Source organism: Streptomyces sp. NPDC050988 (assembly GCF_044456225.1).
Classification (GTDB): domain Bacteria; phylum Actinomycetota; class Actinomycetes; order Streptomycetales; family Streptomycetaceae; genus Streptomyces.
Window position 1 is genome coordinate 947,875 of record NZ_JBITFQ010000001.1, and the last position, 55,925, is coordinate 1,003,799.

At 70.9% G+C, this 55,925-nt stretch carries 53 protein-coding genes and 1 pseudogene (2 of these 54 only partly in view); 35 read left to right on the plus strand and 19 right to left on the minus strand.

From position 1 onward, the window contains the following. From ligD to ACIBEI_RS04230, 3 genes are all read right to left on the minus strand, one after another. Positions 1–11 carry the start of a non-homologous end-joining DNA ligase gene (gene ligD / locus ACIBEI_RS04220; RefSeq protein ID WP_398884820.1) on the minus strand. It extends 1,018 nt beyond the left edge of the window, so 11 of the gene's 1,029 nt are visible here — the first part of the coding sequence; it begins with the start codon at positions 9–11; the stop codon falls past the left edge of the window. Between the two features lie 317 nt (positions 12–328). Next, positions 329–952 (minus strand): 2'-5' RNA ligase family protein, encoded by a 624-nt coding sequence (locus tag ACIBEI_RS04225; protein ID WP_398884822.1) that lies wholly within the window; start codon positions 950–952, stop codon positions 329–331. Between the two features lie 14 nt (positions 953–966). Further along, positions 967–2,436, minus strand: a complete 1,470-nt coding sequence (locus tag ACIBEI_RS04230; protein ID WP_398884823.1) for a helix-turn-helix domain-containing protein — start codon at positions 2,434–2,436, stop codon at positions 967–969. A 300-nt stretch (positions 2,437–2,736) separates the two neighbouring features. On the opposite strand from ACIBEI_RS04230, the gene ACIBEI_RS04235 reads away from it, so the two are divergent. The 6 genes from ACIBEI_RS04235 to ACIBEI_RS04260 all read left to right on the plus strand — a co-directional run bounded on the left by ACIBEI_RS04235 (position 2,737) and on the right by ACIBEI_RS04260 (position 8,003). After that, positions 2,737–2,940 carry a hypothetical protein gene (locus tag ACIBEI_RS04235; protein WP_398884825.1) on the plus strand — a complete coding sequence of 68 codons (204 nt, stop codon included), beginning with the start codon at positions 2,737–2,739 and terminating at the stop codon, positions 2,938–2,940. After that, the gene (locus ACIBEI_RS04240; RefSeq protein WP_398884827.1) at positions 2,937–3,422 is read left to right on the plus strand and encodes a DUF6415 family natural product biosynthesis protein; all 486 of its coding nucleotides are present in this window, start codon (positions 2,937–2,939) and stop codon (positions 3,420–3,422) included. The genes ACIBEI_RS04235 and ACIBEI_RS04240 overlap by 4 nt, the downstream gene beginning before the upstream one ends. A 238-nt stretch (positions 3,423–3,660) precedes the next feature. Next, positions 3,661–4,545: a radical SAM protein gene (locus tag ACIBEI_RS04245; RefSeq protein ID WP_398884829.1), complete on the plus strand. Its 885-nt coding sequence runs from the start codon at positions 3,661–3,663 to the stop codon at positions 4,543–4,545. Beyond that, positions 4,542–5,669 carry a 50S ribosomal protein L11 methyltransferase gene (locus ACIBEI_RS04250; protein ID WP_398884831.1) on the plus strand — a complete coding sequence of 376 codons (1,128 nt, stop codon included), beginning with the start codon at positions 4,542–4,544 and terminating at the stop codon, positions 5,667–5,669. The genes ACIBEI_RS04245 and ACIBEI_RS04250 overlap by 4 nt, the downstream gene beginning before the upstream one ends. Positions 5,670–5,744: 75 nt before the next feature. Further along, positions 5,745–6,815 (plus strand): ATP-dependent DNA ligase, encoded by a 1,071-nt coding sequence (locus ACIBEI_RS04255; RefSeq protein WP_398884833.1) that lies wholly within the window; start codon positions 5,745–5,747, stop codon positions 6,813–6,815. A 201-nt stretch (positions 6,816–7,016) separates the two neighbouring features. Then, positions 7,017–8,003, plus strand: coding sequence for a DUF3048 domain-containing protein (locus tag ACIBEI_RS04260; protein ID WP_398884835.1), 987 nt, complete (start codon positions 7,017–7,019; stop codon positions 8,001–8,003). Positions 8,004–8,030: 27 nt separating this feature from the next. On the opposite strand, the gene ACIBEI_RS04265 is transcribed toward ACIBEI_RS04260, so the two are convergent. After that, entirely contained in the window at positions 8,031–8,504 is a 474-nt protein-coding gene (locus ACIBEI_RS04265) for a MarR family winged helix-turn-helix transcriptional regulator (RefSeq protein WP_398884837.1), read from the minus strand. Between the two features lie 215 nt (positions 8,505–8,719). Here ACIBEI_RS04265 and ACIBEI_RS04270 point away from each other — a divergent pair, with 215 nt between their 5' ends. From ACIBEI_RS04270 to pcaD, 7 genes are all read left to right on the plus strand, one after another. Further along, positions 8,720–9,502: a CoA transferase subunit A gene (locus ACIBEI_RS04270; protein ID WP_398884839.1), complete on the plus strand. Its 783-nt coding sequence runs from the start codon at positions 8,720–8,722 to the stop codon at positions 9,500–9,502. Further along, positions 9,502–10,161, plus strand: coding sequence for a CoA transferase subunit B (locus ACIBEI_RS04275; RefSeq protein WP_398884841.1), 660 nt, complete (start codon positions 9,502–9,504; stop codon positions 10,159–10,161). The genes ACIBEI_RS04270 and ACIBEI_RS04275 overlap by 1 nt, the downstream gene beginning before the upstream one ends. After that, positions 10,158–11,360, plus strand: a complete 1,203-nt coding sequence (locus tag ACIBEI_RS04280; protein ID WP_398884843.1) for a thiolase family protein — start codon at positions 10,158–10,160, stop codon at positions 11,358–11,360. The genes ACIBEI_RS04275 and ACIBEI_RS04280 overlap by 4 nt, the downstream gene beginning before the upstream one ends. Before the next feature lie 8 nt (positions 11,361–11,368). Continuing rightward, positions 11,369–12,139 carry a protocatechuate 3,4-dioxygenase subunit beta gene (gene pcaH / locus ACIBEI_RS04285; protein ID WP_398884845.1) on the plus strand — a complete coding sequence of 257 codons (771 nt, stop codon included), beginning with the start codon at positions 11,369–11,371 and terminating at the stop codon, positions 12,137–12,139. A 2-nt stretch (positions 12,140–12,141) separates the two neighbouring features. Further along, positions 12,142–12,714 (plus strand): protocatechuate 3,4-dioxygenase subunit alpha, encoded by a 573-nt coding sequence (gene pcaG / locus ACIBEI_RS04290; protein WP_398884847.1) that lies wholly within the window; start codon positions 12,142–12,144, stop codon positions 12,712–12,714. A gap of 101 nt (positions 12,715–12,815) precedes the next feature. Further along, positions 12,816–14,186, plus strand: coding sequence for a 3-carboxy-cis,cis-muconate cycloisomerase (gene pcaB, locus ACIBEI_RS04295; RefSeq protein ID WP_398885118.1), 1,371 nt, complete (start codon positions 12,816–12,818; stop codon positions 14,184–14,186). Then, positions 14,183–15,331 carry a 3-oxoadipate enol-lactonase gene (gene pcaD / locus ACIBEI_RS04300; protein ID WP_398884849.1) on the plus strand — a complete coding sequence of 383 codons (1,149 nt, stop codon included), beginning with the start codon at positions 14,183–14,185 and terminating at the stop codon, positions 15,329–15,331. The genes pcaB and pcaD overlap by 4 nt, the downstream gene beginning before the upstream one ends. 107 nt (positions 15,332–15,438) lie before the next feature. On the opposite strand, the gene ACIBEI_RS04305 is transcribed toward pcaD, so the two are convergent. After that, positions 15,439–18,129 (minus strand): ATP-binding protein, encoded by a 2,691-nt coding sequence (locus tag ACIBEI_RS04305; RefSeq protein WP_398884850.1) that lies wholly within the window; start codon positions 18,127–18,129, stop codon positions 15,439–15,441. Between the two features lie 225 nt (positions 18,130–18,354). Here ACIBEI_RS04305 and ACIBEI_RS04310 point away from each other — a divergent pair, with 225 nt between their 5' ends. Genes ACIBEI_RS04310 through ACIBEI_RS04320 form a run of 3 tightly spaced genes read left to right on the plus strand, consistent with a single transcriptional unit; the run spans position 18,355 to position 21,940 of the window. After that, on the plus strand, positions 18,355–19,659 hold the full coding sequence (locus tag ACIBEI_RS04310) for an MFS transporter (RefSeq protein ID WP_398884852.1): 1,305 nt from the start codon (positions 18,355–18,357) through the stop codon (positions 19,657–19,659). 4 nt (positions 19,660–19,663) lie between these two features. Next, complete coding sequence (locus tag ACIBEI_RS04315) at positions 19,664–20,938, plus strand: anhydro-N-acetylmuramic acid kinase (protein ID WP_398884854.1); 1,275 nt, start codon at positions 19,664–19,666, stop codon at positions 20,936–20,938. Between the two features lie 54 nt (positions 20,939–20,992). Next, entirely contained in the window at positions 20,993–21,940 is a 948-nt protein-coding gene (locus ACIBEI_RS04320; RefSeq protein ID WP_398884856.1) for a DUF2510 domain-containing protein, read from the plus strand. A 189-nt stretch (positions 21,941–22,129) separates the two neighbouring features. Here the strand turns inward: ACIBEI_RS04320 and ACIBEI_RS04325 are convergent, their stop codons facing one another. Further along, positions 22,130–22,774: a TetR/AcrR family transcriptional regulator C-terminal ligand-binding domain-containing protein gene (locus tag ACIBEI_RS04325; RefSeq protein WP_398884858.1), complete on the minus strand. Its 645-nt coding sequence runs from the start codon at positions 22,772–22,774 to the stop codon at positions 22,130–22,132. Positions 22,775–23,021: 247 nt separating this feature from the next. On the opposite strand from ACIBEI_RS04325, the gene ACIBEI_RS04330 reads away from it, so the two are divergent. Both ACIBEI_RS04330 and ACIBEI_RS04335 read left to right on the plus strand, forming a co-directional pair. After that, entirely contained in the window at positions 23,022–23,909 is an 888-nt protein-coding gene (locus ACIBEI_RS04330; RefSeq protein WP_398884860.1) for a phosphatase PAP2 family protein, read from the plus strand. Next, positions 23,906–24,910: a DMT family transporter gene (locus ACIBEI_RS04335; RefSeq protein ID WP_398884862.1), complete on the plus strand. Its 1,005-nt coding sequence runs from the start codon at positions 23,906–23,908 to the stop codon at positions 24,908–24,910. The genes ACIBEI_RS04330 and ACIBEI_RS04335 overlap by 4 nt, the downstream gene beginning before the upstream one ends. Before the next feature lie 84 nt (positions 24,911–24,994). On the opposite strand, the gene ACIBEI_RS04340 is transcribed toward ACIBEI_RS04335, so the two are convergent. From ACIBEI_RS04340 to ACIBEI_RS04360, 5 genes and pseudogenes are all read right to left on the minus strand, one after another. Next, on the minus strand, positions 24,995–25,879 hold the full coding sequence (locus ACIBEI_RS04340; RefSeq protein ID WP_398884864.1) for a phospholipid scramblase-related protein: 885 nt from the start codon (positions 25,877–25,879) through the stop codon (positions 24,995–24,997). An 86-nt stretch (positions 25,880–25,965) separates the two neighbouring features. After that, the gene (locus ACIBEI_RS04345; RefSeq protein ID WP_398884866.1) at positions 25,966–28,014 is read right to left on the minus strand and encodes a phosphocholine-specific phospholipase C; all 2,049 of its coding nucleotides are present in this window, start codon (positions 28,012–28,014) and stop codon (positions 25,966–25,968) included. Positions 28,015–28,243: 229 nt separating this feature from the next. Then, positions 28,244–28,890: pseudogene (locus ACIBEI_RS04350) on the minus strand (GntR family transcriptional regulator). A gap of 46 nt (positions 28,891–28,936) precedes the next feature. Next, positions 28,937–29,518, minus strand: coding sequence for a polysaccharide deacetylase family protein (locus tag ACIBEI_RS04355; RefSeq protein ID WP_398884868.1), 582 nt, complete (start codon positions 29,516–29,518; stop codon positions 28,937–28,939). Positions 29,519–29,960: 442 nt separating this feature from the next. Continuing rightward, entirely contained in the window at positions 29,961–30,608 is a 648-nt protein-coding gene (locus tag ACIBEI_RS04360; protein WP_398884870.1) for an inositol monophosphatase family protein, read from the minus strand. A gap of 116 nt (positions 30,609–30,724) precedes the next feature. On the opposite strand from ACIBEI_RS04360, the gene ACIBEI_RS04365 reads away from it, so the two are divergent. The 3 genes from ACIBEI_RS04365 to ACIBEI_RS04375 are packed head-to-tail and all read left to right on the plus strand — an operon-like array spanning position 30,725 to position 32,951. Next, positions 30,725–31,789: a Rieske 2Fe-2S domain-containing protein gene (locus ACIBEI_RS04365; protein ID WP_388452551.1), complete on the plus strand. Its 1,065-nt coding sequence runs from the start codon at positions 30,725–30,727 to the stop codon at positions 31,787–31,789. Then, complete coding sequence (locus ACIBEI_RS04370; protein ID WP_398884872.1) at positions 31,786–32,010, plus strand: hypothetical protein; 225 nt, start codon at positions 31,786–31,788, stop codon at positions 32,008–32,010. The genes ACIBEI_RS04365 and ACIBEI_RS04370 overlap by 4 nt, the downstream gene beginning before the upstream one ends. Further along, positions 32,007–32,951, plus strand: a complete 945-nt coding sequence (locus tag ACIBEI_RS04375; protein ID WP_398884874.1) for a PDR/VanB family oxidoreductase — start codon at positions 32,007–32,009, stop codon at positions 32,949–32,951. The genes ACIBEI_RS04370 and ACIBEI_RS04375 overlap by 4 nt, the downstream gene beginning before the upstream one ends. 6 nt (positions 32,952–32,957) lie before the next feature. Here the strand turns inward: ACIBEI_RS04375 and ACIBEI_RS04380 are convergent, their stop codons facing one another. Continuing rightward, on the minus strand, positions 32,958–33,755 hold the full coding sequence (locus tag ACIBEI_RS04380; protein WP_398884876.1) for an IclR family transcriptional regulator C-terminal domain-containing protein: 798 nt from the start codon (positions 33,753–33,755) through the stop codon (positions 32,958–32,960). Between the two features lie 183 nt (positions 33,756–33,938). Between ACIBEI_RS04380 and ACIBEI_RS04385 the strand changes: the two genes are divergently transcribed. The 4 genes from ACIBEI_RS04385 to ACIBEI_RS04400 are packed head-to-tail and all read left to right on the plus strand — an operon-like array spanning position 33,939 to position 37,328. Continuing rightward, entirely contained in the window at positions 33,939–34,907 is a 969-nt protein-coding gene (locus ACIBEI_RS04385) for an ABC transporter substrate-binding protein (RefSeq protein WP_398884877.1), read from the plus strand. Further along, positions 34,904–35,677: an ABC transporter permease gene (locus ACIBEI_RS04390; RefSeq protein ID WP_398884879.1), complete on the plus strand. Its 774-nt coding sequence runs from the start codon at positions 34,904–34,906 to the stop codon at positions 35,675–35,677. The genes ACIBEI_RS04385 and ACIBEI_RS04390 overlap by 4 nt, the downstream gene beginning before the upstream one ends. Positions 35,678–35,697: 20 nt before the next feature. Then, positions 35,698–36,477 carry an ABC transporter permease gene (locus ACIBEI_RS04395; protein ID WP_398885120.1) on the plus strand — a complete coding sequence of 260 codons (780 nt, stop codon included), beginning with the start codon at positions 35,698–35,700 and terminating at the stop codon, positions 36,475–36,477. Positions 36,478–36,521: 44 nt separating this feature from the next. Next, on the plus strand, positions 36,522–37,328 hold the full coding sequence (locus ACIBEI_RS04400) for an ABC transporter ATP-binding protein (RefSeq protein WP_398885122.1): 807 nt from the start codon (positions 36,522–36,524) through the stop codon (positions 37,326–37,328). 8 nt (positions 37,329–37,336) lie between these two features. On the opposite strand, the gene ACIBEI_RS04405 is transcribed toward ACIBEI_RS04400, so the two are convergent. Further along, positions 37,337–37,996 (minus strand): hypothetical protein, encoded by a 660-nt coding sequence (locus ACIBEI_RS04405; RefSeq protein ID WP_398884881.1) that lies wholly within the window; start codon positions 37,994–37,996, stop codon positions 37,337–37,339. A gap of 276 nt (positions 37,997–38,272) precedes the next feature. Between ACIBEI_RS04405 and ACIBEI_RS04410 the strand changes: the two genes are divergently transcribed. The 4 genes from ACIBEI_RS04410 to ACIBEI_RS04425 are packed head-to-tail and all read left to right on the plus strand — an operon-like array spanning position 38,273 to position 42,174. Then, positions 38,273–38,932, plus strand: a complete 660-nt coding sequence (locus tag ACIBEI_RS04410; protein ID WP_398884883.1) for a helix-turn-helix domain-containing protein — start codon at positions 38,273–38,275, stop codon at positions 38,930–38,932. A gap of 31 nt (positions 38,933–38,963) precedes the next feature. Then, complete coding sequence (locus tag ACIBEI_RS04415) at positions 38,964–39,494, plus strand: toxin-antitoxin system, toxin component (protein WP_359711860.1); 531 nt, start codon at positions 38,964–38,966, stop codon at positions 39,492–39,494. A 15-nt stretch (positions 39,495–39,509) separates the two neighbouring features. Beyond that, entirely contained in the window at positions 39,510–40,754 is a 1,245-nt protein-coding gene (locus tag ACIBEI_RS04420; protein WP_398884885.1) for an MAB_1171c family putative transporter, read from the plus strand. Next, positions 40,738–42,174 carry an NAD(P)/FAD-dependent oxidoreductase gene (locus ACIBEI_RS04425; RefSeq protein WP_398884887.1) on the plus strand — a complete coding sequence of 479 codons (1,437 nt, stop codon included), beginning with the start codon at positions 40,738–40,740 and terminating at the stop codon, positions 42,172–42,174. Before ACIBEI_RS04420 ends, ACIBEI_RS04425 begins: the two co-directional genes overlap by 17 nt. Positions 42,175–42,216: 42 nt before the next feature. Here ACIBEI_RS04425 and ACIBEI_RS04430 read toward each other — a convergent pair whose 3' ends face one another. Beyond that, on the minus strand, positions 42,217–43,260 hold the full coding sequence (locus ACIBEI_RS04430; RefSeq protein ID WP_398884889.1) for an alpha/beta fold hydrolase: 1,044 nt from the start codon (positions 43,258–43,260) through the stop codon (positions 42,217–42,219). A gap of 240 nt (positions 43,261–43,500) precedes the next feature. Here ACIBEI_RS04430 and ACIBEI_RS04435 point away from each other — a divergent pair, with 240 nt between their 5' ends. Continuing rightward, positions 43,501–43,728: a hypothetical protein gene (locus ACIBEI_RS04435; RefSeq protein WP_143644066.1), complete on the plus strand. Its 228-nt coding sequence runs from the start codon at positions 43,501–43,503 to the stop codon at positions 43,726–43,728. A gap of 135 nt (positions 43,729–43,863) precedes the next feature. Here ACIBEI_RS04435 and ACIBEI_RS04440 read toward each other — a convergent pair whose 3' ends face one another. Both ACIBEI_RS04440 and ACIBEI_RS04445 read right to left on the minus strand, forming a co-directional pair. After that, positions 43,864–44,562, minus strand: a complete 699-nt coding sequence (locus ACIBEI_RS04440) for a 4'-phosphopantetheinyl transferase (protein WP_398884891.1) — start codon at positions 44,560–44,562, stop codon at positions 43,864–43,866. Beyond that, positions 44,510–45,415, minus strand: coding sequence for a metallophosphoesterase family protein (locus ACIBEI_RS04445; protein ID WP_398884893.1), 906 nt, complete (start codon positions 45,413–45,415; stop codon positions 44,510–44,512). Before ACIBEI_RS04445 ends, ACIBEI_RS04440 begins: the two co-directional genes overlap by 53 nt. A 216-nt stretch (positions 45,416–45,631) precedes the next feature. Here ACIBEI_RS04445 and ACIBEI_RS04450 point away from each other — a divergent pair, with 216 nt between their 5' ends. From ACIBEI_RS04450 to ACIBEI_RS04470, 5 genes are all read left to right on the plus strand, one after another. Further along, positions 45,632–47,563 carry an HAD-IIIC family phosphatase gene (locus ACIBEI_RS04450; RefSeq protein WP_398884895.1) on the plus strand — a complete coding sequence of 644 codons (1,932 nt, stop codon included), beginning with the start codon at positions 45,632–45,634 and terminating at the stop codon, positions 47,561–47,563. Continuing rightward, positions 47,560–47,787, plus strand: coding sequence for a phosphopantetheine-binding protein (locus ACIBEI_RS04455; protein WP_398884897.1), 228 nt, complete (start codon positions 47,560–47,562; stop codon positions 47,785–47,787). The genes ACIBEI_RS04450 and ACIBEI_RS04455 overlap by 4 nt, the downstream gene beginning before the upstream one ends. Further along, entirely contained in the window at positions 47,784–48,548 is a 765-nt protein-coding gene (locus ACIBEI_RS04460) for a 2-oxo acid dehydrogenase subunit E2 (RefSeq protein ID WP_398884898.1), read from the plus strand. Before ACIBEI_RS04455 ends, ACIBEI_RS04460 begins: the two co-directional genes overlap by 4 nt. Positions 48,549–48,749: 201 nt before the next feature. Then, on the plus strand, positions 48,750–49,940 hold the full coding sequence (locus ACIBEI_RS04465; protein WP_398884900.1) for an ATP-grasp domain-containing protein: 1,191 nt from the start codon (positions 48,750–48,752) through the stop codon (positions 49,938–49,940). Between the two features lie 64 nt (positions 49,941–50,004). Beyond that, a complete protein-coding gene (locus tag ACIBEI_RS04470; RefSeq protein ID WP_398884902.1) occupies positions 50,005–51,675 on the plus strand; it encodes a carbohydrate binding domain-containing protein in 1,671 nt (556 codons plus the stop codon). Positions 51,676–51,741: 66 nt separating this feature from the next. Here ACIBEI_RS04470 and ACIBEI_RS04475 read toward each other — a convergent pair whose 3' ends face one another. The 3 genes from ACIBEI_RS04475 to ACIBEI_RS04485 form a co-directional block, all read right to left on the minus strand. Next, positions 51,742–52,614, minus strand: coding sequence for a sulfotransferase family protein (locus tag ACIBEI_RS04475; protein WP_398884904.1), 873 nt, complete (start codon positions 52,612–52,614; stop codon positions 51,742–51,744). Positions 52,615–52,765: 151 nt separating this feature from the next. Next, positions 52,766–55,819 carry an alpha-mannosidase gene (locus tag ACIBEI_RS04480; protein WP_398884906.1) on the minus strand — a complete coding sequence of 1,018 codons (3,054 nt, stop codon included), beginning with the start codon at positions 55,817–55,819 and terminating at the stop codon, positions 52,766–52,768. 29 nt (positions 55,820–55,848) lie between these two features. Continuing rightward, positions 55,849–55,925: the end of a 6-phospho-beta-glucosidase gene (locus ACIBEI_RS04485; RefSeq protein WP_398884908.1), read on the minus strand. 1,261 nt of this gene lie beyond the right edge of the window; only the last 77 of its 1,338 coding nucleotides appear in the window; its start codon lies off the right edge, out of view; the stop codon is at positions 55,849–55,851.

Genomic DNA, 55,925 nt, shown 5'->3' on the forward strand with positions numbered 1-55,925 from the left:
GCGTCTCCCATGCCAGCCACGGTAGGCGCATGGCGCGCACCTCGCATATCAGGGCGCATGTCACCACGCCGGGCGAGTCACCTCCGACCCGTGCAGAATCGGAACATGATTCTGCGACCATGCGCCTACTGCCTGGTCAGAGGCTATGCCGACCCTCCGCCCGCTGGCCGATCGCGGTCAACCTGGCGGCCTTGATGGTGCTCGTGGCGGCAGCCCTAGTCGTCACGCCCCCCGTGGGCACGCTCGCGCCAGCACTGTGGGCCGGGGTGCCCTGCGCAGTCGTGGTCGGCATCGGTGTTGTCGCGGCGATCAGTCGAGGGTGTGGCAGCTAACCGAGTGGGATCTTGGCGAAGGACTCCCACTCGTACATCTGGTTGTCGCGGTGGATCACGATGAGTTCCGCCGTAGAGATACGAGCCGCAGCCGGGGTCGGGGCGAGCTCGCTCAGGGCCTGGGCGATGGGCTCGGCCGGCCCGTCCCCGGCGCTGTAGGCGACAGAGACATGCGGGGTGAAGCCTTCTGCCTTCTCCGGGGCCTCGCCAAGGACGTCGGCGATTGCCTCCCTGATCGCGCCCCGCACAGCGCGGACGGGCCCGTCCGGTTCGACGTGCAGCAGCACGGCTTCAGGGTCGAGGACCGCCGGCCCGAGCTGGAGGTCGAAGGCCGGGACTGCGGCGAGGCGTGCGCGGGCGGCGTCGGTGATCGCGAGTACGTCTGTTTCCTTGGCCTCCCCGACGAAGCCGATGCCTTGCATGGTCAGGTGCAGCCACTGATCGGGGATCGGGGTCAGGGCGTCTCCGAGAGGGGCGAGCGCGGACCGGTACTCGGCGGCGAGCCGGTGCACGTCGTCCTGGCCCTCGAACGTCAGATGCCAGGTGTAGAAGCGACGGCCCACGCTCCAACCGGGCCGCCACCACCAGTGGTTGCGCATGGTGTCGGGTTGAGAGGTCATAGCCCGAGATCAAATCAGGCGGGGTCTTCTCCTGGCGAGAGTGCAAGGCGTCGTGGTGCGGAGTGCAGTCGAAACTCTTCGATGGCTGCGTGCAGCCCGACTCTCCTCGTTCCGGAGTCACGGTTGCAGTCGACGGGGAGTTCACCCAGGCGCCGGGTGACTGGTTCCATGCGGTGATCCGGCGGAAGTGCAAGCACCGGCGCGAGGGCTTCGAATGCGCCCTCGGCCTCGCCTGTGGCGAGGTGCGCCGCTGCCTTGCTGATGTGGATCTGCGCCTCGGTGCCGTACGCCCGTACAGGCTGCGTCTTCAGCAGGCTGAGGGCGATGTCCGCCGCGCGGAGGGCGTCTGCCGGACGGCCGATCCTCAGCTGGACCGCTGCTACGTAGTTCTCCTGCCGTGCGGGCCGGCAGGCAAAGATGCCTCCGACCTCGTCCTCGCCAGTCATGGTGTCGCGGGCATCCTGGGCGCGGGCGAGGGCTCCCAACGCTTCGGTCTCCGCGCCGAGTTGGGACCATGCATCGGCTTCCTGGCAGGCCAGCAATACCCCGACGGTTCCCGTCGGGCGGTACGCGGCGCCCCGCCGGGCATAGTTGACGGCGTCCCGCAGACGCCCGTCCCAGAACGCGACCTTGGAACGGGTGGACAACACCCAGGCACGCAGGTCGTTGTGTCCGGCGAGTTCCGCGCACAGCCATGCCGTGCGGCCCTGCGTGTCCGCGTCCCGCAGTTGGCCGAGGTCTGAGGACATCCACGTCAGCAGCCCGCACAAATAACAGGCCACGACGTACAGGTCAGTAGTTTGCCGCGGGTGTTGGTGCCCTTCGAGGAGGCCGAAGACGCGGTCGCGCAGTTGGCGAGTGCGGACGAAGAGAGGCAGCGGGTCGGCGGTGAGGTAGTCGCAGGCCAGCGCGCGGGTGTCGGCCATGAGCTGTTCCAGCGCGATGACACCGACGTTGGACACCTCGGCCCAATGCGCCCAGGTTGCGGATTCGTCTGCGGCGAGGCGGACCAGTTCGCTGCCGGTCGGCTCCGGCACCGCCGTGGCGGCGGGCCGCTTGACAGGTGGAGGCTCGGGGGATGACGCAGCGCCGCTCAGCAGACGCAGGTCCGCATCCGGCAGGGCCCGCCGATCGTCCAGATCAAGCAGCTCCCCCACACGGCATGTGAAGGCGTCCGCCATGGCGAGGAGGACGGAGGGCGTAGGCCGACGCGCGGAAGGGCCGGGCCACTTTTCCCACTTGGCGAGGAGGGAAGCATCAGCGGCCACGGCTTCGCCGCGGTGCTGGCTACTGACCTGGGTGATGCGGTCCGCCGCTTCCTGGAGCGTCCACCCGCGGGCGTGCCGCCATGCCTCCCGGGGACGCATCCCGTAGCGGGTGCGCATCTCGACAGCGATGTCCGTGATCGTGCATCCGGCGGCGGTCATGTCGTTGCGGAGGGCGTCCCGGTCAGCCTTGGAACCGGGCTTGGAACGAGGGGTCATGGGCGGGCTCCCTGCGCGATGCTGTCGACTTACCGTAGCCGCGCCATCACCCAAGAGGATTACGGCTGCCCCGAGATCGCAGAGCCGTGGGTCCAACGCGCTGCCCAAGAAAGGGCGTTGCTCCTGGTGAACGCCGTGCCCGCTGTCCAGAAAAGTTGGTCACTCCTGCCCGTGACGCAACGTGCCGTTCTTGGAAGCGTAGGAGCACGAACAACGGCCACACCGGGCAACGGTCCCGGCGGACCCGGCGACCGCCTGACACGGCCCCGGGAGTGACCAACGCTGAGTAGGAGCGCCGCCATGGCGAAAGCGACAGCCCCGAACGGGGAACGTAACCCCGGGGCCAAGATGACGATCAGGGTCTACGCCGTGAGCCGCGCCGGCCAGATCACCGAGGACCGCGGCACGCTCAGCGTCATGGGCGGCCAGGAGCCGCTGCCGACGATGGGCATCTTCCCGCTGTGCGACTGCCCGCGCCACCGGGGGCAGGGGCTCGCGCTGTGAGCGCGACCCAGCGTGAAATCGACGCTCAGCTCGATGTCGCGGCGATGCGGCAGGACGCCGCCGTGCTGCTCGACGAGGCAGCTCCGCTGATCCGGTACGAGGATCTGCAGTCGGCCGAGCACCGATACCGCGTGAACCTGGCGTGGCTCCTGCGGGAGGTCGACGCTGCGATCGCCGGGAAGGCCGAGGACGACGTTCAGGCGAAGGTCGCGATGGCCGGTATGAGCGAAGCCCTGCGGCGTCTGGAGGAGATCGAGGCGGTCGGTCTCGCCGGCGAAGTTCGGCGAGTCCGGCGTCTCGCCCGCTCAGTCCTCTCCCTGTGCGACCACTACGGCACCCTCACTGGGCTGCGGATGTGTGCCGTTTGCGACAAGCCCATCACGGCCGATCAGAAGTCCGCGCCGTACGACATGTTCCATATGCCCAGCTCAGCCCCGCCGAGCGACGCGCACGCACGCTGTATGCCCCCGCTCCCCGACTGACGCACGGCACCGTGCCCCGGTATTGAGGGGCCCCATGGCGGCGCATCCGGGTCAGGGCCGCACGCAGACCCCGCCTCACCGCAGGCCCCGGAAGGACTGAGGTGAGGAGGAACCGCCTGCCCCGTCGGTGATCCCGGAAGGACTCCGGCGGGGCGGGTCCTAGCCCGCCGCTCCGGGCGCCCCAAGCAGGTCGACTTCCCGTGCGGCACCACGATCACCCTCCGTCGAAGGGACAGCCATGAGCATTCCCACCCTTGCCAAAGCGCGTACGTCGCCCTCGGTCGGCATTCTCTCCGTCGAATGCGAGCTCACAGCCCGCTGCCAGCTCCAGTGCACGCACTGCTGCACGCTCTCCGGTCCGAAGGCCAGCACCGGCACCATGACGCACGACGACTGGCTGAAGGTGATCCGCGCCATCGCAGGCCTTGGGATCCCAGGCATCCAGTTCATCGGCGGTGAGCCCACGCTGTATCCGAGGCTCGTCGAGCTGATTGAGTACTCCCGCCGACACGGCCTTGCAGTCGAGGTGTACTCGAACCTCGCGCACATCCGCGGCACGCTGTGGGAGACGCTGGAGCAGGACGGCGTACGCCTGGCCACCAGCTACTACAGCGACGATCCCGCGCAGCACGACGAGATCACGGGAGTGCAGGGCAGTTACGCCCGCACCCGAGCGAACATCGTCGAGGCTTTGCGACGAAGGATCCCGTTGCGTGCCGGGATCGTGCACGTCCTTGAAGGGCAGCGCACCGAAGAGGCTGAGACCGAGCTGCAGCAGCTGGGTGTTCCGCGGATCCAAATCGACCGCGCGCGCAAGGTCGGACGCGCCGCGGACCAGGCGGTGAGTATCCCGAGCGTGAGCGAACTGTGCGGGCACTGCTTCCACCAACGCGCCGCCATCTCGCCGGACGGCGACGTGTACGGCTGCATCCTCTCCCGGTTCCTGCCGACCGGGAACGTCAAGGGCCTGACCCTCGAAGAGATCCTCTCCGGACCGCGCTGGGCGGAGGCGCGAACGGCCGTCCCGGTACGTACGGGCCAGGGCTGTGCGCCGGACGACTCCAGCGACTGCGATCCGGCGAACACCCCTGCCTGCGCACCGGCGTACGGTGTCCCATCATGAACTGGCAGCCGCACGCCGCCGATCTGGCGGCCCGCGTCACGCACGCAAGCTCACGATGGCGCGCACCAGTCGCCGCCGTCCCGCGCCACCAGTTCGTACCCCGCTGGTGGCAGCGCGGCCCAGACGGGTGGAGTCTCCGCAGTGGACCGGACGACCAAGAGAGGTGGCTCGCCACCTCGTACAAGGACAGCTCGGTCATCACGCGGGCGGGAACCCTGCACGCCGACGAGGCCAAGCCTGACGACCACCCCGAGGGGCCGCCCACGTCGTCGGCGACGTTGCCGAGCCTGGTCGTGCGCATGTTCCAGCACGCCCGCCTCGGCGACGGCGACGAACTGCTCGACGTCGGCACAGGCTCCGGCTACGGAACAGCCCTCGTCTGCGTCCGCCTCGGTGACCTCCAGGTCACCAGCATCGACGTGGACCCGTACCTTGTCGACGCCGCTCGCGAGCGTCTGGAGCACATCGAACTGCGCCCCAGCCTCGCCGCCCTGGACGCCACCGGCGAACTGCCCGGCGTCTACGACCGCATCGTGGCCACGGTCGGCGTCCGGCCCGTGCCTGCCAGCTGGCTCGCCGCGCTCAGGCCCGGTGGCCGACTGGTCACGACGATCGGCGGCACATCGCTCATCGTCACTGCCGAGAAGCAGCAGGACGGCAGCGCCGTCGGCCGCGTCGAATGGGACCGCGCCGGCTTCATGCGCGCCCGGCACGGCGCCGACTACCCGCCGGGTCCTCGGGAGATCCTCGCCGCGGCACGCGAGCAGGACGGCGAGGACGTCACCACCGGCCCGTATCCGGTCGTCGACGTCGAGCAGGCGTGGGACCTGGCCTCGATGCTCGACATCACAGTGCCGGGCGTCGTGTACGGCTACGCGGAAGACGCCGGGCTCCGCACGGCGTGGCTCGCACACCCGGACGGCTCCTGGGCCCGCGCCACGGCAAGAGGCTCCGACCCGCCCACGGTTCACCAGTCGGGGAGCCGTCGCCTGTGGGACGCCCTCGACGAGATCCGCGCCTACTGGCTCCAGCACGGCGAACTGCCCGCGCGTGGAGCCAATGTCCTGATCACGCCGGACGGCAGGACGAGGCTCGCACGTGGAGCCTGGCGGGCAGAGCTGTAGCCGCTTCCCGCCTGGCGTGATCCATCGCGTAACGCTCATCAGGCGGACACCATTCACGGCTCATAGAGTCGGAACATGGATCTACCGGTGATGCCCCCCGTAAAACCCATGCTCGCCAAATCCGTCGCGAGGATTCCGCCGGACATGCACTACGAGGCGAAGTGGGACGGGTTCCGGGCGATCGTCTTCCGGGACGGCGACGAGGTCGAGATCGGCAGTCGCACGACGAAGTCGCTGGTCAGGTACTTTCCCGAACTGGTGGGGGCGCTGCGGGAGCGACTGCCGGAGCGTTGTGTGGTCGACGGTGAGATCGTGATCGCGCGCGACGGGCGGCTCGACTTCGACGCGCTCACCGAGCGCATCCATCCGGCGGCCTCCCGGGTGAAGACGCTCTCCGAGCGGAATCCGGCGTCGTTCGTGGCGTTCGACCTGCTCGCGCTCGCCGACGAGTCGCTGCTGGACGTGCCGCTGAGCGACCGGCGGGCCTTGCTGGTGGCCGCGCTGTCCGGCGCCACGGCTCCCGTCCATGTGGCGCCGGCGACCACCGACGTCGAGGTGGCGCGGCGGTGGTTCGAGCAGTACGAGGGCGCGGGCCTCGACGGGGTGGTCGCCAAGCCGCTCGCGCTGCGCTACGGGCAGGACGAGCGCCTGATGTTCAAGATCAAGCACGAGCGCACGGCGGATGTCGTCGTCGCGGGCTACCGGCTCCACAAGAGCGGGCCGGTCGTCGGTTCGCTGTTGCTCGGGCTGTACGACGCCGGGGGCGCGTTGCAGCACGTGGGGGTGTGCGCGGCGTTCACGATGAAGAGGCGCGAGGAGCTGATCGCCGAGCTGGAGCCGCTGCGGATGGAGTCGGCCGCCGGGCATCCCTGGGCGGCCTGGACGGAGGACGCGGCGCACGAGTCGGCGCGGATGCCGGGCGCGCCCAGCCGGTGGACGGGCCAGAAGGACCTCTCCTGGCTGCCGCTGCGGCCGGAGCTGGTGTGCGAGGTGGCGTACGAGCACATGGAGAACGGCGAGCGCTTCCGGCACACGGCCCGTTTCCGCCGCTGGCGGCCGGACCGTACGCCTGAGAGCTGCACCTACGCCCAGCTGGAGGAGCCCGTCGGCTACGACCTGGCGGACATCCTGGGGCCGCGGGACTGACCGGCGCCGGCCGGACGGCGGTGAGCGGGGCGCACAGGGGTACCCGGACGGTCACCGCCGGGCCCCTCGGCAGATATCGATCGGTCATCAACTTGGGCTGATCGGCCGATCGGCGCGCGCAATCAGAACCGAGCGGGTAAGGCCATCAATGAACTTATAAGCACACAATCATCAATACGAGAATTGGTGGCAACGGTGGGCATGGGACGGATGGCGCTCAGGCGGCGCCGCACGATGACGGCGGCACTGCTGGCTGCCACGGTGGCCGCCGCCCTGGCGTCGGGCTGTACGACAGCCGGGAACCGGCTCGACGACGGGCGCGGTGACGTCCCCGACAGCACGGACAGCGGCAGCTCGGAGAGCTCGGCACCCCGCGCCCCCTCGCCGCTCGCCGTGAAGATCGACAACGTCCCCGCCGCCCGTCCGCAGACGGGCCTGGACGCCGCGGACCTCGTGTACGCGGAGCAGGTGGAGGGCGGCCTCAGCCGGCTGATGGCCGTGTACGCGACGAAGCTGCCGAAGGCCATCGGCCCGGTGCGCAGTGCCCGTGAGTCCGATCTGGAGCTGCTGCGCCAGTTCAACGAGCCGACGCTGGCCTTCTCGGGCGCGCAGGGCAAGCTGATGCCGCTGATCGACAGGGCGCCGCTGCGCGCGGTGTCCCCGGAGGACGACGAGGGGGCGTACTACCGGGGGTCGGACAAGGCCGTGCCGCACAACCTCTATCTGCGTCCGGAGCGGCTCCTGAAGTCCGTGCCCGGAGCGGACGCGCTGACGACGGGGTTCCGGTACGGGGCGGCGCCCGCGGGCGGGAAGGCCGAGAGCACGCGTACGGTCCGTTTCCCGGCGGCCCGTTTCACCTTCGACTGGGCGCAGGACCGGCAGCGCTGGCTGGTGTCGATGGACGGCAGTCCGACGGTCACGACGGACGGGAAGCGGGTGGCGGCCTCGACGGTCGTCGTGCAGTACGTGAACGTTCGGAAGTCCACGTTCCGCGACTTCCTGGGCAACAACACCCCGTACACGAACACGGTGGGCTCGGGGACGGCGAAGGTCCTGCGCGACGGCAAGGCCTACGACGCCGGCTGGAAGCGTCCGGCGGCCGAGGACGGCACCGAGTTCACGACCGCGGACGGCAGTCCCATGAATTTCGCGGAGGGCCAGGTCTGGGTCGTGTTCGCGAAGGCCTGACCAGCGAGGGCCTGAGCCTCAGCAGCCTCAGTTCTGCGTGACGAGGGGAGCCACCGGGGCGCCTGGGTTGCGCAGGCCCTCCGCCGCGTCCGACACCCGCTGGAGCAGATCGAAGAAGACGCACTGCTCCTCGCCGGAGAGCGGTGCCAGGAAGACCTGGTTCATCCGCGCCGTCCGTACCGTCAGTTTCCGGTGGACGCGCACGCCCTCGTCGGTGAGGCGGAGCAGGAAGCGCCGGCCGTCCTGGGTGTCGCGGACCTTGTCCAGCAGTCCGCGTCGGCCGAGGCGGGTGATGACCTCGGCGATGGTGGACCGGTCGAGCCCGACCCGCTCCCCCACCGAGCGCTGGTCCAGCCCCGGTTCGGCGACCAGCGCGTTCAGGACCGCGAACTGGGGCGAGGTGATCTCCTCGGAGACCATCGTGTTCCAGAGCAGGTGATGCGCCTGCTGCAGTCGCCGGGCCAGGTGCCCGGGGTGGGCGGAGAGATCCACCGCGGCCATGTGCCCTCCTTGTTCGTTGGTGCACTGAACGATACCGGTGAGTTGCTCTCCTTGTCTCGCCGCGCGACGAGACTCCGAGCTGCGGATTCCCTGAGGGTCTTGACGGTCCGGGGTTCGAATGACAGCGTGATTGAAACCTCGAAGAAATACTCAGTGCCCTGACTAATCGGGGACCAATCGGGCCGCTGACGCTCGGCAGAGATGAGGCTTCGCAGATGGACAAGGTGGTCGCCACAGCCGCCGAGGCAGTGGCCGATGTGCCCGACGGCGCGACCCTGGCGGTCGGCGGTTTCGGGCTCAGCGGTGTGCCGAATGTGCTGATCGAGGCGTTGCACGAGCGCGGGGTCTCCGGCCTGGGCGTGGTCTCGAACAACTGCGGGGCGATGGAGTCGGGGCTGGCGGTGCTCCTGGCGGCGGGCCGCATCGCCCGGGTCACCGGCTCCTACATCGGGGCGAACAAGGAGTTCGCGCGGCAGTATCTGGCCGGTGAGCTGGAAGTGGAGATGATCCCGCAGGGCACGCTGGCCGAGCGGCTGCGGGCCGGCGGCGCCGGGATTCCCGCGTTCTACACGCCTGCCGGAGTGGGTACGCAGGTCGCGGACGGCGGGCTGCCGTGGCGCTACGACGGCAGTGGCGGGGTGGCGCTGGCGTCGCCGCCCAAGGAGGTGCGGGAGTTCGACGGTACGGAGTACGTACTGGAGCACGGGATCCGCACCGACTTCGCGCTCGTGCGGGCCGCGAAGGGCGACCGGCACGGGAACCTCGTCTTCAACAAGTCGTCCCGGAACTTCAACCCGCTGGCCGCGATGGCCGGACGGGTGACGATCGCCGAGGTGGAGGAGCTGGTGGAGCCGGGCGAGATCGACCCGGACGCCGTGCACCTGCCGGGGATCTTCGTGCAGCGGGTTCTCGCGCTCACACCCGAGCAGGCGAACTCCAAGCTGATCGAGAAGCGGACGGTCTCGGCGCCCGCCGCAGAGGGAACGGTGCGTGCGTGATGGCCTGGAGCAGGGAAGAGATGGCCGCCCGCGCCGCGCGTGAGCTTCACGACGGCCAGTACGTGAATCTCGGTATCGGTCTGCCGACGCTGATCCCCAACTACCTCCCGCCGGGCGTGGAGGTGATCCTGGAGTCGGAGAACGGGATCCTGGGCACCGGCCCGTATCCGACCGAGGAGCAGGTCGACCCGGATCTGATCAACGCGGGCAAGGAGACCGTCACGGTCCTGCCAGGCGCCTCCTACTTCGACTCGTCGCTCTCCTTCGGGATGATCCGCGGCGGGCACATCGACGTCGCCGTGCTGGGGGCGATGCAGGTGTCCGCGGGCGGGGACCTGGCCAACTGGGCCATCCCCGGCAAGATGATCACCGGGATCGGCGGCGCGATGGACCTCGTGCACGGCGCCCGTACGGTGATCGTGGTGATGACCCACACCGCCAAGGACGGCTCGCCGAAGATCCTTCAGGAGTGCGCGCTGCCGCTGACCGGCAAGGCGTGCGTCAACCGGGTCATCACCGACCTCGGCGTCATGGACATCACCGACGAGGGCCTGGTACTCATCGAGACCGCGCCCGGCGTCACCGTCGCGGACATCGTCGCCAGGACCGCCGCGAAGATCCGTATCGCAGACGAGCTCATCGAGGAGATCCAGTCGTGAAGGACGTCTATATCGTCGACGCCGTCCGCACCCCGTTCGGCAAGTACAGCGGGTCGCTGGCAGCCGTGCGCCCGGACGACCTGGCCGCGCACGCCATCCGTGAACTCCTCGCCCGTACGCCGGAGTTGGACCCGTCCCGGATCGAGGACGTGTACTTCGGCAACGCCAACGGCGCCGGTGAGGAGAACCGCAACGTCGCCCGCATGGCGGGACTGCTGGCCGGGCTGCCCACCTCCGTGCCGGGCGTGACGGTCAACCGGCTGTGCGCCTCCGGCCTCGAAGCGGTCATCCAGGCCGCCCGCGCCATCGCGGTCGGCGACGCCCATGTCGCCCTCGCCGGTGGCGTGGAGTCGATGAGCCGGGCCCCCTATGTGCTGCCCAAGAACGACAAGCCCTTCCCCGCCGGGCACACCGAGCTGTACTCCACCACGCTGGGCTGGCGGATGGTCAACCCGAAGATGGACCCGCAGTGGACCATCCCGCTGGGCGAGTCCGCCGAACTCATCGCCGACAAGCACAAGATCAGCCGCGAGCAGCAGGACGAGTACGCCCTCGGCAGCCACCAGAAGGCCGCCCGGGCCCAGGCGGACGGCCTGTTCGACGCCGAACTCGCGCCGGTGCCGGTCCCGCAGCGCAAGGGCGACCCGCTGGTCTTCGGCGCCGACGAATGCGTACGGGCCTCGACGTCGCTGGAGGCGATGGCCAGGCTCAAGCCGTCCTTCCGCAAGGAGAACGGCACGGTCACCGCGGGGAACGCGTCACCTCTGAACGACGGCGCCGCCGCCCTGCTCCTGGTCGATGAGGAGGGCCTGCGGGCCACCGGGCGCGAACCCCTCGCCCGCGTCTCGGCGACCGGTGTCTCCGCGCTCGACCCGGACTACTTCGGCCTGGCCCCCGTCGAGGCCGTCAACCGTGCACTCGCCAAGGCGGGCAAGGGATTTGACGATCTGTCAACTCTCGAACTGAACGAGGCGTTCGCCGCCCAGGTCCTGGGCTGTGTCGCCGAGTGGCCCGAGTTCGACCCGGCGATCCTGAACCCGCAGGGCGGTGCCATCGCGCTCGGCCACCCGCTGGGCGCGTCCGGCGCCCGGCTCGCCGGGACCGTGGCGCACCAGCTCGCCCGCAAGGGCACCGGGGTCGGCGTCGCCACCCTCTGCATCGGCGTCGGCCAGGGCCTCGCCCTCGTACTGGAGCGTTAGGAACCCTCATGGCTCTCACCCAGTCGGACATCGACGTCGAGATCAAGGATCTCCAGGACACGTACGACAAGGCGGTCGCCGGCGGCGCCCCGGTCCTGCACCACCCGCGGCGCGACTACCCGCCGTACCGCAGCTCGCTCCTGCGGCACCCCAAGCAGCCGCTGGTCGCCGTCAGCGGAGGCGACCCGGAAGCCGTCGAGCTGTCGGGGCCGGTGTTCGGGGTCACCGACATCACCGAGCACGACAGCGATCTGACCCTCCAGCACCGGGGCGAGCCGATCGGCGAGCGCATGACCGTCTCGGGCCGGCTGCTCGACCGCGAGGGGCGTCCCGTGCGCGGCCAGCTCGTCGAGATCTGGCAGGCCAACGCCGCCGGCCGGTACGCCCATCTGCGCGAGCAGCACCCGGCGCCGCACGACCCCAACTTCACCGGTGTGGGGCGGACCCTGACGGATGATCAGGGCCGGTACTCGTTCACCACGATCAAGCCGGGCCCGTACCCGTGGGGCAACCACACCAACGCGTGGCGGCCCGCGCACATCCACTTCTCGGTGTTCGGCACGGCGTTCACCCAGCGGCTCGTGACGCAGATGTACTTCCCGAGCGACCCGCTGTTCCGGTACGACCCCATCCTGCAGTCCGTGACGGACGAGGCGGCCCGGAACCGGCTGATCGCCACCTACGACCACGATCTCTCCCGGCCCGAGTTCTCGATGGGCTACGCCTGGGACATCGTCCTCGACGGTCCCTCCGCCACCTGGATCGAAGAAGGCCGTTGACCATGACCGAGACGACCGGGCGCCTGCTCCCCACCCCGTCCCACACCATCGGCCCGTTCTACGGGCACGCGCTCCCCTTTCCGGGCGGCGCCGACGTGGCGCCCCAGGGCCACTCCGACACGATCACCCTGCACGGGTACGTGTTCGACGGCGCGGGCGCGCCGATCCCCGACGCCCTCCTGGACTTCTGGCAGGCGGCGCCCGACGGCTCGCTGAAGGGCGCGCCCGGCTCGATGCGCCGTGACCCGTCGACGGGCGGCTTCGTGGGCCGCAACGGCGTCGACTTCACGGGCTACGGACGGGTCCCCACCGACGCCGACGGGCACTACGCGCTCCACACGCTGCCGCCGGGCAACACGGGGCTGCCGTACATCAGCGTGTGCGTGTTCGCGCGCGGTCTGACGCACCACCTCTTCACCCGCGCGTACCTCGCCGACGGCGTGGACCCGCTGCTCGACTCGCTGCCGGACGAGCGGCGCGCCACGCTGATCGCGGCCGAGGGCACGAACCGGACGTACCGTTTCGACATCCGCCTTCAGGGCGAAGGCGAAACGGTCTTCCTGGAGTTCCAGTGACAGCTGCCGCCCCTGCCGATCCCGGCGATCCCACCGGTTCGGGCGATCCCGTCGGTCCCGGTGATTCCGTCGGTTCCGGCGATCCCGGCGAACCTCTCGGCTTGGACGTCGGCCTGCTCGCGCCCGGCCGTGCGGGCTCGCCCGCCGAGTCCGCGACGGGCGACCGTGCCTTCCTTCAGGCACTGCTCGACGCGGAGGCGGCCCTCACCCGGGCGCAGGCCTCGCTCGGTCTCGCCCCGGCGGAGGCCGCCGACGCCGTCACCGCGGCGGCCGACGCCGAGCGCTTCGACGTCCGCGATCTGGCGCTCCGCGCCCGGAGCGGCGGCAACCCGGTGATCCCGCTGGTCGCGGACCTGACGGCGGCGGTCGAGGCCGTCGACGCCGAGCACGCCCCCTACGTCCACCGGGGCGCGACCAGCCAGGACATCATGGACACGGCCGCCATGCTGGTCGCCGCCCGGGCACTGGACCTGATCCTGGCCGACCTCGCCCGTACGGAGATCGCGCTGGCCCGGCTCGCGCGCGAGCACCGGGACACGGTCATGCCGGGGCGCACCCTCACCCAGCACGCCGTGCCGACCACCTTCGGGCTGAAGGCGGCCGGTTGGCGGTCGCTGGTGCTCGACGCCAGAGACCGCGTCCAGGCCGTACGGGACCGGCTCCCGGCCCAACTCGGCGGTGCGGCGGGCACGTTGGCGGCCTTCACCGCGTACGGAACTCCGAACACGGCTGCCCTCGTCGAGGCGTATGCCAGTGAACTGGGCCTCGCCGCACCGGTGTTGCCCTGGCACACCCTGCGCACACCCGTCGCCGACCTGGCGGGAGCCCTCGCGTTCACCGCGGGCGCCCTCGGCAAGGCGGCCACGGATGTACTCACCCTCGCCCGAACCGAGATCCGCGAGCTGAGCGAGGGCACGGGCGGCGGTTCCTCGGCCATGCCGCACAAGGCGAACCCCGTGCGCTCCACCCTCGTCGCCGCGGCTGCCCGCCGGGCGCCTCAGCTCGCCGCGGCGCTGTACGGGTCCCTGGCCGCCGAGGACGAACGGCCCGCCGGTGCCTGGCACGCCGAGTGGGAGCCCCTGCGCGACCTGCTGCGGCTGGTCGGCGGGGCGGCGCTCGACACGGCCGAGCTGACCGAGGGACTGCGGGTCCACGCGGACGCTATGCGCGCCCATCTGGACCTCACCCACGGCCTGATCGTCTCCGAGCGGCTGTCCGCCGAACTCGCGCCGGTGCTCGGGCGGGCCCGCGCCAAGGAACTGCTCACCCGGGCGGCGCGACGGGCCACCGCCGAGAACCGCCCCCTCGTGGAACTCCTCGCCGAGGAACCCGAGTTGAAGGAACTCGAGTTGAAGGAACCCGAGTTCACGGATCCCGCGTTGAAGGGCCTCGACCTCGCGGCCCTCACCGACCCGACCCAGTACACCGGCTCCGCCGGAGCCCTCACCGACCGTGCCCTGGAGCGAAGTTGAGCACCCGACAGCCCCTTTCCGACGGCAAGTCGCTCCACCACCGCGCCGAGGGTCCCGTAACCGCTCCCCCGCTTCTCCTCGGTCCGTCCCTCGGCACGTCGACGGCCCTGTGGGACAAGGTCGCGCCCGAACTGTCCGTCACCCACCGGGTCGTGCGCTGGGACCTGCCGGGCCACGGCCACTCCCCCGCAGGACTGATCGGCCCCGGCGCGACCATCGCCGACCTCGCCGCACTGGTGCTCGCGCTCGCCGACTCGCTCGGCCTCGACCGGTTCTCGTACGCCGGTGTCTCGCTCGGCGGCGCGGTGGGGCTGCATCTCGCCGTCCATCACCCGGAACGGATCGAGCGGCTCGCGGTGGTCTGCTCCTCCGCCCACTTCAACGGCTCCAAGCCGTGGGAGGAGCGCGCAGCGCTGGTCCGTGAAGAGGGGCTGGCCGACCTCGCCAAGAGCGCCGACTCCCGTTGGTTCACGCCCGGTTTCACCGTTCCTGAGCTGGTCGAGGACCACCGGACGGCGGATCCGGACGCGTACGCCGCCTGCTGTGACGCGCTCGCGGCCTTCGACATCCGGGAGCGGCTGCCGGAGATCGGCGCGCCCACGCTGCTCGTCGCCGGGCGCGAGGATCCCGCGACGCCGCCCGCGCATCTGCGCGAGATCGCCGACGCGGTGCCCGGTGCCGCGCTCGTCGAGATCCCGGGGGCCTCGCACCTCGCGCCCGCGCAGTGCCCGGAGGCCGTACTCACCGCTCTGCGCGCGCACTTCGACGGCGGCGCCAAGCGGGGCATGGAGGTACGCCGGCAGGTGCTCGGCGACACGCACGTCGACCGTGCGCAGGCCCGGCAGTCGGAGTTCACGGCACGGTTCCAGGACTTCATCTCGCGGTACGCGTGGGGCGAGATCTGGACCGATCCGACGCTGGCACGCCGTGAGCGCAGCATGATCACACTGACCGCGCTGGTGGCGCACGGCCACTACGACGAGCTGGCGATGCACATCCGCGCCGCCCGCCGCAACGGGCTCACCCCGGAGGAGATCGGCGCGGTGCTGCTGCAGACCGCCGTGTACTGCGGGGTCCCGGCGGCCAACTCGGCGTTCGCCGTGGCCCAGCGGGTGCTCGCCGAGGAGGACGAGGCGGCCGGCTGAAGGGCTGACCGGCCGCCCGGGCTGCCGCGCCACCAGGCGTTCGACTCCCGGTGCGCCTGGCATCCGGCCCCGATGGACGCCAGGTCACCGACCCGTCCGCCCCTCCGTCACCGGGGACGCGGCACCAGACCCGAGTGCAGTGCCAGTGCCTCCCGGGCCTTCGTCACCAGGCCGTCCGCGCCGCAGGTCCGCGCCAGTGCCAGACCGCGGGTCAGCTCCGTGTCGGAGTGGGACGCGATGCCGTACTCGACGCGGGCCGCCGCGTGCTCGTAGGCACAGGGTGACGCCTCCAGGTACGCGACCGCCTGGGCGAGCAGCGTGACCGAGCGCCGACCGGTCTCCAGTGCGGCGGCGCACCGCAGGGCCTCTCCTATGGCGGTGTCCGTGCCGAAGCGTTCAGCCTGTATGCGGGCGTCGGCCGCCACCTCGGCGGCGCGCCGCGGGTCGGCGACGGCGAGGGTGCGGGCCAGATCTCCGGCCCAGGGCGCCAGCACCGTGTTGTGGCCGCCGCGGGCCGCGGACCTCTTCTCGGCGGTCTCCAACTCGTTCACGCCCTCCTCGACGCGGCCGGTGGCGATCAGCAGCCGGCCCCTTATCGAATGGGTGTCCGGCATGACGATCGTGGACGGGTGGGGCGGTTCGAAGGAGTACCGCTCGGCGATCTCCTCGGCCGCGCCGACATGGCCCCGGGCGAGCAGCGTGTCGATGAGCATGCACGCCGCCGACCAGTGCATGGGCAGACCGTGGCCCACCCGGTCCGCCAGCCGGAGTGCCTCGCGCAGGGACTCCTCCGCGTCCACGAGGCGGCCCCGTCTACGGAGCACGTATCCGCCGAAGGCGTGCGCGAGGGCCAGATGGCCGCCGCTCCACCCGGCGTGCTCGTATGTCCTCCGGGCCTCCGTGAAGAGACTCTCGGCGCGATCCAGGCGGTCCGCGAACGCGTAGGAGACGCCGAGCATCATGAGGAGCTCGAAGCTCCACTCGGTGTCGGTCCAGCCGAGGCCCGGCGCGAGGCGGCCGTTGACGAGGGCGCGGTCGCAGTGCTCGACGACCTCCTCGGCGTTCTCCCCGCGGGTCATCGCGTCGAAGGCGCTCAGGACGAGCAGGGCGCGCTCGGAGTTGTCGCGGCCGGTGAGCGGCTTGACGAGTTCGGCGAGGCGGCGGGAGCGGCCGGGCGCGTCCTCCTCGCCGACGTGGACGCCCTCCCACATGTAGTGCACGGCCTGCAGGCGCATACGGGCGGGACCGGGCTGGAGCCGGTCGGCCTCCGCATCGACCGCGGCGATGGCCTCCTCCGGCTGGTTGTTGTGGACGAGGGCGGAGGAGAGCCGGCAGACCGCGTCGACCCGCAGTTCCTCCTCCAGACCGTGCAGCGTGAGTGCCTGCCGCAGGTGCCCGATCGTCGTCGCGGGCGAGGTCAGGAGCGTGGCGCAGCCCAACTCGTAGAGCACGCGCGCGTGGACCTCCGGAAGCGGCGGTTCCAGCAGGGCGCGCTCCAGACAGCGGCGGGCCGCGTCCGGGGCGCCGACGGCGAGGTGCTCACGGGCCGCCTCGCGCATCTGCTCGACGAGTTCGGGGTCGTCGTCCGGATGTACCTCGAGGAGGTGGCGGGAGGCCGCGGCGGCGCCGAGGCCCGACGCGGTGACGACCGAGGCGGCCACCCCGTGCATCGCGGTGCGCAGCGCGTCCGGGATCGAGCGGTAGACGGCGGTGGCGATGAGCGGGTGGACGAACTCCAGGTCCCCGTCGTCGACTTGACCGCTCGTCCGGTCGGCCTCGGTGAGGATGCGCGCCGCGCCGAGGAGTGCCGCACAGCGCTCCGCCTCGTCCCGCGGCATCCCGGCGAGTTCGGCCGCCAGTTCCAGGGAGATCTGCGTGCCGAGGATGGCCGCCGCCCAGGCGAACCGGGTGGCGTCCACGCCCAGCCCTTCGAGCCGGTCGACGAGTCCGCGGCCGCGCGCCGAGCGGTTCAGCGCGCGTAGTTCCGAGGCCGACTCCTCGACCGGTTCGAAGTCGCTGTCCTGGACCTTGGCGAGGAGTTCCACGGTCTCGTACGGATTGCCGCCGGTGACGGCCCAGACCTCGCGGCAGAACGGGACGTCCGCGTGCGCGCCGAGCGTGGCGCGGGTGAGTCCGGCCGTGGCGTCCGGGGTCAGCGCGCGCAGGGAGGGCATCGGGCCGGCCAGGGCGCCGATGGCGTCGAGGTGGCGGGCGCTGTCGCCGGTGGCGTCGCCCGGGCGGCGGGCGACCAGGACGAGGACGGGCAGGTCGTCGAGGCGCTCCGTGAAGGCGGCGAGCCAGTGCAGGCTCTCCTGGTCGGCCCAGTGCGCGTCGTCGACGACCAGCACCAGCGGCCACTCGCGTCGGGCGAGCCTGCGCACGGCCGCGACCAGGCCGTCGCACACGCCCTGCGGGTCGGCCTGGCGGTCGCCCGATTCGGCGATCCCGAGGGCGGGTCCCGCGATGTCGTACCAGTCGCCGAAGTACTCACGCGCCTCGTCGGGCATCAGCGCCACGAGCGCCGGCTGCAGCAACTGCCGTACGACGTTGAAGGGAACGGACGTGATGGTCTCGCCACCGCGTGCCGACCACACCGTGCACTTGCGTGTCTCCGCGATCCGGCGCGACTCGGCGAGCAGCGCGGTCTTGCCGATGCCCGCCTCTCCGGTGAAGACCAACAGGCTGCCCGAGGCCGAACCCGCGCACAGCGCGTCGACTGCCTCCGCGACCGCGGCGAGTTCCGCGTCGCGCTCCCAGAGGGGTGCCGAGGCGGCCGTTCCCGGCCGTGCCTCCGTCATCCCGCTACCTCCCCAGGTCGCCCAAACGACGTACAGACCTTGAGCCTAGCCCTCCGGAAGGCGCGATGGAGCCTGGTCGGGACACCTGCCGCCGCGACGGGTGACGGCGGCGGCGCGAAGGCGACGGACGACACCACCGACCTGCCGGGGTGAAAGTTATTGACAGTCAAAAGCCGTGAACTGAAACTAACTTTCCAACATCGTCGCGGTGGCGGGAGGAACGGCATGGGCGCTCCGGCGCAAGGCTCCGGCCTGCGGACCGACCGGCCGGAGCGCTCCCGCAGGGCGCTGGTCGCGGGGTCGGTGGGCAACTTCATCGAGTGGTACGAGTTCGGCGTCTACGGCTACTTCGCGACGGTCATCGCGGCCCGGTTCTTCACACCGGAGGGCGGCAGCGAGGTCGAGGCCCTGGTCAAGACGTACGCGTCCTTCGCGCTCGCGTTCTTCTTCCGGCCCGTCGGCGCCGCGCTGTTCGGGCGGCTCGGCGACCGCGTCGGACGGCGTCCCGTACTCATCACGGTCATCGTCCTCATGACGGCCGCGACGACCCTGATCGGCGTGCTGCCCACATACGACTCAGTGGGCGCCCTCGCGCCCTGGCTGCTGACCTTTCTGAGAGTCCTTCAGGGGCTGTCCGCGGGCGGGGAGTTCGGGGGCGCGGTGTCGGTGATGACGGAGTTCGCGCCACCGGGCAGGCGGGGCCTGTACGGGTCGTGGCAGTCGTTCACGGTGGCGCTGGGGCTGCTGGGCGGGGCGGGAGTGGCCGCGCTGCTGGCGACCGTGCTCAGCGAGGGGCAACTGGGCGACTGGGGCTGGCGGTTGCCGTTCCTGCTGACGCTGCCGATGGGGCTCGGAGCGCTGTGGCTGCGCCTGCGGCTCGACGAGACCCCGTCCTTCGAGTCGCTCCGGGAGGAGCCCCTGCCGGAACGGCCACCGGGGCGTGAGGTGGCGAAGGCGATCGCGCTGGGCGCGGGGCGCATCATGGGCTGGGCGGCGGCCGGTTACACGTTCCTCGTCGTGCTCCCCTCATATCTGCAGAGTTCACTGAACGCCACGTTCCAGCAGGCCCTGGTCGCAACTGTCCTCGCCAACCTGGGCTTCGCGGCCACGATCATCCCTGCGGGCCTGCTCAGCGACCGGATCGGCCGACGGCCGGTGATGCTGACGGGCGCGCTGCTGGTCACCGTCCTCGCGGTCCCGCTGCTCAACCTCCTTCAGAACACGGGCACTTCGAACGGGCTGAAGGGCGGGGCCGTGTTCGTCGCGGGCGCCGTCGTGGGACTGATGGCGGGGCCGGGCCCCGCGATGCTCTCGGAGATGTTCCCGACGAGCGTCCGCTACACGGGACTGGGACTCTCCTACGCACTGTCCAATGCCGTGTTCTCGGGGTGCGCGGGCCTCATCATCACGGAGACGATCAAGCGGACGGGCAGCGTGGACATCCCGGCGTACTACGCGGCCGTGACGTGCGCGGTGAGCGTGTTCGCGCTTCTGACACTCAGCAAAGAGCCAGTACAGCAAGGGAGTTGAGCGGGTGCGGGTGATCGGCCTGATGTCCGGCACGTCGTACGACGCGATCGACGCGGCGGCGGCCGACCTGCGGCTCGACGGGGACAGCCTGGTGCTGCGGCCGCTCGGCATGGTCGGCGAGACGTACGCGGCCGAGGTGCGCGAGGCCCTCGCGGCGGCGCTGCCTCCGGCGGCCACGACCCTCGCCGAGGTGTGCCGCCTGGACACCCTCATCGGGCAAGCCTTCGCGGCGGCAGCCCTCCGCGCCGACCGTGAACTGTGCGACGGACGTGCCGAGTTGGTGGCCTCGCACGGTCAGACCGTCTACCACTGGACCGACGGCGGGCAGGTGCGCGGCACGCTGCAGATCGGCCAGCCCGCCTGGATCGCGGAGGCCACCGGGCTGCCCGTGGTCGCCGACCTCCGGCCACGCGACGTCGCCGCCGGCGGCCAGGGGGCGCCGCTGGTGAGCCTCTTCGACCTGCTGTGGCTGCGCGGCAGACCCGGCACCCCGGTCGCACTGAACCTCGGCGGCATCGCCAACCTGACCGCGCCCGACGGCACCGCCTTCGACACAGGTCCCGCGGGCGCGCTCATCGACGCGGCAGTCCAGCACTTCACGGGCCGCGCCTACGACATGGACGGCAGGCTGGCCGCCCGGGGCAGGGTCCACGAGCCGCTGCTGAGCCGGCTCCTCGACGAGCCGTACTACGCGCTGCCCGCGCCGAAGACGACCGGCAAGGAACTGTTCCACCGGGACTACCTGCTGGCGGCTCTGGCAGCCCCGTCAGCTCTGGCGGACCCGGCTGTACCGGCCACTCCGGCCACTCGGACCGCGGCGGCCACTCGGACCGCGGCGGCCACGGCGGCCGATCCGGCCACTCCGACGGCTCCGGCGACCGCGGCGGACATCGGCGCCCTCGCGCACCAGGACGTGATCGCCACCCTCACCCGGCTCACCGCGCGCACGGTCGCGGACGCGGTCCGATCCGTAGGCGCCACCGAGGTCATCGCCTCCGGCGGCGGCACGCGCAATCCCGTCCTCATGGCGATGCTCGCCGAGGAGTTGCCCGGGGTACCGCTGCACACATCCGACGCACTGGGCCTGCCCTCCGCCGCGAAGGAGGCGTACGCGTTCGCCGTCCTCGGTTTCCTGACGCTGCACGGTCTCGCGGGCACCGATCCGAGGAGCACCGGAGCCCGGCACCCCAGCGTGCTGGGCTCGGTGACACCGGGGCGGAACGGGCTGCCACGGGTGCCCCGGGGCTTGAAACAACCGGTGCGGCTGGTGATTGGGTGAAACGAATCCGGATCCTCTCATCCGGCTTTCACTCGCGCCTCATACGGTGGACCCATGACGCAGGCGACTCCCCCCGGCTGGTATCCCGACCCCGGGCAGACAATTGACGGACCCGCCACCCAGCGCTGGTGGGACGGTAGGACATGGACGGACCAGACCCGCCCCGCCGAGTCCGGCGCCATTTGGGGTCCACCGGCGTTCTCACCGGGCGCGCACCCCGGCGGCCCCCGGCGCAAGGCACGCACGGCGATAGCCGTCGCCGTCGCCGTGGCGGTCCTCGCCGGTATCGGCGGCGGGGTGTACGCGCTGACCTCGGACGGCGGCTCGGACGACACCAATTCGACCAACACCCAGCCGGTGCCGACCCAGCCGGGCCCCCCGCAGGGACAGGACGGCGGCGGTCAGGGCGGCCCCGGCGCCCCGGAGGGCGGCGAGTCCCAGCTCCCGCAGCCGCTCCCGTCCGAGGAGGGCTACGCCACGGACCCGATCAACGGCATCAGCCTGCCCGTGCCCGACGGCTGGAGCGGCTCGACCATCCAGGTGGGCGCGCAGGTGACGGCCAAGGGCACCTACAAGTGCCCCGGCGACACCTCGGAGACGTGCAGCCTCGGCGGTGCCTACTCGGCCCCCGCGCTCGCGCTGGAGCTCAAGGCCACCACCGCCGAGGCCGCCGCCAAGGAGGACATCGCCAAGAACGCCGAGGAGTCCTACGGCGGCAAGAGCTACGGCAAGATCACCTCGCACGACGAGCTCTCCTCCAAGGCCGTGACCGTGGCCGGGCAGAAGGGCTACGCGGTCCGCTGGAAGGTCGTCACGAGCAAGGGCGACGACGGCTACGTCGAGTCGCTCGTCTTCCCGGCGCCCTCCAACTCCAAGCAGCTCGTCGTCGTGCGCTTCGGCATCGATGTCAGCTCCAAGGCCCCCAAGCAGTCGGTCATCGACGAGATCACCAAGGGCATCAAGGAGGCCGCGGGCGGCGCCGGCAACGGGCAGGACGTCTAGGACGTGCAGAACCTGTAGGACGTACGGCGGTCAGGGCCCCGGGCCCTGGCCGCACACCGATCGGCCGGGTGGTGCGCCTCTCCGCTCGAGAGGAACCCCACCCGGCCGGGGGGTGCGCGCCGCCCCCGTCCCCACGGTGCGGCGCGAGCAGGTCACCGTCCAGTCATCCCATGGACGGCGGCCTGGGTCTCAGGTGGTGTCCGCCAGCGGCCCTGTGGCGTCCGACAGCCCCAGGGCCGGCAGCAGGGCCACGTCCACATAGCGCAGGAGGTAGTCCGCGTCCGCGGGGCGCCCCTCCAGGAGGGGGCGGACACGGAGCACGCCGAGCAGTTGTGCCGGCACGAACTCCAGGACCGGATGGTCGGCCCTGATCTCCCCGCGTTCGACCGCGCGCCGGACCATCCCGCGGAGCGCCTCCAGTTCGGGCTCCACCAGTGCGTCGCGCAGCGCGAGCTTCAGTTCCTCGTCCTGCATCACGGACTGCCCGAGCGCCTGGAGCAGTCTGGTGTCCTCGTCCGACCGCTCACCCGCCGTGCGCGCGACCGCGCGCAGGTCGCCCGCGAGCGAGCCGGTGTCGATACCGATGAACTTGGGACAGTGGTTGGCACGCAGCGCGGCCGCCACGAACTGCGGCTTCGTCTTCCACTGCCGGTAGAGCGTGGACTTGCTGCACCGGGTACTGGAGGCGACGCCTTCCATGGTCAGCGCGTCATAGCCGCACTCGCGGATCTGGTCGAGCACGGCGTCGAAGAACTCCTGCTCACGCTGGGGCGTGATCTTGGAGCGGCGCGAGGCGACGACCGTCTCCGGTTCGTCCGCTGCCTGCGACGTCATGGCTCTTCTCCTCGCTGGTCCCCGCGGCCCCCTGCGGGCCCGCTCCCTGTGTGCCTTCCAGTGTGGCCCTCGGCCGGCCCTCAGTGTGGCGTAAGTCCTATCGATACGCCAGTGTACCGGAACGCGAACGTATCGGTACACTGTCGTATCGATGAGCCTTGGACAGGACCCACCCCTGTGTCGAGTGGATCCCCTCCTGGGCTCACCACGCACCAGCACCACCAGAACGTCAGCAAGGGGGCCGGGGATGGAAAGCCGATCCGAGCCTGCAAGAGAGCCCGCAAGAGAAGGGGAGGCCGCGATACGGCGGCCGCCCCTCGTCCGTGAGCTCCTGCTCGTCGTGGGGCTCTTCCTCGTCTACAAGCTCGGCCGGCAGCTGGCCACGGGCCACACCGGTGAGGCCTTCGCCAACGCGCACCGGGTCTGGGACCTCGAACGGTTCCTGCACCTGCCCGGCGAAGGCGACGTGCAGTCTGGGCTGCTGCACAGCGACACCCTCGTGCACGCCGTCAACACCTACTACGCGACCGTCCACTTCCCCGCCACCGCGGCCTTCCTGATCTGGCTCTACCTGCGACGGCCCGGGCACTATGTGTGGGCCCGCCGGGTGCTGGCCGCGGTCACCGCCGCCGCCCTGGTGGTGCACCTGACGTTCCCGCTCGCCCCGCCCCGCATGCTCGCCGCGACGGGCCTGGTGGACACCGGCCAGGTGTACGGGCCCACGGTGTACGGCGCCTCGCCCGAGACCGACTCCCTGTCGAACCAGTTCGCGGCGATGCCCTCGCTGCACTTCGGCTGGGCCCTGATGGTCGCGATCGGCCTGATCGCCGCCACCCGGTCCCGGTTGCGGTGGCTCTGGCTGCTGCATCCGCTGGTCACGCTGCTGGTGATCGTCGGCACGGCCAACCACTACTGGCTCGACGCGATCGTCGCGGCCGCGCTGCTCGGCATCGCCCTCGCCGTGATCCGCGTACCGCGCCGGACGGCGGCACCGACGGCCCCCGCCAGGGAGCGTGTGGGCGCCGGCGGCTCCGTACCGGAAGGGCCGGAGACACCGGACGGACCCGGCGGGCCCGGCGGGCCGGGGGCACCCGGCGCGCAGGATGCTCCGGAGCTCGTGGGAGCCGGACGATGAGCGCCACTCTCGTCGCCGTCGTCCTGTCGCTGTTCTCGGCCGTCGCGTACGCGGCCGCGGCCGTGGCCCAGCAGCGGCTGGCCGCACGGACCCCCGACTCCGGGGTGCTCCGGCTGCTCGGCAGCGGCGCCTGGTGGTGGTCGGTGGGCCTCAACGCGTCGGCGGCGCTGCTGCACGTGGCCGCTCTCAAGTACGGGCCCCTCACGCTGGTCCAGCCGCTCGGCGCGCTCACGCTCGTCGCCGCGGTGCCGCTGGGCGCGCGGATGGCGGGGCGCCGCGTCACGTTCGTCGAGTGGCGCGGTACGGCGCTGACGCTGGCCGGGCTCGCGGCCCTGCTGGTCACGGCGTCCGGGCCCGCGCCCGACGATGTGCTGAGCGTCCCGCAGGCGCTGGCCGTGGCGGGTACGACCATGGCCCTCATCGGCGTACTGGCCAGGCCGGGCACCCGCCCCGGGCTGCGGCACGCGACCTCGTCCGGCTTCGCCTCGGGTGTCGCGTCGGCGCTCACGCAGACCGTCACGGTCGCCGCGACGGACCGTTCGGATTCCCTGCTCAGCGGGCAGGTGATCGTGGTCGCGCTGCTGGTCGCCGCCTTCGCGACGGCCGGGCTGCTGCTGTCGCAGACCGCCTACAAGGGCGGGCTCGGCGCTCCCCTCGCGGTGGTGACGCTGGCCAACCCGATCGCCGCCGCGGTGATCGGCCTCTCGCTGCTCGGCGAGCGGCTGCAGGGCGGCGCGGCGGGACTGCTGCTGGCGCTGGCCGGGGCGGCGGTCGCGGCCCGGGGTGTGGTGACGCTGTCGCGCGCCACGCCGGTGCCTTCGGCGGTGGAACCCCTGACAACGGAATCCCTGACAGCGACTCCGGCGGCGCCTTCAAGGGAGACCTCGGTGGACGAGGAGCACCCCGTGGCCGCCGTTCTCGCCCTGGAGCCCGGATCGGCGTTGAACGAGCCGTCGTTGCTGCCTCGGCAGCCGAAGCCCGGGCGTCTCACCCCGCTCTAGACCGGCCACGACGGAGCGTGGGAGGGACGGCCGCGGATGTCCGCGACCGCCCCTTCCACACGACGAACATGACGAACCGATTCGTCAGCCAAGTCCTCGGTTGTCCTGCTTGAGCGCCGTGTCGACGGTCAGCGCCGTCGCTATAACGAGGCTCAACAGGGGCTCGGGAAGCTGGTAGTGCAGCTGCAGGACGTAGTTGTCCGCGGTCGTGAACATCGTCTTGGCGAGGCCTTCCCAGGTCTTGGTGATCCGGGCGACCTCGTTGTCGGCGTGATCGACGATCGAGAAGTTCCAGGCGCGCCAGTTCTCCGCCTTGATCGCGCCGACCTGCTTGCCGTCGGCCTTGATCGCGAAGTTGATCTTCCCGACCATGTTCTGCTGGGCGATCTCACCGACCGGCGAACCGTCCGGACGCGCCACGAGCACCCGCGACTTCATGAACTTGCGGGGCCGGGTCAGCAGCAACTGCGGCTGACCGTACGCGTCGCGGATCTCCAGCTTGTGCGTCATGAACTGGTCGAGGCTCGCGAAGAAGCGCAGCACCTTCTTCAGCGCGCCCTGTCCGACCTGCACCACCGAGCCGAGCTGGTTGCCCTGCTGGCCCATGACCTTGTACTCGTTGGTCAGCTCGATCAGCTTGGCCTTCTGGTTCACCACCAGGACCGGCTCGGTGAACAGCGTGCCCCCGCCGGCCGCGTTCGGTGCGACACCGGCCTGCTGGTGCACCTGCTGCTGCACGCGCGGGTCGAACCCTCCCGCCTGCTGCGGAACCTGCTGCACAGGCTGCTGCTGCACAGAGTGCTGCTGCGGCTGCTGCGGCATGTGCTGGACCGGCTGCGCGGCCTGAGCCTGCTGCTGGTCCTGGTTGGTGTGCTGGGTCCACTGAGCACCGTCCCAGTAACGCAGCGTCTGGGGCGCACCCTGAGGATCCGGGTACCAACCCGCGGGAGTGTTCGAATGCGTGGTCACCGGGGCACACTACCCCGGGCCCGCCGGAACCTGACCAGTCCGTGCGATGTGGGACTCATCGCATCTCCTGTGTCGAATCGCACCCCCTAAGCCCTGGCGATCGCCGGGTCGCTGACCCCGACCCGGCCGTTCTCGACGTGCCCGGCGAACCGGCGCAGGAACGAACCGTCCGCGTCGGACACGGTGAGGTCGTACCAGCGCCTGCTCGCCCCCAGGTCCACGGTGTGCCTGACGGTCGCGCCGGACCGTACCCGGATCGACCTGGGCCTGCCGCCGTAGCCGTTGGTGAGCTTGAGCTCGGCCGTGCGGGAGCCCTTGTTGGTGAAGGTCAGTTCGATGTCGTCCCCGTCATGACGGGCGGTGACCTCGGGTCCGGCGGTCTCGCCCGGGCCCTTGAAGACACGTACGAAGCCGTTGGGCCCGTGCACGGTCAGATCGTACGAGCCGTTCGAGTAGGCGGAGTTCCAGGTGTCCGAGACGCTCTTGCCGGCCTCGGTGGTGTAGGTCCAGGGTCCGTCGGTGCGGCTTCCGGAGGTGACGTGGAAGGAGGCGCCGGCCTTCTTGCCCGAGGCGAAGGTCAGCGTGAACGTCCCGGCCTTCGGGTCCACCGAGCCGTCGATCCACGGGGCGTACCGGAGCGGGCGGGCGAGCCGCAGACCGCGCTCCTGCTTCGGCAGCTTGGGGTCCGCGGGCGGGGTCGGCTTGTAGTCCGGGTGCCGGTCCTTGTCCGGCGGCTCGTACGCGTCGGTGTCCGGGAGGTCGGCCGGCCTGCTGTCCTTGCGGGAGAAGTCGAAGGCGGCGGTCAGGTCGCCGCAGATGGCCCGCCGCCAGGGCGAGATGTTCGGCTCCTCGACGCCGAAGCGGCGCTCCATGAACCGGACGATCGAGGTGTGGTCGAGCGTCTCGGAGCAGACGTAACCGCCCTTGCTCCAGGGCGAGACGACGATCATCGGCACACGCGGGCCGAGACCGTACGGGCCGGCGACGTTCTTCTCGCTCCCCGGGAAGAGGTCCAGGCCGACGTCGACGGTGGACTTGCCGTGCTCGGCGTCGCGCGGCGGCAGCGGCGGGACGAGGTGGTCGAAGAAGCCGTCGTTCTCGTCGTACGTGATGAACAGGGCCGTCTTCGCCCACACCTTGGGGTCGGAGGTGAGCGCCTCCAGGACCTGGGAGATGTACCAGGCGCCGTAGTTCGAGGGCCAGTTGGAGTGCTCGGAGAAGGCCTCGGGGGCGGCGATCCAGGAGATCTGCGGCAGCTTGCCGCCCTTGACGTCGGCGCGCAGCTGGTCGAAGTAGCCCTCGCCCTTGCGGGCATCGGTGCCGGTGCGGGCCTTGTCGTAGAGCGGGTCGCCGGCCTTGGCGTTGCGGTACTTGTTGAAGTAGAGCAGCGAGTTGTCGCCGTAGTTGCCGCGGTACGCGTCCGAGATCCAGCCCCAGGAGCCGGCCGCGTCCAGGCCGTCGCCGATGTCCTGGTAGATCTTCCAGGAGATCCCGGCCTTCTCCAGGCGCTCGGGGTACGTCGTCCAGTCGTAGCCGACCTCGTCGTTCCCGAGGACGGGGCCGCCGCCCTTGCCGTCGTTGCCGGTGAAGCCCGTCCACATGTAGTAGCGGTTCGGGTCGGTGGAGCCGATGAACGAGCAGTGGTACGCGTCGCAGACGGTGAAGGTGTCGGCGAGCGCGTAGTGGAACGGGATGTCCTCGCGGGTCAGGTACGCCATGGTCGTGGGGCCCTTCGCGGGGACCCACTTGTCGTACTTGCCGCCGTTGTAGGCGGCGTGCCCGTCGGGCCAGCTGTGCGGCAGGCCCTCCAGGAACTGCATGCCGAGGTCGTCCGCCTCCGGGTGGAAGGGCAGCAGTTCCTTGGTGCCGTCCGACTGGTGCCACACGGATTTGCCGTTGTCGAGCGCGACCGGGTGGGGGTCGCCGAAGCCGCGTACGCCTCTCAGCGCACCGAAGTAGTGATCGAAGGAACGGTTCTCCTGCATGAGGACGACGATGTGCTCGACGTCCTCGATGGTACCGCGGTGGTACCCCGCGGGGATGGCCGCGGCCTTGGCGATGCTCTCCGACAGCGCGGTGAACGCCGCGGTGCCGCCTGCGAGTTGGAGAAATCGGCGCCGATTCACTTCGGGCATGGCAGGGGACCTCTTGTCCTGACGGGGTACTGAGGGCGAGTACATGGTGGAACGTGCGCGAATGGAGTGTTCCAAGAGCAACAAACGTCAGGGAAGGGGCGCGTGGCATCTGTGTGAAAGACGGCGGTACGTGAGGTGCGCGACCCGTTCGGGGAACGGTCAGCTTCCGGTCGCTTCCTTCCAGCCGTCGACGTACGACGTGAGGTTCTTGTCGATGGAGAGGGTGTTTTCAGCCTCGGAGATCGGTCGCGAACGAGAACCGATCCCCCGGAACGGCGTCCGCACCCGCTCCAGCGGCTGCCCGTCGGTGTCTCCGAAGGCGATGCCCTGCTGGTGGAGGTGGGCGTCGAAGGAGGAGTCCGGGCCGAAGTCGGCGTCCAGGCGGGGAATGCGGGCCACGGAGACGTAGGTGCTCTCCAGACCGACGCGCTCGTCGTCCGCGAGCAGCACGCGCTCCAGATGCCAGACCGGCTCGCCGCGCGTGAGCCCGGTCTCGGCGGCGAGCGCTTCGGGGCAGGGGAAGCGGTCGAGGGTGACGAGGTTTCGGCCGGGGGTGCGCCCCTGACGTCGTACGCCTTCGGTGTAGCCGGCGAGCGACAGGGGCTGCTCCAGCTTCGGGCCCGCGACGACCGTGCCGCGCCCCTGCCGCCGCAGCCGTCCCTCCAGCACCAGTTCACGGATCGCCTGGCGTACGGTCTCCCGCGCGACCTCGTACCGCTCGGACAGGTCCCGCTCGGTGGGGAGCAGCCCGCCCTCCCCGAGTTCGTCGACGAGGGCGGAGATCCGCCCCTTCACCGCGTAGCACTTCGGGATGCGGCCGTCTCCGGAATCCGGAGCGGACGGGGGCCGCGGGGGCTGGTCGTCCGGGTAGTCCACGCAGGGATCGTCGCAGATGGGGCGGGTGGATTTCCTGGAGGGTTTCCTATTCGAGGACGGTGCGCAGGTCGGTGATCCGGTATCCGTGGGCGTGGATGGTGTCGATGATCCGCGGGAGAGCCTGGACGTCGAGGGCGGGTTCGTGCCGCTGGGCCGTACCGACGTGCATCTGCACGATCGCGCCGGGCGTCAGGGCGTCCACGACCCGGTCGACAACCTTTTGGACCGTCATACCGCCGGCGGTTCCGAGGTAGCCGTTGGTGTCGGTGGTGAACTCGATGTCCGCGAAGCCCAGTTCGTTGGCCTGCGCGATGCCCTCCGGGGTCGTGGCGCTGTAGGGGAAGCGGAAGAACGGGAGCGGTAGCGCCCCGGTCGCCCGTCGGATCGCCCGGTCCGCGCCCATGATCTCCTGCTCCGCCTCCGGGCGGGTGAGGTCTGCGAATCGCGGATGGCTGTAGGAGTGGTTGCCGATCCCGTGCTCGGCCGCCATCGACCGGGCCGCACCGGGTTGGCGCTCGGCGAACTTGCCTGTCAGGAAGAACGTCGCCGGCACGTTCCGCCCGCGCAGCACCGCCAAGGCCGTTTCCACCCCTGTCTCGTCCCACGCCGCGTTGAACGTCAGCGCCACCACTCGGCTACTGGTCGGAATCCGGCGGACCTCCGAACCGTGGAGTCTCCCGACCGGCCCCGGATCCGCCCCGCGCACCGACCGCGGGGCCACCCCGCATCCCGTCGTGGCGCCCGCCTGACGGCAACCATCCGTGCGGGTGTGCCCGCTCGCGGGGAGGACCGGACCCAACGTCAGGGCAGCGGCAGTGACTGCGACAGCGACTGACAGGCAGGTGAAGACCATCAACCCCGATGGGGCATAACGTTTCATAGCCGAACATTGGCACCATTTGTTGCGCGGCATGGCAGTGACACCAGGAAGCGGCCGAGACTTCCTCACCGACACCACCAAGACGTGCATCGACGCGGCGATCGATCCCTGAACGTCGGCCGCAGGAGCCGGTCGCGACGAACACCCCGCCTACGACCCTCACCCGGCGCCGCCTCGACCCCAACTCCCCTCAAGCTGTGAGGACTTCGAGCGCGGCGGCGTGCACGCCCGGTGCGGCGGCGAGGTAGCTCTCGTCGGCCCGTTCCCACGGTTTGCTCTCGATGTCGGTCACGACGCCTCCGGCCTCCTGGACCAGCAGCACACCCGCCGCGTGGGACCGGACGTTGTCGAACTGCCAGTGCAGGTCCATCCGGCCCGCGGCGACCTGGGCGAGCTGGTGGGTCACCGGCACGGAGACCCGTACGTGGAGGGCGGAGTTCGTCATCGCGGTGAAGGCGGAGCCCATCCGCTGCGCGAGCTCGGGGTCGTGACCCGGCTTGGCCTGTCCGGTCCCGGCCAGTGCGCCGTCCAACGACGTCTTGGCACCGAGCCAGATGACGCGCCGCGGGCCGGCGGCGACGACGGCCCGGGCGCCGGTCAGGAGGGTCCCGGCCCGGTCCGTACCGAGCGCGGAAAGGACCACGGAGTCCCCGTCCATGACGGCGGCGATACTCGCCGCGTCGTGCACGTCGCCCGCCACTCTGCGCAGGCTCGCGGAGTCGGGCAGGGCGATCCTCTCGGGATCACGCGCGATTGCGTGCGCCGAACAACGTCGCCGCTCCCTCGCACACGCCCGTAGCCCCGACAGCCGGACCCATACCCTGACCAGCCCTTTCACGAAAGCTCTTCCGCCTCACGGAAGCCGTCTTGCGGAGCTGCCGCAAGGGTCAGGACGCTGAGTCCAACCACGGCACGCGGGGCGACGGCGCCCCGCTTCACGGGACGGGACCGCCCATGCCTCACATGACCGCATTCGCCAGGAACCAGTGGTACGTCGCCGCCTACGCCCACGAGGTGGGGCGGGAGTTGCTCGGCCGGACGGTTCTCGGGGAGCCGCTCGTCTTCTACCGCACCGAGGACGACGGACGGCCGGTCGCCCTGCACGACCGCTGTGTACACCGCCGGTATCCGCTCTCGGAGAGCGGGCTCGACGGCGACCGGATCGTCTGCGGCTATCACGGCTTCACGTACGACACGACGGGGACGTGCGTGTACGTGCCCGGTCAGAAGCGTGTCCCCCGTACCGCCCGGGTCGCCTCCTACCCGGTGGTCGAGCAGGACGCCCTGATCTGGGTGTGGATAGGCGACCCGGCCCTCGCCGACCCGGAGACCATCCCGCGGGCCAGGCACCTGGACTCCCCCGGCTGGGTCACCGTCAGCGGGATGGAGCCGATCGACGCCGACTACGGCCTCCTCGTGGACAACCTCCTCGACCTGTCCCACGAGACGTATCTGCACGGCGGCTACATCGGCACCCCGGAGGTCGCCGAGACGCCGATCACCACCGAGGTGGACGAGGGCGCGGGCATCGTGCGGGTCAGCCGGCACATGGACGACGCCGAGTGCCCGCCGTTCTATGCCAAGTCGACCGGTATCAAAGGGCGGATCACCCGCTGGCAGGACATCGAGTACCACGCGCCGTGTCTGTATCTGCTGCACAGCCGGATCGCCCCGGTCGGTGTGGTGCCCGAGGCGGACGGCAGCGACCCGAACGGCTTCCACACGGAGATCACGTACGCCATCACGCCGTCCGCCGACGGCAAGGTGTACGACTTCTGGATGGTCTCGCGCGACTGGGCGACCGACGACGCCGAGGTCACCGAGTTCCTGCGGGGCAACAACCACACCGTCGTGATGCAGGACGTCGACGCGCTCAACCTGCTGCAGAAGACGCTGGGTACGGAGCGGACCGGTTACCAGGAGCTGAGCATCAACATCGACACCGGTGGTCTGGCCGCCCGCCGGATCCTCGCCCGGCTGGTCGAGGAGGGCGAGAAGCCCATGGAGAAGGTCCAGTGACCAGCCCGACCGGCGAGATCTACCGCATCGACTGGCTGCCGGGCACCGACGTGCTGCACGGCACCTGTCACTGCGGGGCCGAGCACAGCGCCGAGGACCCGATCGAGATGTGGGAGTGGATGCTCGGCCACCCCGAAGGACACACCCCGCGCGACCGCAACGTGGCCGACGTGCCGAACGGCCCACGCGACCCGAACGTCCCCCAAGGAAACGGCTCATGACCTCCTACGAAGCCGAACTCGTCGTCGAGCGACGGGACTTGGCCGCCGAAGGCGTGCTCGCCCTCACCCTCCGCCATCCGCTCGGCGAGGAACTGCCGGCCTGGGAGCCGGGCGCCCACATCGATGTGATCCTGGGCCCGGACCTGGAGCGGCAGTACTCCCTGTGCGGCGATCCGGCCGACCGGCGCTCCTGGCGCGTCGCGGTCCTGCGGGAGCCCGACGGACGCGGCGGATCCGCCCATGTGCACGGGCAGTTGGAGGCGGGCGACAAGGTCCGCGTGCGCGGCCCGCGCAACCACTTCGCCCTCCAGCCCTCGCCGCGCTACCGCTTCGTCGCGGGCGGCATCGGCATCACCCCGATCCTGCCGATGCTGGCCGCGGCCGAGGCGGCGGGCGCGGAGTGGACACTGCTGTACGGCGGCCGTACGCGCAACTCCATGGCCTTCGTCGAGGAGTTGGGCCGGTACGGGGACAGGGTGCGCGTCGCCCCACAGGACGAGGCCGGGCTGCTCGACCTCGACTCCGAACTCGGGAGCCCTCAGGCCGACACGCTCGTCTACTGCTGCGGTCCCGGGCCGCTGCTGGACGCCGTGGAGGAGCGGTGCATGCGGTGGCCGAAGGGCTCCCTGCACGTCGAGCGGTTCCAGCCCAAGGTCCAGGAGACGGGCGCGGACACGGAGTTCGAGGTGGTCCTGGAACGCTCGGGCCAGACCCTCACCGTCCCCGCGGACGTCTCCGTGCTCGACACCGTACGGTCCGCGGGGGTCGAGGTGCTCTTCTCCTGCACCGAGGGCACCTGCGGGACCTGCGAGACGGACGTCCTCGAAGGCACCCCGGACCACCGGGACTCGGTGCTCACGGACGAGGAGCGGGAGGCCGGCGAGACCATGCTCATCTGTGTGTCCCGGTGTCGCGGGAAGCGCCTCGTGCTCGACCTGTGACGGCTCCTACCGCGTCACCGACCCGATCCGGCGGACGGACCCCAGGTCCGCCTCGATCCGGGCGACCGTGGCCAGCAGATGCGGCAGCAGGTCACGGCGTACGGAGTCGACGGAGTTGCGGCTGGCGTGCACGGGGATGTTGACCGCCGCCACCACCTCGCCGTCCCGGTCCCGCACCGGGACGGCGACCGAGCGCAGCCCCTCCTCCAGTTCCTGGTCGACGATCGCGTACCCCTGTCGGCGGACCCGGCGCAGTTCGGTGCGCAGCAGGTCGGCCGAGACGATCGTGCGGGCCGTGAGAGCGCGCAGGTCCGCGCGGACGAGGCGGGCGTCGATCTCCTCGTCGGGCAGCTGCGCGAGCAACACCCGCCCCACGGAGGTCACATGGGCCGGGAAGCGGGTGCCGACCGTGATGGTCGCGGTCATGATGCGGTGGGTGGGCACCCGGGCCACGTACACGATGTCGTCGCCGTCGAGGACGCACAGGGACGACGACTCCCTTATCTGCGCGACGAGTTGCTCCAGATGGGGCTCGGCGATCTCCGGCAGGGTGAAACTGGACAGGTACGAGTAGCCGAGTTCCAGGACGCGCGGGGTGAGCCGGAACATCCGCCCGTCCGTCGTCACGTATCCCAGGTCGAGGAGCGTCAGCAGGAAGCGGCGGGCCGCCGCGCGGGTGAGGTCGGTGAGCCGGGCCACCTCGCTGAGCGTCAGTTCCGGGTGCTCGGCGTCGAAGGCGCGGATGACCGCGAGGCCGCGCTCGAAGGAACGGACGAAATGAGGTTCGCGGGCTCCAGCAGGCATCATCGCCTCCACGGGACGCACGGGGGTGCGCACTGCGCACGCTAGGAGCACACTTCGGCAACTGTCAACGACCTTGCGTGTCAAGAGCATTGACCCGCTCCCGGCAAGGTTCTACGTTCCCGCTGAGCACTTCTGTGCGGTCTGCGCACAGCCTGTCGAGGAACTGTCCCAGTAGGGGGAGTCATGCGTCGTCTGCTCATCGGCCTGGCGGCCGGAGCCGTGTTCGTCGCCGCGACGGCCTGCGGTTCGTCCGACTCCTCCGGGTCGGACGACGCCAAGGCGTCCGGTGGTACCACCACGATCAAGGCCGGCGTCATCCCCATCATCGACGTCGCGCCCCTCTATCTGGGCCAGTCGAAGGGTTTCTACAGCAAACGCGGCCTCAAGCTGTCGCTGACGAGCGCGCAGGGCGGTGCGGCGATCGTGCCCGGTGTGGTCTCCGGCCAGTTCGACTTCGGCTTCAGCAACATGACGTCTCTGCTGGTCGCCCAGTCCAAGAACATGCCGGTCAAGGCCGTGTCGAACGGTGTCGCGTCCACCGGCGAGCAGGGCGCCGACTTCGCGGCACTCGCCGTGAAGAAGGGCAGCCCCCTCAAGTCCGCGAAGGACGTGGAGGGCAAGAAGGTCGCCGCCAACACGCTCAACAACATCTGTGACACCTCGGTCAGGGAGTCGGTCCGCAAGGACGGCGGCGACCCGTCCAAGGTCGAGTTCGTGGAGATGCCCTTCGACCAGATGCCGGCCGCGCTCGCGAACGGCCAGGTGGACGCGGCCTGTGTCGTGGAACCCGCGCTCGCCACCATCAAGTCTCAGGGCGGCACCAGCATCGCGTCGCTCTTCGTCGACGTGTCGCCCGAGCTCACCGTGGCCATGTACTTCACCTCCCAGCAGTACGCCCAGAAGAACCCGGAGACGCTGAAGAAGTTCCAGGAGGCGACCGCCGAGTCCCTCGCCTACGCCGACAGCCACCCTGACGAGGTCCGCGAGATCATCGCCACGTACACGAAGATCCCGAAGAACCTCCTGGAGACGCTGACCCTGCCCCGGTGGCCGGCCGAGCCGAACCGCGCCTCCGTCGAGCGGCTGTCCGAACTGGGCGTGCAGGACGGCCTGTTCAAGACGGCCCCGGACCTGGACAAGCTGCTTCCGTGAGGGGCGCCAACGCCCTCCTGGGCGCGGCCGGGCTCGCGGCCTTCCTCGCACTCGGCGAGGCGGTGCCGCGGCTCGGCCTCGTCAAGGACGAGTACTTCCCGCCGACCAGCCGCATCGCCGACGCGCTCGCGACGGAAGTCGCCGACGAGGCGTTCTGGACCGCGCTCGGGGACACGCTCACCGGCTGGGCGATCGGGCTCACCATCGCGGTGACCGCCGGAATCCTGGCGGGAGTTCTGATCTCGGTCACGCCCTACCTCCGCGAGGCGACGGCCTCCACGATCGAGTTTCTGCGCCCGATCCCCTCGGTCGCCCTGATCCCGCTGGCCGTCCTGCTGTTCGGCACCGAACTGCGCTCGGTCCTCCTCCTGGTCGTGTACGCGTCCTTCTGGCAGGTCCTCGTCCAGGTCATGTACGGCGTCCAGGACGTCGACCCGGTCGCCGAGGAGACGGCCCGCTCGTACGGCCTCGGCGCCTGGGCGCGGATCCGGTACGTGCTGTGGCCCACGGCCCTCCCGTACGTCATGACGGGTGTGCGGCTGGCCGCCGCGGTGGCGCTCATCCTCGCCGTGACGGCCGAACTCGTCATCGGGGCACCGGGGTTGGGCGCCCGTATCGCCGTGGCCCAGACCTCGCAGGCCGTGCCGGAGATGTACGCGCTGGTGGTGGTCACCGGGCTGCTCGGGCTGCTGATCAACGTGGGCGCGCGGACCGTCGAGCGGCGGGCGCTGGCCTGGCACCAGTCCGTGCGCGGGGAGGTGGCGGTGTGAGGGGCGGTGTGACGGGCGGTGTGAGGGGCGTCCTGCTGCGGGTGTTCTTCGTCGTCGCGCTGCCCGCGCTGCTCGTGGCGGGGTGGTGGGTCGCCTCGGACGGCAGCACCGACGTCTACTGGCCGCCGCTGCGCACGATCCTCACCACCTTCCCGGACGTGTGGACGGGCGAACGGTGGCGCGACGACGTGCTGCCGAGCGTGCTGCGGCTGAGCGCCGGCTACGCGTGCGCGGCCGTCGCGGGCGTGGCGCTCGGCACGGTCATCGGCTCCTACCGCCGGGTGCGGGCCGTGTGCGAGCCGGTGCTGGAATTCCTGCGCGCGGTGCCGCCGCCCGTGCTCGTGCCGGTCATCATGCTCTTCGCGGGCTTCGGGGACACGATGAAGATCGCCGTGATCGCGAGCGGCTGTGTCTGGCCGATCCTGCTCAACACCGTGGAGGGCGTCCGGGCGGTCGACTCCGTGATGTCGGAGACGGCCCGCTCGTACGGCATCACCGGTGTGGCCCGGCTGCGGCACGTGGTGCTGCGCTCGGCGAGTCCGCAGATCTTCGCGGGGCTGCGGCAGGCCCTGTCCATCGGCATCATCCTGATGGTCATCAGCGAGATGTTCGCCGCGAGCAACGGACTCGGCTTCACCGTCGTCCAGTTCCAGCGCGGCTTCGCCATCCCCGAGATGTGGACGGGGATCCTGCTGCTCGGGCTGCTCGGTTTCGTGCTGTCGGTCGTCTTCCGGCTGGTCGAGCGGCGGGTGCTCGGCTGGTACCACGGCTCGCGCGACGTCTCCCGGCGGTCATCGTGAACCACTCGAACCTCTCGAACGTGAACCTCGCGAAAGGGCGCTCCATGCTCGACGTACGCGGCCTCCAGAAGGTCTACGAGGGGTCGGGCCGCCGGGTGGAGGCGGTGGGCGACCTCACCTTCACGGTCGAGGCCGGCGAACTGGTGTGTCTGGTCGGGCCGTCGGGCTGCGGCAAGACGACGCTGCTGAAGTGCGTGGCCGGACTGCTGACGCCCACCGCGGGTGACGTACTCCTCGGAGGCGAGCGCGTGACCGGACCGCCGCCCGGGATGGCCGTCGTCTTCCAGGAGTACGGGCGCAGCCTCTTCCCCTGGATGCGGGTCCGCGAGAACGTCGAACTCCCCCTCAAACAGAAGAGGTTGCCGAGCGCGAGGCGTCGTGGACTGGTCGCCGACGCGCTGGAGTCGGTCGGTCTCACCGACGCGGCGGGCGCGTACCCGTGGCAGCTGTCCGGCGGCATGCAGCAGCGGGTGGCGATCGCCCGCGCGCTCGCGTACGAGCCCGATGTGCTGCTCATGGACGAGCCGTTCGCGGCGGTGGACGCGCAGACCCGCGCCGAACTGGAGGATCTGGTCCGCGGGTTGTGGCGGCAGCGGGGCATCACGATCCTCTTCGTGACGCACGACATCGACGAGGCCGTCTATCTCGGCGAGCGGGTGCTGATCCTGTCCTCCTCCCCGACGGTCGTCCAGGAGCAGCTGAAGATCGATCTCCCCGCCGAGCGCGACCAGTTGCACACCCGGGTGGCCCCGCGCTTCGCCGAGCTGCGGACCCATGTGTACGAGCAGATCCAGGCGGCGAAGCGCGGGACACCGGTCGACCGTGTGGTGAAGGACCAACGGCTTGCGTGACGCGGGTACTACGCGTCCGCGGCGGGCACCACACTCAGATGACTCGTCGCACTCCGCGTACGCCGCGCGGCAGGCGGGCGGCGGGTCTCGCGCAGGACCAGTGTCAGTCTCGTATAGCCCATGCCCTGAAGGGTCTTGGTGGTCTCCCCGACGATGCGGCAGTCCGTACGGCCCCAGCGCGGGTCGGGATGGAGTAACGGCCGTACCGCGCCGTCGTGTTCGACGGCGTCCGGGCCGACCGAGCGGATCCAGTGCGGCAGGCCGTGCCGGTAGGCGGCGTCCATGATCGGGTCCTGGGCGATGTCCCGGAGGATCGACTGAAGTCCGTGGTCGTGGCCGTGCCGCTCGACGGCGGCGGCGAAGTGCGCCAGCATCGGCAGACACCAGCTCGACTCGTGCTCGCCGAGGACCGTGCCGGCGTCCGGATGGAACAGGACGAACCGGAGGAAGTTGTCCCACGGCATGGCGGTGGGATGCGGGCCCACCCCGCGGAAAAGTGTCTCGAACGCACCGTTCGCCAGGACGACGTCCCAGCGGTGGTCGACGACCACGGAGGGAAAGGTGACGGCCTCCAGAAGCGCGCCGTAGTCCTGGAGATACGCCTGGGCCTCACGACTCTCGGGGGCGGGTCGCGGCTGTGGCCGGGGCCCTCCTGCCTGGTATGCCATCGGGAGGTCCACCCCTCTTGCCTATGCGGCCCTATCGCGGCGTCGTGATCCTGCTACCCCTGGCCGAGCGGTGTCAACTATCGTGGCATTTGGCGCCCGTTGACGGCTGAATCCCGCCACAGTTGTGGCGAGACCTGGATGTGAGTTCGACCAAAGGGCTACTCTCCGGTCTTCGGGCGGTTCACTCCGCACTTCCGGAATTCCCACAGGGGCTTCACGTCCGAGGAATCCGGTTCCACCGGAGCGGTCGACAAGAGACGTAGGAGAGAAGTGTCGGTGACGGATGGCTTCGAGGTTCCGGGCGCCACGGCGACGGGTCTGCTGCCGGCCGTCGTGGCCCGAGTCACCGGGCTGGCCGACCGGCTCGGCGCGCCGCACGACGAGGTGTTCGACGTCCGGCGGCTGTCCGCGGCCTCCGGAGTCCCCGAGGTCGTGGTCAGATCCCTGCTCCACGGGCGGCCCGCGGGCGAGCCCGATCTCCAGGCCCGTTTCCTGCAACGCCTCGACCTGCTGCGCCGCACCCGCCTGAAGCCGGGCGGCCGCCGGTACACCCAGCAGGAGATCGCCGACGGCGCCGGGATGTCGCGCCAGCAGGCGGGGGCCCTCATCAACGGCGACCGGCGCCCCACGATGGAGCACTGCGACGCCATCCAGCGATTCTTCCGGGTGCACGCCGGATTCCTCACCGCGGAGGACCCCGAGGCACTCGCGGGCGCCCTCCAGCACACCGAGCAGGAGCTGCTGCAGCGGCTCGCCGACCGGGAGCGCGAGGCGGCCCTGGCCGCCGCCGACGATCCGCTGGAGCGGCTGCTGCAGGACCACGGGGTTCGCGGGATCGCCTGGCGGGCCGCGCAGTTGCCCACCGACCAGCACCGGGACAAGGTCGCCGAGTGGCTGGACATGCTCCTGGAGAGCGTCAAGCGGCCCGAGTCGTGATCCGGGGGATTCAGTGGGCATAGGAAAGGACATGCGCCGCCTGTGCGGCGAGTTGGTCGACGAGCTCTCACTGCCGGCACCGGCGGAGCCCGCCGATCTGTACGCCGCGCTGTGCGACGCCATGAGCAGACGGCGCGGACGCCCGGTGCAGTTCCGCACGGCCGCGTTCCCGCCGGGCACCGCCAGCGGGCTCTGGCTCGACATGGCGGACCAGGACCTCGTCGTCGTCGAGGAACGCACCGCGCCCGACCACCAGTTGGTGATCCTCGGCCATGAGCTGTGGCACATGAACGCCGGGCACTGCAGCCATCACGTGGAGGGCGCCGCCGTCGCCGCCCGCATGCTGTCGGACGACGCCGACCTCCAGGCGACCGTCCTGAAGGTGGCGGCCCGCACCCGGTCGGACCTGGCCGACGAGAAGGACGCCGAGAGCTTCGGGTTGTTGCTGGCGAGCAAGTGCCGGGTGTGGCTGGCGGGTTCGCCGCTGCGCGGTCCCGTACGGCGTGACGGTCTCGCCGGCCGGATCGAGGCCACCCTGGGCTATCGCGGGCCGCAGGGCTGAGGGCGCCGGAACACCGTGGACGGGTCCAGCTACTACATTCCCGCCGTCGCCATGGCGGCCGCCCTCCTGTTCAAGGCGCCCGCGCTGTCACGGTCCTGGCGCGACCCGCTGCTGCGCTCCGTGTGCACGCTGATGGCGCTGGCCGGGCTGGTGTTCTTCTTCGCGGCCCCGCCGACCATCGGTGAGGTCAACGACGTCATCGGGATCACGAACGTCTCGGCACCGCTGGTCTACTGCCTGTTGAGCGCCTTCAGCGCCGCCTGCCTGGTACTGATCGTCAACTGGCGTGGCGGCCCGCCGGAGTCGACCCGCCGGGTGTCGCGCAACTGGATCATCGGCTACAGCGTCGTGATCGTGGCGCTGGTCGTGCTGTTCGTCCTCGGCGACGCGCCGGTGGAACGGCTGGTGGACTTCGACACGTACTACGCCAACGAGCCGTTCGTCCGCGAGATGATCGTGCTCTATCTCATGGCACTGACCGTCTCGGGTGTCGCGATGAGCGTCATGTGCGGGCGCTGGGCACTTCAGGTGCAGGGGTGGCTGCGGGCCGGTCTGCTGATCATCGTGGCCGGCTATCTGTTCAACATCGCCTATCTGACCACCAAGTTCACCGCGGTGATCGCCCGCTGGAACGGCGCGAACCTCGACTACCTCAGCTCCGACGCGGCCCCCGTACTCGCTTCCACCGGGGTGCAGATCAGCGCGATCGGCTTCTGTTTCCCCCTGGCCTGCCAGCGGGTCGGCGACACCTGGTCCACCTGGTCGACGTACCGCCGCCTCGGCCCGCTGTGGCGCGAGCTGAAGCCGGTCTCGCCGCACGCGGCCCACGGCGTACGCATGTCGTGGTGGTCCCCGGCCGAACTCCAGGTCACCCAGCGGGAGTCGGACATCCACGACGGCATGCTCAGCCTGTATCCCTACTTCGACACCGGGGTGCGCGCGAACGCCTACGACGCGGCCCTCGCGGCGGGCTCCGATCCCGCCCAGGCGCAGGCCGAGGCCGACGCGGCGATGGTGACGGCGGCGGTGCGGGCTCGGGCCGCCGACCCGGACGGCAGGGTCATCGACTCGGCGGAGACGGCGGCCGACGCCCCGGCCGCCGCCCCCTCGCCCGCCGCCACCTCTCCGTCCATGTCCACCGAGGGACCGCGCGACCTCGTGCGGATGTCCATCGCGCTGCGTCAGTCCCCCGTCGTCGCGGCTGCCCGAGGGCAGTACGCGACCAGGTCAGAGAGCGACTTCCATGAGCGAACCAGCTAGCCCCGCACCAGGAACGGCCCCCAGACGTGCCGTCGTGATCGGCGGTGGGATGGCCGGCATGCTGGCCGCCGCCGCACTCGGCGAGTACGCCGACGTCACCCTCGTCGAGCGCGATGTGCTGCCGGACGGACCCGACCCGCGCAAGGGGCTCCCCCAGGCACGCCACGTCCACATCGTGTGGTCCGGCGGTGCCCGCGCGATGGAGGAGCTGCTGCCCGGTGTCACCGACGGGTGGCTCGCCGCCGGTGCCCGGCGCATCTCGCTGCCGACCGGCCTTGTCTCCATGCAGCCGCGGGGCTGGTTCCGCCGGTGGCCCGAGATGCAGTTCATGATCGCCTGCAGCCGTGACCTCCTCGACTGGGTGGTACGCGAGCGGGTCGCGCGCAAGGCCCGCGTCACCGTGCTGCCGCGTACCGAACTGCTCGGCCTGGAGGGCGACGCGCGACGCGTGACCGGTGTACGGGTCCGTACGGCCGGGGGCGGGGAGAGCGTCCTCGCGGCCGATCTCGTCGTGGACGCCGCCGGGCGCGGATCGCGGGCGATCAGGTGGCTCGACGAGCTGGGTGTGTCCCCGGCGCCGATGGAGGAGGTCGACTCCGGACTCGCGTACGCCAGCCGGATCTTCCGGGCGCCCGAGGGCACCGAGGACTTCCCCCTGGTGAACGTGCAGTCGGACGCGCGGCAGCCCGTCCCCGGGCAGACGACGACCATCGTGCCGATCGAGGGCGGCCGCTGGCTGGTGACCCTGTCGGGCACGCGGGGCGGCCGGCCCACCGGCTCCGCCGAGGAGTTCGAGACGTTCGCCCGCGGGGTCAGGCATCCGGTCGTCGGCGAACTCATCGCCCACGCGGAGCCCCTGTCGGACGTCTTCGTCACCCGCAGCACCGTGAACCGCCGCCACCTGTTCGAGAAGGTCAAGGACTGGCCCGAGGGCTTCGTCGCGATCGGGGACTCGGTCGCCACGTACAACCCGGTGTACGGGCACGGGCTGTCGGTGGCCGCGCAGGGTGCCGTGGCGCTGCGCGAGCTCGTGGCCGAGTACGGGGTCGCCACACCCGGGCTCGCCCGTCGTGCGCAGCGTGCCGTGGCCCGGCCCGTCTCCACCGCCTGGGACCTGGCCACCGGCACCGACATCCTCTACCCCGGCGCGATCGGCGAGCAGCCGGGCCTCACGGACAAGCTCCTGGGCCGCTACATCGACCGCCTGATGCTGACGGCGACCGCCCGCCCCCTGGTCACCCAGGCGTTCTTCGACGTGGTGACGCTGTCCAAGCCCCTCAGCGCACTGGTTCAGCCGGCCGTCGTCATCGCGGTGCTCCGGGGCCCCCGCCGGACACCCCTCGCCGATCCGCCGCTGTCGGACAAGGAACGGGACACGGTCCTGGGCGCACCGGAGCCGTCGGGGGCGCGGGAGGGCTGACGGCGCCCCCCTGGACGCGGCTCGCGGGGCCCGGCGCGACGGTCATGTCGCGCTGCGTTCGCTCGCCTCCCTCAGATCCCGCTCCACCGCCCGGCTGCGGGCGTTGTCCGGGTGGCCCGCGGCGGTGCCCGGGCGGCCGGCGCGCAGGAGGTCGCTCCAGTGTTCGCGGCTCCAGTCGGCGGGGCTGGTGGTGCCGGTGAACTCCTCGACGAGGGCGAGGAAGCGGGCGGGGTCGGTGTGGAAGGGGAAGTGCCCGGCGCCCTCGAAGATCTCCAGGCGGCTGCCGGGCATGGCCTCGTGCGCCCCGTACGCGTGTCGTACCGGGACCACGCTGTCGCGGTCGCCCCACATGAGCATCGTCGGCATGCCCTGGGTGAGGTAGCAGCGGTCGAGCATCGTCACGACCTGGCCGCGCCAGTCGACCACCGCCCGCAGCGTACGGATGAACGCGCTGCGCGAGGTCGCGTCGGGCAGGGCGTCCACGAGGGTCAGCAACTCCGGCGCGTCCTGGCCCAGATCCGTGTCGAGGAGCCTCATCAGATGGACGACCAGCCCCACTTGGATCCGCATCCCGGGCAGCCGCAGCGCGGCCAGGGCCAGGTCGGCGCCGGGCAGCGAGACCGCCCGCAGGACCGGGTTCACCTCGCGGCCCACGCCGCCGGCGCTGACCAGGATCAGCCGCTCGGTGCGCTCGGGGAACTGGTATGCGAACTGCATCGCCACGCCGCCGCCGAGCGAGTGCCCGATCAGCGTGGCCTGCTCGATGCCGAGGGTGGAGAGCAGATCGCGCAGCCCGTTGGCGTACGCGGCCACCGAGTAGTCGGCCCGGGGCTTGTCCGAGGCGCCGTGGCCGAGCAGGTCGGGGGCGATCACCGTGTGGGTGCGGGCGAGATCGGGGATGAGCTCGGCCCAGGTAGCCGAGGAGTCGCCGATGCCGTGGATCAGGACGAGTGCCGGGCCCTCGCCCGCCATCCGGTAGGCACGGCGGTAGCCGTGCACCACGCGGTGGTGCAGCCGCAGCTCCCCGTCGCCCACCGAGCGCAGCCGCGCGGTGGGCCTCGGGTGCTGTCGCGGGACGTCGACCACGTGCTCGCCTCCCTCACCGGGCCGCCGGGAGTACGGCTCCAGGCCCTGGCTTCCAGCGTAGGACCCTTGTCCGACAAGGGATTTCCGTGATGTTTCCCCTCCGCTAACCGGGCGAACCGACGCGTACCGAAAGGGCATTGTCAGTGGCGGACGGCAAGCTGGACCCAGCGCCACCGCTGTGCGGGGGCGAGTGAACCGCCAGAAGCGCTGCTGCCGAGCCGAACCGGGGAGAGCCGTCCGATGCCGACCGCCGTACTGACCGATCACGAACGCACCGCCGTGCAGGCCTATCTGCGACTGCTGCAGACGGTACGGGCCGCCATGGACGGCCCTCCCGGCACGGGCCGACCACCCGTCGTGCCGCCCTCCGCCCTCGCGGAGGCGGAGCGCGCGCTCGCCGCGGCCGGTCTCACGGGCAACGAGGAGGCGTTCTTCCGCCTGCTGCACACCTGGTGCCCGGAGGTGTGATGAGCCACCGTCAGCCCTTCGACGGAGGCGGAGCGAGTCGGATGAGCGGGACGAGTCGGATGAGCGGGACGAGCCCTCGTTCCGCGGCCGTCGCGGCGGGCCCGGCCCTCCGCCGGCCGCCGTCCGAGGGCGCGCTCAGTCCTGCGCGTGCGGTACGGTCACCGCGGTCGCCACGAGTCCCCGGCGTACCGTCCAGCGCCCGTCGAAGTATCCGATCCGTTGGCCGTCGACCACCGGCCCGGGCACGAGGAGCCGGGCACGGAAGCCACCTGACGTGGTGTGTCCGGGATCCATGAAGACGTCGATGTCCGCCTCGGTGAAGTCGAGCCACTCCCCGGTGAGGGGGAACCACGCCTTGTAGACCGACTCCTTGGCGCTGAACAGGAGCCGGTCCCAGTGGACGCCGGGGTGCCGCTCGGCGAGACCGCGCAGCCGCCGGTCCTCGTCGGGCAGCGCCACGGACGCCAGCACGTTGTCCGGGAGCGGCAGATGGGGCTCCGCGTCGATGCCGAGCGAGGCCAGATCGGTGGCACGGGCCAGCGCCGCGGCGCCATAGCCCTCACAGTGCGTCATGCTGCCGATCAGCCCGGCGGGCCACTGCGGTGCTCCCCGCTCACCGGGCAGCACGGCCTGCGGGGGCACGCCGAGCTTCTCCATGGCGTGCCGGGCACAGCCGCGTACGACGGTGAACTCGCGGCGCCGTTTCTCGACGGCGCGCGAGATCAGCGCCTGTTCCTCGGGATAGAGCTCGGGGTACGGCGTCGTGCCGCCGGGCCGCTCGTCACCGTGTACCTCCACGGCCACGACCGACTCCGGGAGCAGCTCCTCGATCACCGGGTCCGACCTCCATCGGCAGAATGCGGCGCAGCTTGCCCGGCGGTTCCGGGCGCTTGCGCCACTCGCGGGGGTAACCCACCGACACCTCTTCGAAGCGGACGCCGTCGAGCCAGGTGGTGCGGGGAATGTGCAGGTGGCCGTAGACCATGGCCGCGACGCGGTACGTGCGATGCCAGTCCGCGGTGAGCCGGGTGCCGCACCACATGGCGAACTCCGGGTACCACAGGACCTCTGTCGGGTGGCGGTCCAGCGGGTAGTGGTTGACCAGGACCGTCGGCAGTTCGGCGGGGATCTCCGCGAGCCTTCGCTCGGTCTCGGCCACCCGGGCCCGGCACCAGTCCTCACGGCTCGGGTACGGGTCGGGGTGCAGGAAGTGCTCGTCCGTGCAGACGACGCCTGTCCCGTGGGCGTACTCGAGTCCCTCGGTCTTGGTCGCGCAGCCCGCGGGCAGGAACGAGTAGTCGTAGAGGAGGAAGAGCGGCGCGACGGCGACCGGTCCGCCGGGGCCCTCCCACACGGGGTACGGGTCTTCCGGGGTCGTCACTCCCAGCTCGCGGCAGACCTCCACGAGGTGTTCGTAGCGGGCCACACCGCGCAGGGTGACGGTGTCCTTGGGATGGGTCCACAGCTCGTGGTTGCCGGGTGCCCAGATCACCTTGCGGAAGCGGGAGGCGAGCGTTTCGAGGGTCCAGCGGATGTCGGCCACCGTCTCCGCGACATCGCCGGCCACCAGGAGCCAGTCGTCGTCGGTCTCGGGGCGCATCCCCTCGACGAGGGCGCGGTTCTCGGCGTATCCGATGTGCAGGTCGCTGATGGCCAGCAGCCGGCCCGGACGGTCAGCCGTCGTCACCCTCGCCCCCTCCGTGGGCCGGAGACGCCCCTCGGCGTGCCCGGATGGGACCACAAGAACACATGCCGCCTCCACGGTACAAGAGCGGCTTTAGCCGCCCCGTCGACGATGTGGCTGCGGCCGGTTTTTTGGGTGCGGGTCCATCGTGGCTGCTCGCGCCGTTCCCCGCGCCCCTACGGAGCCGCCGAGTACGAGGAGAGCCATGAGAGGAGAGCCATGACAGGGGCGTCCCGCTCCGAACGTCCGGTGGCGAGCGGGCCTTCGACGTTGCTCGATCTGCACCGTGAAGGGCGGCTCGTCCGTGAGTATCCCGGCGTTCGGCGGCTGCTCGACGGGGCCTCGGACGTCGAACTCGCCCGGGCCGGGCAGCTGTTGGCGCGGCTCGATCCGGACGAGGTGGTGGCGGAGCATCCGGCCGTGCCGGTCGTGACCGTCGCCGTCACCGGGCACGGCACGCTGGCACCGCTGCTGCCGTCCCTGACCGTCGAACTGGCCCGCCACGGGCTGCTGTTGCGGCCGCATCTCGCGGACTTCGACGCGTACGTCTTCGACCTGGCCGACCAGGGCGGCGAGCTGTACCGGGCCGATCTGGCCCTCTGTGTGCTGGACCCGATGGTGGTCTTCGACGAGGTTCCGGTTCCCTGGGGGCCCGAGGACGTGGAGCGGGTGGCGCGGGAGCGGATCGGGACGCTGGCGGGGCTGGTCGCGCGGTTCGCGGAGTCCGCGCGCGGGACGCTCGTCCTCAACACCCTGCCGCTGCCGAGGCGGTTCACCGCGCAGCTCGTCGATCACCGGTCGCGGGCGCGGCTCGGGGCGGTGTGGCGGGAGGCCAACGCGCGGCTGCTGCGGCTGGCGGAGGAGCACGGGAGGGTCGTCGTCCTCGACCTCGATCCGCTGGCCGGCGAGGGCGTGCCCGTGGTCGAGCCGCGGCTGAGCCAGTACACCAGGACGCACCTCTCCCCCGCCCTGCTCGCCGCGTACGCCCGCGAGGTCGGGCATCTGGCCCGGCATCGGGCCGGACAGGGCAAGAAGGCCCTCGTCCTGGACCTGGACGGCACGCTGTGGGGCGGGATCCTCGGCGAGGACGGCCCGGACGGCATCGAGACCGGAGCCGACGGCACGCACCGCGGCGCGGCCCATCACGCGTTCCAGCGGTTCGTCGGCCAACTCGCCGCGCAGGGCGTGCTGCTGGCCGCCGTCAGCAAGAACGACCCCGAACCGGTCGGCGAGGTACTGCGCGGGCATCCCGGCATGTTCCTGCGCGAGGACGACTTCGTCCGGGTCGTCGCCAACTGGCGGCCCAAGCACGACAACCTCACCGAACTCGCCAAGGCGCTCAACCTGGGCGTGGACAGCTTCGTGTTCGTGGACGACAGCCCGTACGAGTGCGGGCTCGTCCGCCATGAGCTGCCCGGTGTCGCCGTCGTGCCCGTGAACGGCGAACCGGCCCTGCACATCGAGGCGTTGCTGCGCGACGGCTGGTTCGACGCCCCTGAGCTGACCCGCGAGGACGTCACACGGGTCGCCCAGTACCGCGACGAGCTGGTCCGCAAGGACTTCCTCGACGGCTTCGACTCCCTCGACGAGTACCTGCGGCAGCTGCGGGTCGAGGTCCACCTCGTCGAGGCCGGCCCCGCCGAGGTGGCCCGGCTCTCCCAACTCACCCTGCGCACCAACCAGTTCAACCAGACGACCCTGCGGCTGGGGCCCGCCGAGGTGCGCGCCCTCCTCGACGATCCGGCGGCGCGCGTCCTCGCCGTCCGTGCCGCCGACCGCTTCGGGGACAACGGCGTCGTGGGCGCGGTGTTCACGCGCCGGCACGGCGACACCGTCCACATCGACAACTTCCTGCTCAGCTGCCGGGTGTTCTCCCGAGGCATCGAGCAGACCGCGCTCTGTGCCGTGCTGCGACACGCCCGCGCGCACGGCGCCCGTGCGGTGCGCGCGAACTACCGGGCCACACCGAAGAACACCAAGGTCAAGGACTTCTACCCGAGGAACGGCTTCGCCCTGGTCGCGGACGAGAACACGACAGCCACCTGTCAGCACGACGGCACGACCGTGACGTACGAGCACGACCTCGCGGTCCTGCCCGTGCCGCCCGCACACGTCCACTTCACTGAGATCCCGGGAGACGACGGCACGTGAACTCCATCGACGACTTCCTCATCCTCCTCCAGGACGACCTGGGCCTGCCGGTGACCGGCGCGGACGTCGGCGCGGGGCTCGACCGGGTGCCCGGCTGGGACTCCGTGCACCTGCTCTCGCTCCTCGCGCTCCTGGAGCGCACGACCGGCCGCGCGCTCCCCCTGGCGGAGGCCCTGGACGCCCGCAGCCTGGAGGAGATCTACGCGCTGGCGGTGGCCTCGTGAGGGTCTCACCGGTCGCCCGCGAGCGCCGCCACACCCTGGCCTTCCTCGACGGCATCCGGTCCTTCGCGCCGGTGTTCCTCGGGACGTCGGTCGACATGGGCAACGTACGGGAGCACCGCGCCGGGCAGCTGTCGGAGCGCCGGATCTCCACGGTCACGTACGTGCTTCATGTGGCCGCGCGGGTACTGGCCGCGCACCCCGAGGCGAACGCCGCGCTCCGGGGCCGGTCCAGGGTCGCCCGCTACGACGGTGTGCACGGCAAGTTCACGCTCGACCGCACGCTGGGCGGCCGCCGGGTGGTGCTGTCGGCCGTGCTGCCGGATCTGGAGCGGGCCTCTCTCGCCGAGGTCCAGGAGCGCGTCGACCACTTCCGCGACGGCGATCCCGAGACGATGCCGGAGTTCGCCGGCGTCCGCGCGCTCCAGCGCCTGCCCCGGCCGCTGCGCACCCTCGCCTACCGTGCCGCGACCCGTCCGCTGCACAGGCGGGCCTCGACGACCGGCACGTTCGCGGTGAGTTCGCTCGGCCACCGTCCGGTGGAGGCGTTCCACTCCGTCGGCGGAACCACGATCACGCTCGGGCTCGGCGCGACCGCCGACCGCCCCGCGGTCCGTGACGGGAGGGTCGTCGTCGCTCCGGTGCTGCCGTTGAGCCTCACCTTCGACCACCGTGTGATCGACGGCGCCGAGGCGGCGGACGTGCTCGCCGAGATCAAGGAGGGCCTGGAGTCCTTCAAGGGGAGCGCGGTACAGGGGGCCTGACGTGCCTCAGGAGCACCGGTGGGCCCGTCCGGGGATTCTGTAACACGCACGTAGCAGCGAGCAGGCTGCGCAGGCCCTATGATCGGCCCTACACAACCGCCACGGACTCCCGTTTTCGAACGGCGGTTTTGTGTACCCCTTTACTCCTTTGCCGAGCACGGCCTGCTTCGTCGTGCCCGCGAACCCTGAAAGGCGGCCTGCATGGTCTCTCGCGTACGCGTCTGGCTCAACCGCACGTACGCGGAGAACGTGTTCTTCATGGATCAGCTACGGCGAAATCCGTGCGGCAGGGCCGTCGAGATCCACGCGACCCACGGCGACGCCGACTCCCCCATCCTCGCCGCCGCCGACGTGGCCGCGCTGGAGCCGGAGGGGCTGTCCCCGGCGGCGTACGTCGAGTACGCGCTCGACCAGTGCGCCCGGCACTCCATCGACGTGTTCGTGCCGGTCCTGCACCAGGCGACGCTCGTCGAGCACCGCGAGGAGTTCGCCGCGGTCGGTACGGCGCTGCTCGCCCCGCCCGCGGAGGCCGTGCACACGTTCCAGGACAAGGTGATCGCGTATGAGGCGGTCGAGAAGCTCGGCATTCCGGCACCGCCGTGGTGGCGGGTGCGGACCCCGGAGGAACTGGTCACGGCGGTCGACGCGCTGGAGGCCGACGGCCACAAGGCGTGCTTCAAGCCGGCCTCCGGTGCGGGCGGCGTCGGTTTCCGCATCATCACGCGGACCCCCTTCTCCCTGATGCACCTGAACGGCTTTCCCAGCCCGTACGTGCCGCTGGACATGGTCGTCGAGGCGCTGAAGCAGGCCGACGAGCCGGTGGACTGGCTGGTCATGCCGCGTCTGGAGCAGCCGGAGGTGTCCGTGGACTGCCTGACCGGTCCGGACGGACGGGTACGGATGGCCGTGGGCCGGACCAAGAACGGCCGGCGGCGCGGCTTCACGCTCGACCCCAAGTGGATCGAGCCGTCCCGGCTGCTCGCGGAGTCGTTCGGGCTGCACTACCTGACGAACATTCAGTTCCGGATGCTCGGTGACGAGCCGGTCCTCATGGACGTGAACACCCGCCCGGCGGGCGGCCTGCACCAGCTCTCGCAGTGCGGCATCAACGCACCCTGGGCGGCGGTGCGGCTGGCCCTCGGCGAGGAGCCCGGCGACGTGGTCCCGCCGTTCCTCGGCCAGGACTACACGGTCGTCGCGGGACCGCGTGCGGTACGGCCGGTGTCGCTGCCGCAGCAGCGCGCGGAGCTGGACCGCCCCGTCCCCCCGGCCGCGACCACGACCGCCGCGGAGCCCGCCGTCGATGCCCAGCCGGCCCAGAAGGCGCAGACCGCCCAGGCACCTCATCCGGCTCAGGCGGCACAGACTTCGGACAGTCCCTTGACAGTCTGATTGGTCCATACCAACTTGGTGAGCGTGTCAACTCCCGTACCCCCCATTCGTTCAGGGAGATCACGTGCGCCTCAGACGTTCCAGAAACCGTTTCCTCGCCCTGCTCGCTTCGGCCGCCCTGGCACTCGCCGGGGCGGTCGCCCTGCCGGGCACCGCCCAGGCGGCCAACCTGCTGTCCAACGCCGGCTTCGAGTCGGGCGGCCTCTCCCCCTGGTCCTGCTCGGGCAACCTCGGCTCGATCGTGTCGAGCCCGGTCCACGGGGGCACCAAGGCCCTTGCGGGCGCGGCGAGTTCGAGTGACACCGCCAAGTGCAGCCAGACCGTGTCGGTCCAGCCGAACACCGCGTACCGCCTGACGGGCTGGGTGCGCGGCAGCTACGCCTACCTGGGCGTGGACGGCGGGCCGTCGACCTGGACCCAGTCCCCCTCCGCCTACAGCCAGTTGACCGTGCCGTTCACCACCGGCGCGTCACAGACCAGCGCGACGATCTACACCCACGGCTGGTACGCGCAGGGCACCTACCAGGCCGACGACATCAGCCTCGACGGTCCTGGCGGCGGCTCGGACACCCAGGCGCCGACGGCCCCCTCGACCCTGCGCTCCACCGGGAAGACCTCGTCGAGCGTGTCGCTGGCGTGGAACGCGTCGAGCGACAACGTGGGCGTCACCGCGTACGACATCTACAGCGGTGCGAACCAGGTGCTCAGTGTCTCCGGGACCAGTGCCACGGTCAGCGGGCTCTCGCCGAGCACCGCGTACACGTTCACCGTGCGGGCCCGGGACGCGGCCGGGAACCGGTCGGCCGCCTCCAACTCCCTTGCCGTCACTACCGATCCGGGCGGTGGGGGTACCGGCTTCAAGCAGGCCGCGCCCTATCTGTACCTCGGCTGGGGTGACCCGCCGAGCGCCCCGTCGGTGATGAACTCGACCGGCGTGAAGTGGTTCACAATGGCGTTCATCCTCTCCTCGGGCGGCTGCAACCCGGCCTGGGACGGGTCGCGTCCGCTGACCGGCGGCAACGACCAGTCCGTCATCAACTCCATCCGCTCGGCGGGCGGCGACATCGTCCCGTCCATCGGCGGCTGGAGCGGCAACAAGCTGGGGCCGAACTGCTCGACACCCGAGGCGCTCGCCGGCGCGTACCAGAGGGTGATCGACGCATACGGACTGAAGGCGATCGACGTCGACATCGAGAACACCGACGAGTTCGAGAACGAGGTCGTCCAGGACCGGATTCTCAACGCCCTGAAGATCGTCAAGCAGAACAACCCCGGGCTGAGGACGATCATCACCTTCGGCACGTCGACGACCGGCCCGACCTACTGGGGCAACCGGCTCATTGAGCGGGCCTCGGCGCTGGGCGCCAACATCGACGTCTTCACCATCATGCCGTTCGACTTCGGCGGCGGCGCCGACATGTACGGCAACACGGTGAACGCGACGGAGGGCCTGAAGACCAAGCTCAAGTCGGTCTTCGGCTGGGACGACGCCACGGCCTACGCGCACATCGGCATCTCCGGCATGAACGGTCTGAGCGACCAGCAGGAGCTCACCTCGCCGGCGACGTGGACGCAGATCCGGGACTGGGCGAACTCCCACCACATCGCCCGCCTCGCGTTCTGGTCGGTCAACCGCGACCGGCCGTGCCCCGGCGGCGGCGTGGTCAGCAACTGCTCCGGCATCAGCCAGAGCAACTGGCAGTTCACGTCGATCACGGCGGGTTTCACCGGCTGACGGCCGCGCGAGGGGCCCGAGAAGTCCCCCCCAGGGTCCCCAGGCGGCTCTCAAGGGGGTGCCCGGTCAGTCGACCGGGTACCCCCACGCCTTCGCCAACTCGGTCAGGCGCGGCGGTAGTTGGGCCGTCGGGTCGGCCGGGCGGGCCTGCTGGATGCGGCCCGACCTGATGGTGGGGCTCCAGTCGCCGAGCTGCGGGCGGAAGTCGCCGTGGTCCTTCTGGCCGTAGTCGAGCATCGTGCTCTCCCAGGGGACACCGAGGTACTCGCACAGGCCGCGGGTGGTCCGCTCCGGGTGGGCGGTGAGGTCCTCGTACGTCATCACATGGGCGTCGAGGGTGCGGCGGGCCTCGTCCAGCTTCTCGCTGTAGTCGAGGACCTCGGCGCGGATCTGTTCGTGGTCCGGGTCGGTGCGGCGCTCGGTGAGCGAGGCGACGACCGCGCCGGGGTGGCGGAGCAGCACGATGTAGCGGGCGTTGGGCCAACATCGGTGCAGGCGCGGCCACATGAGGGTGTTCGGCGGGGTCTTGTCGACGATGATCTGCTTGCCGCTGCGGGCGAGTTCCAGGTGCAGCACCCGGTCCCACAGCACATGCTCCAGCTCGTCCTTGTCGAGTTCGAGCGCCTTCATGGCGTCGGCGGTGAAGTCGCGCGACAGATTGATGTGCAGGGTGCGCAGATGCATCTCGTGCGGGGCGCGGATCCTGCTGTGGCTGTTCAGCAGGACCCTCAGCAGGGTCGAGCCCGAGCGCACGGAGGAGAGGACGAAGACCGGCGAGTCCACCAGCCGCGGGGCGGGCGGAGCGGTGTACGAGTCCCCGTCGGTCCTGGGCGCGGGCATGGCGTCGAGGCTCCGGCGCGGCGGGCTCACCGCCTGCGCCATCAGCCTTCCCCTGCGCCTCAGCCCTTTGCCGATCGCGGACATTCGCGGGTCTCGCACGGTGACACCTTTCTCTCGCACTGCCCCACATCAGAGGGGCGACGGGCGAACTCCAGGTGTCGTGCAGGGAACGGGCACTGGTCACGGCGGGCGCTGGACCCGCCGTGACCAGGCGTCTTACCGCTTCCTTAATTCTTCATGGGAAGCGTGGTCACTGGTTCCCCACCGCCAGGCGCAGCGTCTGGATCTCGAAGGGCCGCAGGGTGACGGACACACTGTCGCCGTCCGTGTCCGCGCTGGTCAGCGGGCGTTCCAGGAGATCGGTGAGCTGGGCCCCGGCGAGCGGGAAGCTCGTGCGCAGGGTGCCCTGTGCCCGGCCGCCGAGGGACTCGTAGACGCGTACGACGACATCGCCCGAGGCGTCGTCGGCGAGCTTGACCGACTCGATGGTCACGCCCCCGCCGCCGTCCACGGACACGACCGGCTCGGGGGTGCCCGCCGAGTCCGCCACCCGCAGCGGCAGGTTGAGCGAGTAGCCCTCGGCGACGGCGTCCTCGATGGTCGCGCCCGGCAGCAGCGCGTAGGTGAAGCGGTGCTTGCCCTGGTCGGCCTCCGGGTCCGGGATGCGCGGGGCGCGGACCAGGCTGAGGTGGACCGTGGTGGTCGTGCCGCCGTCCTCGCGGACCGTGCGGGTGACGTCGTGGCCGTAGGTGGAGTCGTTGATGACCGCTACGCCGTAGCCGGGTTCGCCGATGTGGACCCAGCGGTGGCCGGAGACCTCGAAGCGGGCCGACTCCCAGCTGGTGTTGGTGTGCGTGGGCCGCTGGATGTGGCCGAACGCGATCTCGGCGGACGAGTGGGCCGCCCGGACGTCCACCGGGAAGCCCGCCTTGAGGAACTTCTCGGCCTCGTGCCAGTCGATGTCCGTCTCGAAGTCGATACGGGGGCTGCCGGCGCGCAGGCTGATCGTCTGGGTGATGCGCGAGCCCTTGCCGAAGGAGCGCTCCACGCGGATCGCGCCCAGCAGCGGGTCCTCCTCGACCACGGTCACCGACTCCGCGTCCAGCAGGTCCGTGTAGCGGTTCTTGTAGTGCTTGTCGACGTCCCAGGCGTCCCAGTAGTTCGGGAGGTCCGTGTGCAGCCGGAGCAGGTTGCCCGTGTCGGCGAGGACCTCTCGGCCGCCGGCGCGCAGATCGCGTACGGAGGCAAGGGTGCCGTCCTCGGCGACCTCTACGCGGACCAGGCCGTTGTCGAGGACGCGACCGGTGACCGTCACCGGCTCGGGTACCTCGCCGGTGCCGAGGGGTGCGCTGCCGTTCGCGGGGACGACGGTGTGGGCGAGGGTGCCGTCGGCGGTCCGTACGACCTCCCGGCGCTCGACCGGGCTGGTGTTGAAGACGCGGGTGCCGCCCGTGCCGAGTGCGGTGACCGCCTCGGCTGTCAGCTCCTCGACCTCGACCGCGACGCGCGCGTACTCGGCCTCCGCCTCTCGGTGCACCCAGGCGATGGAGGACCCGGGCAGGATGTCGTGGAACTGGTGGAGCAGGACCGTCTTCCAGAGCCGGTCGAGCTTCTCGTGCGGGTAGGCGTAGCCGGGTGCGTGCAGCGCGGCCGTCGTGGCCCACAACTCGGCCTCGCGGAGCCTGTGTTCGCTCCTGCGGTTGCCCTGCTTGGTGCGGGCCTGCGAGGTGTAGGTGGCGCGGTGCAGCTCCAGGTAGAGCTCGCCGACCCAGACCGGGGCGTCCGGGTACTCCTCGCGGGCCTTGGCGAAGAACTCGTCGGGGTGCTCGACGACGACCTTGGGTGAGCCCTCCAGGTCGGCGAGCCTGCGCGCCCGTTCCATGATCTCGCGGGTGGGACCGCCGCCGCCGTCGCCCCAGCCGAAGGGGGCCAGCGAGCGCGTGGCGGCACCCTTCTCCTGGTAGTTGCGGGTGGCGCGGGCCATCTCCTCGCCGCTGAAGCGGGCGTTGTAGGTGTCGACGGGCGGGAAGTGCGTGAAGATCCGCGTGCCGTCGATGCCCTCCCACCAGAAGGTGTGGTGCGGGAACTTGTTGGTCTGGTTCCAGGAGATCTTCTGGGTGAGGAACCACTCGTTGCCGGCCAGCTTGGCGAGCTGCGGGTAGGCCGCGGTGTAGCCGAAGGAGTCGGGCAGCCAGACGCCCTTGGTCTCGACGCCGAAGTGCTCGATGAAGAACCGCTTGCCGTGGATGAGCTGACGGGCGACGGCCTCGCCGCCGGGCAGGTTGCCGTCGGCCTCGACCCACATGCCGCCGACCGGCGCCCACTGGCCCTTCTTGACGGACTCCTGGATGCGGGCCCAGACCTTCGGGTAGTTGTCGCGCACCCATTCGTACTGCTGGGCCTGTGAGCAGGCGAAGATGAAGTCGTCGTACTCGTCGGCGAGCGAGGTGACGTTCGAGAAGGTGCGGGACGTCTTGCGCTTGGTCTCGCGGATCGGCCAGAGCCAGGCGGAGTCGATGTGCGCGTGGCCGACGCCGGAGACGATGTGGGCGCTGGCGTTGGCGGGCTTGGACAGGGCGGGCTTGAGCGCGGCCCGTACGTCCGCCGCCGTGCCGGAGACGTCGTCGAGGTCCAGCAGGTCCAGGGCCCGGTCCAGGGTGTGCATGATCTCGTGCCGGCGCGGGTCGTGCTCGCCCAGCTCCAGCATCAGCTCGCGCAGCACCTGGACGTCGAGGTCGAGGTGCCAGACCTCCTCGTCGAGGACGGCGATGTCGGCGCGCTGGAAGGTGTAGATCGGCTTGTCGCCCGCGGTGAGGACGTCACCGAGCGGCGTGGGCCTCGCGAAGTCGTTGGCGAGGATGTCCGGGTTGGAGGCCGCCTCGACCAGGTAGTCGATCTGCTCGCCGCCGACGGCGGGGTTGGCGATCGCCACGTACTGGTTGAGGGGGTTGACGGCCTTCAGCGGGGTGCCGTCCGTGAGGTGGACGAGCGCCTCGGCCTGGTTGCCCGGCCAGTCGCCGATGAAGCCGAGGTCGATGACGGCCTCGACGCGCTTGCCCGCCCACTCGGCGGGAACCTGTCCGCGCATCCGGAACCAGGTGGTGCCCCAGGGCGGTCCCCAGGGGGTGTCCATCGCGAAGGGCTCGTACGAGGCGGCCGCGGCCTCCTCGAAGGGGACGGGCTCGCCCGGAGCCTGCCAGGCCTCGACCTCGAACGGTACGGAGGCGGCGTAGATCGCGGTCTTGATGCGCTGGTCGTGTACGCGCTGGACGCGCTCTTCGATCCGGCGGCGTTCGTCGTGCATCTCAAGTCTCCAGGTAGCGGGGAAAGCGCTTACTCAAGGTACGCCAAGCCGGGATGTGCCCCGGTGTATCCGTCGACCAGCCTGCGGGCGACGTTCACGGAGTCGA

What these genes read in the sequence shown, in the direction of transcription:
- ACIBEI_RS04255 (WP_398884833.1), top strand. Translation starts at nt 5,745, where the DNA reads ATGGATCTACCGGTGATGCCCCCCGTAAAACCCATGCTCGCCAAATCC.
- pcaH (WP_398884845.1), top strand. Translation starts at nt 11,369, where the DNA reads ATGGCTCTCACCCAGTCGGACATCGACGTCGAGATCAAGGATCTCCAG.
- ACIBEI_RS04265 (WP_398884837.1), bottom strand. Translation starts at nt 8,504, where the DNA reads ATGGCCGCGGTGGATCTCTCCGCCCACCCCGGGCACCTGGCCCGGCGA.
- ACIBEI_RS04245 (WP_398884829.1), top strand. Translation starts at nt 3,661, where the DNA reads ATGAGCATTCCCACCCTTGCCAAAGCGCGTACGTCGCCCTCGGTCGGC.
- ACIBEI_RS04405 (WP_398884881.1), bottom strand. Translation starts at nt 37,996, where the DNA reads ATGGCATACCAGGCAGGAGGGCCCCGGCCACAGCCGCGACCCGCCCCC.
- ACIBEI_RS04335 (WP_398884862.1), top strand. Translation starts at nt 23,906, where the DNA reads ATGAGCGCCACTCTCGTCGCCGTCGTCCTGTCGCTGTTCTCGGCCGTC.
- ACIBEI_RS04320 (WP_398884856.1), top strand. Translation starts at nt 20,993, where the DNA reads ATGACGCAGGCGACTCCCCCCGGCTGGTATCCCGACCCCGGGCAGACA.
- ACIBEI_RS04235 (WP_398884825.1), top strand. Translation starts at nt 2,737, where the DNA reads ATGGCGAAAGCGACAGCCCCGAACGGGGAACGTAACCCCGGGGCCAAG.
- ACIBEI_RS04260 (WP_398884835.1), top strand. Translation starts at nt 7,017, where the DNA reads ATGGGACGGATGGCGCTCAGGCGGCGCCGCACGATGACGGCGGCACTG.
- ACIBEI_RS04415 (WP_359711860.1), top strand. Translation starts at nt 38,964, where the DNA reads ATGCGCCGCCTGTGCGGCGAGTTGGTCGACGAGCTCTCACTGCCGGCA.
- ACIBEI_RS04310 (WP_398884852.1), top strand. Translation starts at nt 18,355, where the DNA reads ATGGGCGCTCCGGCGCAAGGCTCCGGCCTGCGGACCGACCGGCCGGAG.
- ACIBEI_RS04305 (WP_398884850.1), bottom strand. Translation starts at nt 18,129, where the DNA reads ATGACGGAGGCACGGCCGGGAACGGCCGCCTCGGCACCCCTCTGGGAG.
- ACIBEI_RS04375 (WP_398884874.1), top strand. Translation starts at nt 32,007, where the DNA reads ATGACCTCCTACGAAGCCGAACTCGTCGTCGAGCGACGGGACTTGGCC.
- ACIBEI_RS04270 (WP_398884839.1), top strand. Translation starts at nt 8,720, where the DNA reads ATGGACAAGGTGGTCGCCACAGCCGCCGAGGCAGTGGCCGATGTGCCC.
- pcaG (WP_398884847.1), top strand. Translation starts at nt 12,142, where the DNA reads ATGACCGAGACGACCGGGCGCCTGCTCCCCACCCCGTCCCACACCATC.
- ACIBEI_RS04480 (WP_398884906.1), bottom strand. Translation starts at nt 55,819, where the DNA reads ATGCACGACGAACGCCGCCGGATCGAAGAGCGCGTCCAGCGCGTACAC.
- ACIBEI_RS04275 (WP_398884841.1), top strand. Translation starts at nt 9,502, where the DNA reads ATGGCCTGGAGCAGGGAAGAGATGGCCGCCCGCGCCGCGCGTGAGCTT.
- ACIBEI_RS04345 (WP_398884866.1), bottom strand. Translation starts at nt 28,014, where the DNA reads ATGCCCGAAGTGAATCGGCGCCGATTTCTCCAACTCGCAGGCGGCACC.
- ACIBEI_RS04435 (WP_143644066.1), top strand. Translation starts at nt 43,501, where the DNA reads ATGCCGACCGCCGTACTGACCGATCACGAACGCACCGCCGTGCAGGCC.
- ACIBEI_RS04225 (WP_398884822.1), bottom strand. Translation starts at nt 952, where the DNA reads ATGACCTCTCAACCCGACACCATGCGCAACCACTGGTGGTGGCGGCCC.
- ACIBEI_RS04250 (WP_398884831.1), top strand. Translation starts at nt 4,542, where the DNA reads ATGAACTGGCAGCCGCACGCCGCCGATCTGGCGGCCCGCGTCACGCAC.
- ACIBEI_RS04425 (WP_398884887.1), top strand. Translation starts at nt 40,738, where the DNA reads ATGAGCGAACCAGCTAGCCCCGCACCAGGAACGGCCCCCAGACGTGCC.
- ACIBEI_RS04230 (WP_398884823.1), bottom strand. Translation starts at nt 2,436, where the DNA reads ATGACCCCTCGTTCCAAGCCCGGTTCCAAGGCTGACCGGGACGCCCTC.
- ACIBEI_RS04330 (WP_398884860.1), top strand. Translation starts at nt 23,022, where the DNA reads ATGGAAAGCCGATCCGAGCCTGCAAGAGAGCCCGCAAGAGAAGGGGAG.
- ACIBEI_RS04325 (WP_398884858.1), bottom strand. Translation starts at nt 22,774, where the DNA reads ATGACGTCGCAGGCAGCGGACGAACCGGAGACGGTCGTCGCCTCGCGC.
- ACIBEI_RS04400 (WP_398885122.1), top strand. Translation starts at nt 36,522, where the DNA reads ATGCTCGACGTACGCGGCCTCCAGAAGGTCTACGAGGGGTCGGGCCGC.
- ACIBEI_RS04385 (WP_398884877.1), top strand. Translation starts at nt 33,939, where the DNA reads ATGCGTCGTCTGCTCATCGGCCTGGCGGCCGGAGCCGTGTTCGTCGCC.
- ACIBEI_RS04450 (WP_398884895.1), top strand. Translation starts at nt 45,632, where the DNA reads ATGACAGGGGCGTCCCGCTCCGAACGTCCGGTGGCGAGCGGGCCTTCG.
- ACIBEI_RS04365 (WP_388452551.1), top strand. Translation starts at nt 30,725, where the DNA reads ATGCCTCACATGACCGCATTCGCCAGGAACCAGTGGTACGTCGCCGCC.
- ACIBEI_RS04380 (WP_398884876.1), bottom strand. Translation starts at nt 33,755, where the DNA reads ATGCCTGCTGGAGCCCGCGAACCTCATTTCGTCCGTTCCTTCGAGCGC.
- ACIBEI_RS04465 (WP_398884900.1), top strand. Translation starts at nt 48,750, where the DNA reads ATGGTCTCTCGCGTACGCGTCTGGCTCAACCGCACGTACGCGGAGAAC.